The following is a 56,171-nucleotide window of genomic DNA, read 5'->3' on the forward strand; positions in this document are numbered from 1 at the left end:
GCCGCTCGCCCGCGGCGCCCCGTGCGGGCCGTCCCCTAGAACGGGTACGTGGCGATGTCCCCCTGCATGGTGACCCACTGCGTCTCGGTGAAGGCGTCGACGTTCGCCCCGGTGCCGCCGAAGCGCGCCCCCGTCCCCGAGGCCCCCACCCCGCCGAACGGCGCCACGGCCTCGTCGTCCACGGTCTGGTCGTTGATGTGCACGATCCCCGTCGGCACCAGGTCGGCCAGCGCCATCCCCTTCATCACGTCCCGCGTGAGAACGCCCAGCGACAGGCCGTACTCCGAGTCCGCGGCCAGCGCCGCCGCCTCCTCCAGCGTGGCGAACGTCGTCACCGGCGCCACCGGCCCGAACACCTCCTCCGCGTACGCCGGCGCGCTCACCGGCACCTCGGCCAGTACGGTCGGCCGGTAGAACAGCCCCTCGTACGTCCCCCCGGCGGCGAGCCGGGCCCCGGCGGAGACGCTCGCGGTGACCAGCTGGTGTACCCGGTCGCGCTGCCCGGCGTCGATCAGGGGCCCGAGCGCGACCTGGCCGGTGGCGGGGTCGCCCACCGGTAGGCCTGTGGCCTTGGCGGCCAGGCGCTCGACGTACTCCTCGGCCACGGCCTCGTGCACGAGGTGCCGCCCCGAGGTCATGCAGATCTGCCCCTGGTGGAAGAAGGACGCCCACGCGCCCGCCGACGCGGCGGCCCCGAGGTCGGCGTCGTCGAAGACGACCAGCGCCGAGTTCCCGCCCAGCTCCAGGTGGACTCGCTTGAGCAGGCGGGCCGCCGCCTCGCCCACCTTGCGCCCGGTGGCGGTGGAGCCGGTGAAGGAGATCACGGGGATGTTCGGGTCGGCGACCAGCGCCTGACCGGCCTCGGGGCCGCCGGGCAGCACGTGCAGGAGCCCGCTCGGCAGCCCGGCCTCCTCGAAGACGCGCGCGATCGAGAAGCCGCCGCACACGGCCGTACGCTGGTCCGGCTTGAACACCACCGCGTTCCCCAGCGCCAGGGCCGGGGCGACCGACCGGATGCCCAGGATCAGCGGGAAGTTGAACGGCGCGATCACCCCCACCACCCCGACCGGCACCCGGCGGGCGAAGCTGAGCCGCCTGCGGGCCGTCGGCAGCACCTCTCCCAGGGGTTGCGAGGCCAGCGCCGCCGCCTCGTAGCACTCCTGCGCCGCCACGTGCGTCTCGAACCCCGCCTTGCCCGGCACGCCGCCGGACTCCCTGACGATCCAGTCCTGGATCTCCTGCGCGTGCTCCTCGAACAGCCGTCCGGCCCGCCGCAGCAGCGCCGCCCGCTCCTCGTACGGGGTGGCGGCCCACGCCCGCTGCTCCGACCGGGCCCGTACGGCGGCGGCCGCCACGTCGTCGGCGCCGGCGGTGCCCGCGCGGCCGAGTTCGTCGCCGGTGGCGGGCTCGATGACGGGCACGTCACCGGCGCGCGAGGCCGTCCATCCGCCGTCGAAGATCGAGCCCGTCCAGATCTTGGGGTCGAGGAACGTCATGGTGAGCCTCCTAAGGCTGGAAGTCCGGATCCACGGTCACGGTCACGCCGAGCAGCAGGGGCTCCTCACGGGCCGCGAGCGACGGCAGCACCTCGTCGAGGGCCGCCCTCAGCTCGTCGTACGAGTCCACCCGCCTGGCGGGGCAGCCCAGGGACCTGGCCAGGCCGCCCATGTCCACCTCGGTGAACGGCGGCCACGGCGCCTTGCCGCCCTGCTTGTCGGCCAGCCGGTCCATGATCGCGTACCGGCCGTTGGTGAGCACGACGAACAGCGCGCCCACCCGGTAGTGCGTGGCGCTCCAGAGGGCGTGCACGCCGTACAGGGCGGACCCGTCGCCCACGACGGCGACCACGGGCCGGTCGGGGAGCGCCATCCGCAGGCCCACCGCGGCGGGCACGGCGAACCCGAGCCCGCCCATGGCGGCCGACAGGAAGCCGAGCGGGGTCCTGGCGGGCACGAGCCGGTGCAGGTCGGGGCGGGAGGAGGGGGTCTCCTCGACGAGCACGGTGTCGGCGGGCAGGCGCCGCGCCAGCTCGCGCAGCACGTGCGCCGCCCGCAACGGCCGTCCAGTGGGCGGTAGTTCGGGAATGTCCGGCGTGGGAGCCCGTTCCGCGGCCGGTGGTTCGGGGATGTCCGAGGCGGGAGCCTGTCCTGCGGCCGGTAGTTCGGCGGGAGCCCGTTCCGCGGCCGGTGACGATGGGGGCAGCAGAGCGGTCAGCCGGGCGCAGACGGCCGGGGGCGAGGCGAGGTAGGCCAGGTCGGCCGGGCTGCGATGCGCCTCGGCCGGGTCGTCCGTGATCACCGCGACCGACGTCCCCGCCGCCACCAGGGGACCGGGCGCGTACGGGTACTGCCGGAAGACCGGAGCCCCCACCGCCAGCACCACGTCGTGCCCCGCCAGCGCCTCCCGCAGCCGTACCCGGTCGGCGGGCAGCACCCCCGCGTACTGCGGATGGTCCTGCGGGAACCCGGCCCGCCCCCCGAACGACTCCTGGAACACGGGACACCCGAGCCGCTCGGCCAGCGCGACCAGCGCGTCCCACCCAGCCCCCGCGCCCGCGCCGGCCCCCGCGCCCGTGCCGGCCCCCGCGCCGGCGCCTGCGACGATCGCCGGCGAGCGGGCCGCCGACAGCAGCTGCACCAGCGGCGCGAGGTCGTCGTCCGAGACGCCGGCGGGCCGCACCATCCGTACGGGCGCCGCCACCGTCTCCCCCGAGAAGGGCGCCTCCCAGTCGTCCATCGGCACCACGACCAGCGCGGGCCCGCGGAAGGTCGTCGCCTCGTGAAAGGCCCGGGCCACCGCCCCGGGCACGTCCTGCGCCCGTACCGGCTGGTCCACCCGCACCGGGTAGTCCCCGGCCAGCCCGCTCAGGTGCCCGGTCAGGAACGGCTCCAGCGCCAGATGCCGCCGGTCCTGCTGCCCGACCAGGATCACCAGCGGCACCCGGTTCACCCGGGCGGTGGCGATGGCGCCCACCGCGTTCCCCAGCCCGGCCGTGGTGTGCAGCACGGCCAGCGCGGGCGCCTCGTGCCCGATCGCCCACCCCGTGGCCATCCCCACCACGGACCCCTCGTGGAGCGCGAGCACGAACCGCAGGTCGTCCGGGAGCCCGGTCAGCAGGGTCACCTCGGTGGAGCCGGGGTTGCCGAAGACCGTGGTCAGCCCGTACCGCCTGAGCACGTCGAACGTGGCGTCCCTGACAGTGGTCATCGCCGCTCCCTTGCCCGCTGGATCTGCCGGTAGACGTGCCCGCGCAGCTTGTCGAAGCGGGGCAGCGAACGGGTCGTCAGCTGGTCGCGTTCGGACGGCAGGTCCACCTTCAGGTCCTCCAGGATCACGGTCGGCGACGAGCACAGCACGATCACGCGCTGCCCCAGGTAAACGGCCTCGTCGATGTCGTGGGTGACGAACAGCGTGGTCACCTCCAGGTCCCGCCACAGCCGCAGGATCAGGTCCTCCAGGTCCGCCCGGGTCTGGGCGTCCACGGCGGCGAACGGCTCGTCCATCAGCAACACCTGCGGCTGGTACGCCACCGCCCTGCGCGTACTCCTGGAACACCACGGCCATCCGCGGCGGCGGCCCGGTCACGGGCACGTCGTCCACCCGCACCTCGCCCCCACTGACCGGCAGCAGCCCCGGCGACGCATCTGAGCGCTCCTATTTGTTCGCGATGCGCACATGTATTCTCTGACCGAACAACCCCGTATCGCGGAAACTACGCTCTTACCGGCCCGTGTCAAGGGGATCACGATGGTTGATCATGTGCAGTCGCTGGCCCGGGGGCTCGCGGTCATCCGGGCGTTCAGCGCCACCGACCCTGAGCTGACGCTCAGCCAGGTGGCCCGCGCGACCGGCCTCAGCAGGGCCGCGGCCAGGCGATTCCTGCTCACGCTCGAAGACCTGGGGTACGTGCGCAGCGACGGGCGGCTGTTCTCGCTCACGCCCCGGGTGCTGGAGCTGGGGTACGCGTACCTGTCGAGCCTGTCGCTGCCCGAGGTCGCCGACCCGCACCTGGAACGCCTGGCGGCCGAGGTGCGCGAATCGGCCTCGGTGGCGGTGCTGGACGGGGAGGACGTCGTCTACGTGGCCCGGGTGGCGACGGCCCGGATCATGCGGGTGACGATCAGCATCGGGACCCGGTTCCCCGCCTACTGCACGTCGATGGGGCGGGTCCTGCTGGCCGGCCTCCCTCCGGCGGAGCTGGAGGCGTACCTGGAGCGGGCCCCGTTGCGCCGCCTCACCTCGCACACGATCGTGCTGCCCGCCGCGTTGCGGGCGGAGCTGGGCAAGGTGCGCGGGCGGGGCTGGGCGATGGTGGACCAGGAGCTGGAGGAGGGGCTGCGCTCGATCGCCGCGCCGATCCGCGACCGTTCGGGACGGACGGTGGCCGCCGTGAACGTCTCGACCCACGCCAGCCGTACGACGCTGCAGGCGGCCCGCCGCGACCTCCTGCCGCCGCTGCTGGCCACGGCCGCCAAGATCGAGGCCGACCTGGCCGCCCTGTCGGTCGCCCGCGCCTGACCACCGCCCCTTTTGACGACGACCGCCGCCCCTCCCGACGGCGACTGCCGCCCCTCCGACGACGGTCGCGCCCCTTTCCTCCAAGGGGCGGCACCCAGCGACGGCCGATGAGGTGCGGGCACAGCCATGGGCCGACCCTCTCTTCCCAAAGGACGGCAACAGACGTCGGTGGTTGCTCCGGGGTCGGCGGGCCGAAGGAGCGGTGCTGGGCCGTGCGCGGTGTTCGAGGTCAGCGGTTGCGGTAGCGGTCCGTGGCGTCCCGGGTGGCGCGGATGGCCGCGTCCGCCGTGTCGTACGTCCGCTGCGCCAGCCCCACGAAGATGCAGTCCACGATCAGCAACTGGCTGATCCGGCTCGCCAGCGCCCCGGGCCGGAACGCCGTCTCCCGCCCGGCCGACACCAGCGTGTGATCGGCCAGCTCCGCCAGCGACGAGCGCGGGTTGTTGGTGATGCCCACGACCAGCGCCCCGGTGTCGGCCGCCGTGCGGGCGGGCACCAGCACGTCGGGCGTCTCGCCGCTGCAGCTGATCGCCACCACCACGTCGCCTTGCCGGAGCAGTGCCGCGCTGGTCAGAGCCAGGTGCGCGTCGCTGAACGGATGGCTGGACAGCCCGATCCGCAGCAGCTTCTGCGACATGTCCGCCGCCACCAGCCCCGAGGCCGCCACTCCGTACACGTCCACCCGCCGCGCCACCGAGATGGCCTTCACCACGTCGCCCAGCTGGTCGGGGTCGAGCTGCGCGGCGGTGTCGGCCAGCGCCTCCGACTCGGCCCTGGCGACCTTGGCGATCACGTCGGTCAGCGGGTCGTCGGGCCCGAGGTCGCCGGGCACCAGCCGCTCCGGCTCCTTGGCCACGGCCGCCGCCAGGGCGAAGCGCATCTGCGAGTATCCCGCGAACCCGAGGGCCCGGGCCGTGCGCACGATGGTGGCCTCGCTCGTCCCGGAGACCGCGCTGAACTCGGTGATCGTGCTGCGCACCACCAGCCCGGGGTCGTCCAGGATGATGCGGGCGATGGCCTGCGCCGCCGGGGTCAGCGAGGGCAGGACGGCGCGTACGGCGGCGACCGGGTTCGCGGGTTCGGCGGTCACTGGGTCAGCCATTCTGCCGCCGCCTGCGCGGACACGCGGGAGATGCCGTGCGTGGCCACGTGGACGGCCTCGCCCGGGGGCGCCGGCACGCCGGTGTCCACCACGATCACGTCGGGCCGCGCCGCCAGCGCCTTGGCCACCGTCGAACGCACCCAGTCGTACCGGGCGGCGTCGTGCACCACCAGCACGACCGGCCGCCCGTCGGAGGCCAGGTCCGGCAGGTCGCCCATGGGTTCGAGCTGCAGCCGGGCCGTGTTCGGCAGCAGGGAGGTGAGCGCCGCCGTGATGCCGGTCGGCGTCGAGGGGTCCACGGCCTTGCTGAAGCGGGTGTTGACCTCGACCACCAGCGGGGCGCGGTCGAGCCTGGCGGTGCCGGAGGTGGTCAGCGCCGCCCTGGCCGCCTCCAGGCCCACGCCCTCGTCCACGTCGCCCCGGGCCTTGTCGCGCAGCGCCGCCTGCGCCGCGTACCACTGGGAGAGCGCGAGCACCCGCGCGGCCGCCTCCGCGAGCCGCTCCTCGGGCAGCTCTCCGGCGCGTACGGCGGCCACGATCGTGTCGCGCATCGCGTGCAGGCTCTGCTCGGTGGCCAGCCCCACGCAGATGGCGTCCACGCCCGCGCCCAGGGCCCGCACCGCGATCTCGCCCGGCGTGAACATGGCGGCCACCGCCTGCATCTCGATCGCGTCGGTGACGAGCATCCCATCGAAGCCGAGCTCGCCCCTCAGGAGCTCGGTCATGGCGGTACGGCTCAGCGTCGCCGGCATCGACGGATCGAGCGCGGGGACGAGCAGGTGGCCCGACATGATCGAACGCACCCCGCCGGCGATCGCGGCCCGGAACGGCGGCAGGTCGCGCGCGAAGAGCACCTCGCGCGAGGCGTGCACGGTGGGCAGCGCCAGGTGGGAGTCGGTGACGGTGTCGCCGTGGCCGGGGAAGTGCTTGGCGCACGCGGCCACGCCCGCGCCCTGGACGCCGTTCACGTACGCGACCGTGTGCCGGGAGACCAGGTCGGGCGTGGGGCCGAAGGAGCGGATGCCGATGACCGGGTTGGCCGGGTTGGAGTTCACGTCGGCGTCGGGCGCGTAGTCGAGCGTGATGTCCAGCTCGCCGAGCATCCGGCCGATCTGGCGGCCCACGCGTTCGGTGAGCGTCACGTCGTCCACCACGCCCAGGGCCCGGTTGCCGGGGAAAGAGCTGCCGGCCGGCACCTCCAGCCGGGTGACCGCGCCGCCCTCCTCGTCGATCGCGACGACGGTGTCCGGGTTTTCGGCGCGCAAATGCCGTACGAGCTGTGCATCTATGACGTTACGGGCGAACAGGACAACCCCGCCCAGACCCTCACCCAGCGCGCGGCGCAGCCAGTCGGGGACCGAGGTCCCCTCGTACCCTGGGTGCAACACTGTCATCGCCAGTCTGGACAGGTCACCACTCATCGGCACTTTCCTTCACGGTTGTTGATCTGAAGGTAATTTTCTGTCATCGTCGCCTTCGATACAACCACTTTCCGAGAGGCCACCCCCCATGCCGAGCAGACGGACTCTCTTGAAGGGCCTCGCCCTCGCCGCCGCCGCTACCGCCGTTCCGATGCCTGCCTTCGCGCAGGACTACGTGCCGCCGTTGCGTCAGATGCGCGGTATGTGGATCGCCTCGGTGGTCAACATCAACTGGCCGTCGAAGCCAGGGCTGACCGCCGACGAGCAGAAGGCCGAGTTCGTCGCCTGGCTGGACGTGGCCGTGCAGCGCAAGCTCAACTCGGTGTTCGTGCAGATCAGGCCGACCGCGGACGCGTTCTGGCCGTCACCGTTCGAGCCCTGGTCACAGTATCTGACCGGAACCCAAGGTCAGGACCCTGGCTACGACCCGCTCGGCTTCGCCGTGGAGGAGACGCACAAGCGCGGCCTGGCCTTCCACGCCTGGTTCAACCCGTACCGCGTCTCGATGCAGGCCGACCCCGCCAAGCTGCACCCCGACCACCCCGGGCGCAAGCACCCCGACTGGATCCTGCCGTTCGGCGGCAAGCTGTACTACAACCCGGGCCTGCCGGAAGTGCGGAAGTTCTGCCAGGACGCGATGATGGACGCGATCACCCGCTACGACATCGACGGCCTGCACTTCGACGACTACTTCTACCCCACCAACACCACGGCTTTCGACGACAGCGCCACCTTCGCCAAGTACGGCGCCGGCTTCCCCGACCTGGCCACCTGGCGGCGCAACAACGTCGACCTGATGGTGCAGGAGATGCAGCAGCGCGTCCTGGCGGCCAAGCCGGAGATCGCGTGGGGGATCAGCCCGTCCGGCATCTGGCGCAACAAGGCCTCCGACCCGCTCGGCTCGGACACCAACGGCGGCCAGTCGTACGACAGCCTGCACGCCGACACCCGCGGCTGGGTCAAGAAGGGCTGGCTCGACTACATCGCGCCCCAGCTCTACTGGTACATGGGGCAGCCGCCGGCCGACTACTCCAAGCTCGTGCCCTGGTGGTCCGACGTGGCGAGCGGCACGAACACGCTGCTGTGGATCGGCCAGGCCGCCTACAAGGCGGGCGACCCGGCCCAGGCGGCCCAGTGGCAGGCCCCCGGCGAGCTGTCCGCCCACCTGACGCTCAACCGGGACCACCCCGAGATCAGCGGCGACATCTGGTACAACGCCAACGACGTCAAGGTCGACCGGATCGGCTCCATCACGACCGCCGTCAACGACCACTACCAGCGGCCCGCGCTGGCGCCCGTGCTCCCGCGGTTGGCCGGCGGCGAGCCGCCGCGCCGGCCGGTCCTGGCGTACGCGCTGCGCAAGCCCGGCGGGGTCGAGGTGCGCGCGGTGGCCACCGGCAGGGACGAGCCGTTCCAGTTCGCGATCTTCCGCTTCGGCGGGCAGGCGTCCTCGCGCGACTTCGCCGACGCCCGCCACCTGGTCGCGGTCGTGCCCGGCGACCGGCAGGTCCGCTGGACGGACCCGGACGGGAAGCGCGGCGATCACTACTACGTGGTCGCGGTGGACCGGGCCAACCGGACCAGCAAGCCGAGCAACGGCTTCAGGGTGATCTGACAGCATGCTTCGCGGATGCGCGTCGCCGGCCGGTTTCCTGGCCGGCGACGTGCCCGTTTCCCGTGGGTCGCGGGCACGCTGACGCTCGGGTTCCGACGCTGCCGGAACCCCTCGCCGAAGCCCCGGTCGCGATCAGGCCCCAAGAACCGTCGTCAGGAAGCCCTTCGCCCAGCCGCCGACGGCTGCTCAGCGGGGGTGCCCGTCGAGCGCTGCGGCGGCACCACGGGGGTCGGCCGGACCAGACCGAGCGCGACGACCTCGTTGGCCAGGCGCGTGCGCCGGTTGGTGCCCTCGGGGATCCTGAACTTCTGGTAGAGCCGCAGCAGATGCTGCTTGACCGCGGCCTCGGTCACGACCAGGTCGTCGGCGATCTCGCGCGCGGTCGCCGGGGCGACGAACGCCTCGTCCGACAGCGCCGGCCTGCAGAGCGAGGTCAGCACGTCGACCTCGCGCCTGGTCAGCTCGGGCGCCGCCGCCCTGCGCAGCTCGACCTCGGGGGTGAAGTCCTCACGGGGGACTCCACCGATGCGACCCCGCGCCGCGCCGAAGGAGACGACGTCGCCGTCGTCAAGGACCCTCCGGGCGATCGGCCTGCCGTTCACCCGCGTGCCGTTCCTGGACAGCCCCAGGTCGACGACGTACAGGTAGGGTCCTCGTCTGACGAACTCGGCATGGAGTCGAGACACGCTGGGATCGGTGAGCCGGATGTCGACTCCCCGGCCCCTCCCGACCGTCGTGATCTCGGGGCGCAACGGGACCACCTCGCCAGTGTCCTCGATGCGTATGAACGGCCCCTCCACTGGCGGTTCCTCCCCTTGTGAGGCAGCGTATGAACGGCACGCCTCCACCTGGAGCACGGCAGTTCCTCCCCAGGTAGCCCGCCGTAACTATTACTACAGCTCCGGCTTACCCAAACGAGGGGATGCGGAATCGCCTTTGCCGAAAGGAGAATCCGGCGTGAAATTGGTCTGGACCTTTGAGGCCGGTTTTGCCTGCTCACGGGTAGACTTCGGACGAAGATAAGCGGAGGAAACACTCATGGCGGACAAGCCCACGAAAGGCCTGGCCGATGTCGTTGCCGCGTCCACAGCGCTGAGCGACATTGACGGAAAGGCCGGCCGGCTCTTCTACCGTGGATACGACATCCACGACCTGGCCGGTCGCGCGACGTTCGAGGAGACCGCACACCTGCTCCAGCGTGGCAAGCTGCCCAACCGGTCCGAGCTCGACGCGTACGTCGACGAGCTGGCGCAGGGCCGTGACCTGGGCGCACTGGCTTCCGCGAACATCGCCGAGATCGCCGAGAAGCAGAAACCGATGGAGGCGCTGCGCAGCCTGGTCTCGCTGTCCGGCGCCGACGACCCGGACAAGGACTCCATCGCCCCCGACGCCAACCTGCGCAAGGCGGCCCGGCTGACCGCGCAGCAGCCGCTGCTGGTCGCCCGCTACCACGCCGCCCGCACCGGCGGGAGCGTTCCCGAGCCCGACCCGTCGCTCAGCATCGCCGCGAACTTCCTGCACGAGGTCACCGGCCGCGTCCCCGATCCCCGCGCGGTCGAGATCTTCGACGAGTGCCTGGTGCTGCACGCCGACCACACCATGAACGCCTCCACGTTCGCCGCCCGCGTCTGCGCCGCGACCCTCTCGGACATGCACTCCGCGATCGTCGCCGCCATCGGCACCCTCAAGGGCCCCCTGCACGGCGGGGCGAACGAGCAGGTCATGAAGCTGCTGGAGTCGATCCCGCCGGGCCAGGTGGCCCAGGTCGTACGCGACAAGCTGGCGGCCCACGAGAAGATCATGGGGTTCGGTCACCGCGTCTACAAGACCGAGGACCCGCGTGCGACCCATCTGCGTAAGATGTCCGCCGAGCTCGCCGAGGCCGGCGGCGACGACACCTACTACCGGATGTCCAAGGAGATGGAGGAGGTCGTCTTCGAGACGAAGGGCCTCTACCCCAATGTCGACTTCTACGCGGCTTCGGTCTACCACTATCTCGGGATCCCGACCGACCTTTTCACGCCGGTCTTCTCGATCAGCCGTATGTCTGGCTGGACTGCCCATGTCATAGAGCAGCACGCAGACAATAGGCTGATCCGGCCCGACAGTGAGTACATCGGTGAGACCGATCAGAAGTGGAAGCCACTAGACGAGCGATGAGCCTGGGCCGGAGAGAGCGAGGCGCGATGCCAACGGAGGCCCGCAGCGAATGCGACTGTGAGCAGGCACGTTGAGCGACGGGACTGAGCGTGAGAGCTGGGGGCCGTACCCGCTGATTCTGGCGGGTGCGGTCATCGGCGTGCTCGTGATCTTTTTCGTGGACCCGCGCTGGGGCGGGTTCACGCTGGGGGCCGCCATCATGATCGCCGCCGCCCTCCGCTTCGCCGGTTACGGTGGGCAACTGTCCATCCGCAGCAAGAAGGTCGACGTCATCACGCTGGTCGGGTTCGGGTTCGTGCTGGTCCTGACCTCGCTCCTGCTCTACAACAACGAGCTCAAAGCGTTGATACTGTCCCTTTTCGCCTGATGACCGGACGGTCCGATAGCCTCAACGCATCAAAACATTGAAGGGGAACCATTCGCATGCCCAAGATCAAGGTGGAGGGTCCGGTCGTCGAGCTTGACGGCGACGAGATGACCCGGATCATCTGGCAGTTCATCAAGGACCAGCTGATCCTTCCCTACCTCGACGTCGACCTGAAGTACTACGACCTCGGCATCCAGTACCGGGACGAGACGGACGACCAGGTCACCATCGACGCCGCGAACGCCATCAAGAAGTACGGCGTCGGTGTGAAATGCGCCACCATCACCCCGGACGAGGCGCGCGTCGAGGAGTTCGGTCTCAAGAAGATGTGGAAGTCCCCCAACGGGACCATCCGCAACATCCTCGGCGGCGTGATCTTCCGCGAGCCGATCATCATGTCGAACGTGCCGCGTCTGGTCCCCGGCTGGACCAAGCCGATCGTCGTCGGCCGTCACGCGTTCGGTGACCAGTACCGCGCCACGGACCTGAAGATCCCCGGCGAGGGCACGCTGACCCTGACCTACACGCCGAAGGACGGCTCCGAGCCGATCGAGCTCGACGTGTACGACTTCCCCGGCAGCGGCGTCGCGCTGGCGATGTACAACCTGGACGAGTCGATCCGCGACTTCGCCCGCGCGTCGATGCGCTACGGCCTGGCCCGCAACTACCCGGTCTACCTGTCGACGAAGAACACGATCCTCAAGGCGTACGACGGCCGCTTCAAGGACATCTTCGCCGAGGTCTACGAGAGCGAGTTCAAGGCCGACTTCGAGCAGGCCGGTCTCACGTACGAGCACCGCCTCATCGACGACATGGTCGCCGCGGCGATGAAGTGGGAGGGCGGCTACGTCTGGGCCGCGAAGAACTACGACGGCGACGTGCAGTCCGACACGGTGGCCCAGGGCTTCGGCTCCCTCGGCCTGATGACCTCGGTCCTGATGACCCCCGACGGCAGGACCGTCGAGGCCGAGGCCGCGCACGGCACCGTGACTCGCCACTACCGCGAGCACCAGAAGGGCAACCCCACCTCCACCAACCCCATCGCCTCGATCTTCGCGTGGACGCGCGGCCTGGCCCACCGGGGCAAGCTCGACAACACCCCCGCCGTGACCGACTTCGCCAACAGGCTGGAGGAGGTCTGCATCGAGACCGTCGAGGGCGGCCAGATGACCAAGGACCTGGCGCTCCTGGTCGGCGGCGACGCCAAGTGGCTCACCACCCAGGACTTCCTGGCGGCGCTGGACGAGAACCTCAAGAAGAAGATGGCAGTTTGACCGTTTCGGCGTAAAGGGCCGCCCGAGGGCGGCCCTTTCGCGTGTCCGCTTCCCAGACCATCTCTTGACGGTGACGCGGCGTGGCGTAGTTGATCAGCTGGGTAAGAGCCCTCTCGTAACAGTCGTGCGCGTCTCGGGGGGTTCGGATGCGACTGCGTATTTTCAGTGGAGTGGGGCTGTTGGCCGCCGCCGCCCTCCTGAGCGGCTGCGACTCGCAGCCCGCCACCGTCAAGATGGCCGACACCAAGGTCGACGCCGCCGCCAAGCTCAAGGCGGCCCAGGCCGCCAGGGTCAAGCGCGCCGCCGAGGTCAAGGCGAACGAACTGGGGCAGATCCCGGTGCTGATGTTCCACCGGGTGATCGACAAGCCGGGCTCGACGGACGACCGGACGCCGCAGCAGTTCCGCGCGGATCTGGAGCGGCTGGCCAGGGAGGGGTACGTGCCGATCACCGCCGCCGAGATGGTGGCCGGGAAGATCGACATTCCGGCGGGCAAGCACCCGGTGGTGCTGACCTTCGACGACTCCTCGCCGTCACAGCTGACGCTCAACGAGGTGGGCGTCCCCGCCCCGAACACCGCCGTCGCCATCCTCAAGGACGTGGCGGCCAAGAACCCGGGCTTCCCGGCGAAGGCCACCTTCTACGTGACCCGCGACATGTTCGGCAAGACCGTACGCGAGGAGCAGGCCCAGATGCTGGGCTGGCTCAAGGACAACGGCTTCGAGATCGGCAACCACACCCGCGACCACATCAACCTGCGCGGACGCTCGCACAAGGAGGTCGACGAGCAGATCAGCTCGATCGCCGAGCAGATCGCCTCCCTCTCCGGCGTCCACCCCACCACGATCGCCCTGCCGTACGGCAACCAGCCGAGCAACAAGGACTGGTCCATGCACGGCAAGTCCTACAACCACCTGGGCGCGTTCCTAGCCGGTTACACGCCCGCGCCGGCGCCGTTCAGCAAGGCGTTCGAACCGCCGGGGATCCCGCGGATCAAGGTCATGGAGAAGAAGGGCGACTGCAAGCAGTTCTGCTCGGAGGCGTGGCTGGACTGGCTCAAGAACAACCCGGACATGCGCTACACCTCGGACGGGGACGTGCGGACCGTGGCGTACCCGAAGTTCAAGAACCCGTACCTGCGCAAGACCTTCACCAAGTGGGGCCTGCCCTACTGACGGACCTTCCCGAGGACCACTCCCAGCTCGGCGGGCCGCAGGAGCTGGTCGGCCACGTCACTCATGCGTACGTCGAGTGGCCGCGCCGCCCCGGTGGCGAGGTCCACGACGTGGTGCGCGCTCTCGTCACGGGGACCGGAGGTCCGCACGACGACGGCGTCCTCGCCGTCCCAGCGCAGGACGGTCCGCGCCTGCCGGCCCGCCGGCAGCCGCGGCGCGACGGTGCGCGCCGGCCTGCCGGTTGAGGTGTCGGTGAGCACCATGCCGTGCCCGGCGACGCCGTCCGGCGTGACCTCGCGGGCGAGCGTGGCCGTCGTGCGCCCGGACGGCGACGGCACGGCGCTCGCCGCCAGGTTGCCGGGCAACGTGAAGCGTCCGACCACCTTGCCCTTGGGCGACCAGACGGTGAGCGGAAAAGGACCGTTCGATCGTGCTGAAGGCGACTCCGCAGGAGAGGGCGGCGCAGATCAGCCAGGTCGCGGCGAGCGGCGGCGGGACCAGCCGTATTTCCGGCGAGCGCCGAATTACGCTCCGTGGGTGGCCGAATGCGATTTCGCCGGCCATGATCCCCAGGAGCCAGCCGGCCGGCACGAAGTAAGGAGCCAGAAACAATGAGCCGGATGACGCGCTGAAAGCCCCCGTGGCCAGTCCCGCGCCCGTGCCCATCCAGCGGTATCGCCGCGTCACCTGGAGATATCGCAGTATGTGAGGGCTGTTGAACGCGGTGATGTCCACCATTTGGCGGTGTCCGAATCGGTCCGCTTCCACGCGGTGCGGAGGTGAGTTGGCGGCCGCGGCGGCCACCGGTGTCACCAGTAACAGAAACACCAGGAAAACGGTCAGCAACAAGAGTCGTCTTCCCCGCGTGCGGAAAAGTAGCAGAATGCGGAATCGCCAAAAAGGGGCTCGAGTGATTTCCGATGAAGTCTGGGTGCGCCTGGATCCGCGCGCGGGCACGGTGCGCCGGATCGCCTGCGGACGCTGGCTCCTGGCGCGGCTCGCGGTGCTCGTCGCAGGGTCCACCTGGACGAGCGGGGCGATCGTCCCCCGCCTGTCGCACGACGCGAGCGGTGGCTCCAGCAGGACGTCCCAGGATGAGGCCGGTCGGCGGCGTGTCGAGGTGCAGATCGCACTGGAGGTCCAACGAAGGGAGACGGAGCAGTGGAGGGGGCGCACCACTGCCGAGGCCCTGACACACCTCCTCGATCGAGTCCGCTTGCCGCGTCACCGCTTTCTGACGAAGGAGATGCCCGCCGCGCGCAGGCGGTCGATGAGGGGCAGGCCCATGGCCGAGGCCGTCGTGAGCTGGCCGGCGCGGTCGGGGAGGTCGTCGAAGGCGAGGCAGAGGGCCGACTCCGCGAACATCCTGGCCGTCGCGCCGTAGCCCGGGTCGCCGCCCGCGACCTCCGTGACCACGCGCTCGCCCCCGCCCTCGCCCAGGAACGTGACCTTGAACCAGTTCCGGGCGCGGCGCTCGGCCGACGGGCCCTCGCCGGGCTTCAGCCGGTCCTGGATCCAGCCGCGTACGGGCGGGAGCTGGGCGAGCGCGGCGAAGGCGCCGGCGGCCGTCACGGTGGCCAGGGCCTCGGGGAGGGTGCGGACGGCGTAGTGCTGGCGGTAGGTGAAGTCGGGGCCGTAGCGGTCGAGGAGGCGGGCCGAGTAGCCGACGACGAACGGGTCGAGGCTCGGCATCGGGAGCGCCCAGCCGCCCACGTAGCGCACGCCGCCGGGCAGCGAGCTCACCCTGCGGCCGGCGGGCCGGGGCTCGGCGGAGCGGCGCTGCGTGCCCTGCTGGACCGCCTGGCGGGCGCGGCCGAGGATGGACATCATCGTGGCCAGGGTGCCGCCCGACGGGGTCATCCTCGCCCGCAGGAAGCCGCTCACCCTGAGCGGGACGCCCTCGGGGAGGTGGGTGACGGTGTGGAGCACGCCCAGGTCGTACGGGATGGAGTCGAAGCCGCAGGCGTGCACCAGCTTGGCGCCGTTCCTGGCCGCCCGGTCGTGGTAGCGCACGTAGACCAGGTCCACGAACTCGGGCTCGCCCGTCAGGTCCAGGTAGTGCGTGCCGGCCTCGGCGCACGCGGCCACCAGCGGCTCCCCGTACGCCACGTAGGGGCCGACCGTCGTGGCCAGGACGCGCGTCCGGCGGGCCAGCGCGGCCACCGAGGCGGGGTCCGTGGCGTCGGCGAGCAGGATCGGTACGTCGAGCCCCAGCCGCTCCAGCTTGGCGCGGTCGCGCCCGGCCAGCGCCCAGCGCGTGCCGGGTCCGGCGGCCTGCGACAGGTAGGCGGCCGTGAGCGCGCCGGTGAAGCCGCTCGCTCCGAAAAGTACGATGTCGTAGGGGCGCTCCATGATCCAGAGCCTTCCCTCGACGGCCCGCACGCGCAACTCCACACCGGTAAAACCGTGACGTCACGAACGCTTAACGGATCCCTGAGGAGTTGCTGAACGTCGTAAAGTTTGCGTCGATGGGGTTAGCACACGTGGGGATGACGAATGCCGCAAATCTCGCCGTTGGTCGCCGGCGATCCCACCCAGCTGGGGTCCTTCCGGCTGTCCGGACGGATCGGGGAAGGCGGTCAGGGCATCGTTTACCTGGGCGTCAACGACGACGGGGAGCAGGCGGCGATCAAGCTGCTGCACGTCAAGTTCACCGGTGACACGATCGCGAGGTCGCGTTTCGCCAGGGAGCTGAAGGCGGCCAAGCGGGTGGCGTCGTTCTGTACGGCCAGGGTGATGGAGGCCGATCTCGACGGCAACACGCCGTACATCGCCAGCGAGTACATCGACGGCCGGGCGCTCAGGGACATCATCGAGACCGACGGGCCCCTCAGCGGCACGGTGCTCGACCGGCTGGCCATCGGCACGGCGACCGCGCTCACCGCGATCCACCACGCCTCGATCGTCCACCGGGACTTCAAGCCCGACAACGTGCTGATCGCCGCCGACGGGCCGCGCGTGGTGGACTTCGGCATCGCCCGGATCATCGACTCCACCGGCACGATCACCAGCCGGGCCATCGGCACCCCCGCCTACATGGCGCCCGAGCAGATCGCGGGCGACGACGTCGGGCCCTACACGGACGTGTTCTCCTGGGGCGCCACCATCGCGTTCGCGGCCACGGGGAAGCCCGCGTTCGAGGGCAAGTCCATCGCCGTGGTGCTCAACCGGATCCTCAACCACGAGGTCGACGTCGGCATGATGCCGGAGCCGCTGCAGGGCGTGGTGCGCTCCGCGCTGTCCAAGTCCCCGGCCGACCGGCCGTCCGCCGACCAGATCCTGCTGCGGCTGCTCGGGCAGCCGTCCACGGTGGGGGCGTCCACGGCGGTGCTCACCCGGGGCGTGCAGGTGGCCAGCGACGACACGACGCCGTTCAGCAGGGTGTCGGCGGGGTCGATCACGGACCTGCCGCGGCCGAAACCCACGACGGCGCCGTCCGCGACGACACCGCCCCCCACGGCGGCGTCCCCCGCGACGCTGCCGCCCACGACGATGCCCCCCGCGACGACGCCGCCCACGGCGCCGTCCGCGACGGCGTCACCCGCGACGACGGTGCCGCCGGAGGGGGGCGGGGCGCCGTACCCGCTGACTGATCCCTCCCCGCCCGGGCGCTCGCGCCGCGCGAGGGTGTGGATCGCGGTGGGCACCGCCGTCGTCCTGCTCGCCTCCGCCGCCATCGCGCTCGCGATGAACGGCGGCTGGCCGCTGGCGTTCCGGGAGGGGCCCGAGCCCACGGAGACCGTCGGGCAGAAGACTCCCTCGACCGCGTTCGCCACGGTGGTCGACAAAGTGGCGCAGACCGGGAAGATCGTGATCGGCGTCAAGGGCGACCTGCCCGGCATCGCGCTGCAGAACGGTGACGACTTCCAGGGCTTCGACATCGAGGTCGCCAAGCGCATCGCCGCCGAGTTAGGAGCCAAGGACACCGCGCTGGTCAAGGTCAGCAGGGGCGACCGGGACGACGCGCTGGCCGAGGGCAGCGTCGACCTGGTGGTGGCCACCTACTCCGTCGACAATTCCGAGACCCAGTTCGCGGGGCCGTACTATGTGGCGCACCACGACGTCCTCGTGCGCGCGGGCAGCGGCATCGACTCCGTGGACGACCTGGAGGGCAAGAAGCTCTGCGCGCCCGACAGCCCGTCCGTCCGCGAGGTGCAGGAGAAGGTGAAGGTCGAGCCGGTCTCGGCCGGCGACTACGCCGTCTGCATGCAGCTGCTCAGGGACGGCAAGGTGGACGCGGTCCCCGGCGACGACCTGATCCTGGCCGGGTTCGCCGCCCGCGAGAACATGCGCTACAAGATCCTCGGCGCCAAGTTCAACAACGAGCGGTACGCCGTCGGCATCAAGAACGGCGACGTGAAGACCTGCAAGGCGGTCAAGGCGGTCATCGCCGACCTCTATAGCACGGGCTTCATGAAGCAGCTTCTGAGCAAGTACTTCGCCAAGGTCGAATTCGATCCGGAGCAGAAGGTGCCCGCGATGGAAACCTGCGGATGACGAGCAGGTAGCATCCCAAAGTCAACCAATATCCTGCGAGTGAGGGGAAGGCCATGGCGTCGTCAGCCAACGGGCCGGTCAAGGTAACCGTCACCGGAGCGGCCGGTCAGATCGGCTACGCACTGCTGTTCCGCATCGCCTCGGGGCAGCTGCTCGGCGCCGACGTCCCGGTCAAGCTCAGCCTGCTGGAGATCCCGGCGGCGGTGAAGGCGGCCGAGGGCACCGCGATGGAGCTCGACGACTGCGCGTTCCCGCTGCTGTCCGGCATCGAGATCACCGACGACCCCAACGTCGCCTTCGCCGGCGCCAACGTCGCGCTGCTGGTCGGCGCCATGCCGCGCAAGGCCGGCATGGAGCGCGGCGACCTGCTCGGCGCCAACGGCGGCATCTTCGGCCCCCAGGGCAAGGCGATCAACGACCACGCCGCCGACGACATCAAGGTCCTGGTCGTGGGCAACCCGGCCAACACCAACGCGCTCATCGCCCAGCAGAACGCGCCCGACGTGCCCGCCGACCGCTTCACCGCGATGACCCGGCTCGACCACAACCGCGCGCTGTCCCAGCTGGCCGCCAAGCTCCAGGTGCCGGTCACCGAGATCAAGAAGATGACGATCTGGGGCAACCACTCCGCGACGCAGTACCCCGACCTGTTCCACGCCGAGGTGGGCGGCAAGATCGCGGCCGAGCAGGTCGACGGCGAGTGGCTGCGCGAGACGTTCATCCCGACGGTGGCCAAGCGCGGCGCCGCCATCATCGAGGCCCGCGGCGCCTCCTCGGCCGCCTCGGCCGCCAACGCGGCGATCGACCACGTCTACGACTGGGTCAACGGCGCCGAGTGGACCTCCGCGGCCGTCGTCTCCGACGGCTCCTACGGCGTTCCCGAGGGGCTCATCTCGTCGTTCCCCGTGCGTGCGGCCAACGGCAAGTTCGAGATCATCCAGGGTCTCGAGATCGACGCGTTCTCCCGCGACCGGATCGACGCCAGCGTGCGCGAGCTGGAGGAGGAGCGCGACGCGGTCAAGGAGCTCGGCCTCATCTGACGACCGGCCCGGCCCCCCGCCTCGCGCGGGGGGCTTCAGGGCGGACAGGGCACGGGCTGCACGGCGGGGACGGCCGGCGGGGTGGCGAAGATCACGCCCGCGGCGGCCAGAAGGCTACCCGTCACGATGAGGACACCGAAGAGCAGCTTCGTGACCCTTGGTGAAAAGTTCCTCACATTTCGATATCACAGCACATTTTGCGGCGCCGTATCACGCGTTTGCGGAAAGCGCCTCCCACGCGTCGGAGACGATGTCGCGCAGCGCGGGCCGTTCGGCCTTCCAGCCGAGCTCGCGCTGGATCCTGGCGGACGAGGCGACCAGCACGGCGGGATCGCCGGGGCGCCGGTCCCCGACCACGGCCGGGATCTCGTGCCCGGTGACCTCGCGGCAGACCGAGATCACCTCCTGCACGGAGAAGCCGGTGCCGCTGCCCAGGTTGTAGATCTTGTGCTCGCCCGGCGTGACGGCCTCCAGCGCCAGCAGATGCGCCCGCGACAGGTCGGACACGTGGACGTAGTCGCGCACGCAGGTGCCGTCGGGCGTCGGGTAGTCGGTGCCGAAGACGCTCACGGACTCGCGCTCGCCGGTCGCGACCTTCAGGACGTTCGGGATGAGGTGGGTCTCGATCGTGTGCCGCTCGCGGTAGCGGCCATAGGCGCCGGCCACGTTGAAGTAGCGCAGGCTCACCGCGCCCAGCCCGCGGATCCCCGCGAACGCGCTCAGCGCGGTGTCGACGGCCAGCTTGGAGGCGCCGTAGGGGTTGGTCGGGCGCGTGGGGTCGTCCTCCTCGATGGGGGAGCGCTCGGGCTCCCCGTACGTGGCCGCGGTCGAGGAGAACACGATCCTGCTCACCCCCTTGTCCCGCATGGCGTCGAGCAGGGCCAGCGTGCCGCCGAGGTTGTGGGCCCAGTAGAGGCCCGGCTTCTCCACCGACTCGCCCACCAGTGACTTGGCCGCGAAGTGCAGGACCGCGTCCATGCCGTCGAGCACGTCGTGTGCCTCGGTGATGCTTTTTTGGACAAATCGGGCACCTTCCGGCACTGCGTCCTGATGCCCGGTTGACAGGTCGTCGAGTACGGTCACCTCGTGCCCTGCCTCGACGAGCTGCGCCGCCACGACACTGCCGACGTATCCGGCACCCCCGGTGACCAATAGCCTCATGTGTACTCCTGTTCAAATATGTTGGATTTTGTACGGCTCGCCGCCCAGCATACGCGCGAAGTCCGCCGAGTACGCTGCCAACCACCATGTTTGACACCCTCGCGGCCAACATCGCCCTGGTTCTGGTGTTCATCCTGATCGGGGGGTTCTTCGCCGCCGCCGAAATCGCCATGGTCTCCCTCCGGGAAAGCCAGGTCCGCAAGCTCTCCCAGCGCGGCCGCCGCGGCGAGCGGGTGGCCAAGCTCGCCCACGACCCCAACCGCTTCCTGTCCGCCGTACAGATCGGCGTCACCGTCGCCACCATGCTGTCGGCCGCGTTCGGGGCCGACCGGCTGGCCGCGCAGCTCGTGCCCGTGCTGGAGCGCTGGCAGGTGCCCCAGGCCGTCGCCCCCGTGCTCGGGCTCGTGCTGGTGACGCTGGCGATCTCGTACGTGTCGCTCGTGCTCGGCGAGCTGGCGCCCAAGCGCCTGGCGCTGCAGCGGGCCGAGGGGCTCTCCCTGTACGTGGCGCCGTTCCTCGACCGGATCGCGTCCCTGTCGCGGCCGATCATCTGGATGTTGTCGAAGTCCACCGACCTCGTGGTCCGGCTGCTCGGGGGCAATCCGGAGGCTGACCGCGAAGAGGTCACCACCGAGGAGCTGCGTGACATGGTGGTCGGGCACACCGACCTCACCGCCGACGAGCGCAAGCTGATCGGCGAGGTGTTCGCGGCCGGGAAACGGCAGCTCAGGGAGGTGATGCTGCCGCGTACCGAGGTCGAGTTCATGGACGCCGACACGCCGCTGGACGCGGCGGCCCGGCTCGCGGCGGGGCTGCCGCACTCGCGCTTCCCCGTCTATCGGGAGACGTACGACGAGGTCATCGGGTTCGTACACGTACGGGACCTGCTGGACCCCGAGCTCAACGGGCGGACCGAGCCGATCAGCGCGGTGGTGCCGATCCGGCCGGCCAAGTTCGTGCCCGCCTCCAAGCGGCTGCTCAGCACGCTGAACGAGATGCGCGACGAGGGCCAGCACCTGGCGATCGTGGTGGACGAGTACGGCGGCACGGCGGGCATCGTGACCCTGGAGGATCTGGTCGAGGAGTTGATCGGGGACATCCGGGACGAGTACGACGAGGAGGAGGACATCGTGATCCTGCCCGCCGGCGAGAGCGAGATCGACGGCCTCACGAACCTCAACGACTTCGCCACCGAGACCGGCATCCGGCTGCCGGACGGTCCTTATGAGACCCTTGCCGGATTTGTAATGGCAATGCTGGGGCATGTGCCGGTTGTAGGGGAAAAGGTGGAAATATCGGGTTTTGAGATGACTGTCACAGAGTTGGACGGACGCCGTATCGCGAGGGTGAGAGTGAAACGCGGCCCAGCGGCCGAGTCGCCGCCCGAGCAAGATTCCTGACACAATTGCGTGCTATGGCCAGACCTCGTGTACTCTCCGGCATCCAGCCCACAGCGGACTCCTTCCACCTGGGCAACTACCTGGGTGCCGTCCGGCAGTGGGTCGCTCTGCAGGAGACCCACGACGCCTTCTACTGCGTGGTCGATCTCCACGCGATCACCGTGCCGACCGAGCCCGCCGCGCTGCGCCGCCGCACCCGCGTCGCCGCCGCCCAGCTCTTCGCCGCGGGCCTCGACCCGGAGCGGTCCACGATCTTCGTGCAGTCGCACGTGCGCGAGCACACCGAGCTCGCCTGGATCCTGATCTGCCTCACCGGCATGGGCGAGGCGGGGCGGATGACCCAGTTCAAGGACAAGTCGGCCAAGTTCGGGGAGAGCGCGGCCAGCGTCGGCCTGTTCACCTACCCGATCCTCCAGGCCGCCGACATCCTGCTCTACCAGGCCAACCGGGTCCCGGTGGGCGCCGACCAGAAGCAGCACCTGGAGCTCACCCGCGACCTGGGCCAGCGCTTCAACCACCGCTTCGGCGACACCTTCACGCTGCCCGAGCCGTACATCCTCAAGGAGGTCGAGAAGATCACCGACCTCCAGGACCCCACGGCGAAGATGTCGAAGTCCTCCTCGAGCCCCGCCGGCATCCTCGACGTCCTCGAGCAGCCCGGCCCGCTGCGCAAGAAGGTCATGCGCGCGGTCACGGACACGGGCTCGGAGGTCCTGTTCGACGAGGAGAACAAGCCGGGCATCTCCAACCTGCTCCGCATCCAGTCGGCCCTGACCGGCACCCCCATCCCTGACCTCGTGGCCCGCTACGAGGGGCAGGGCTACGGCACGTTCAAGAAGGACGTGGCGGAGGCGGTGGCGGACACGTTCACGCCCATCAGGGAGCGCACGGAGAAGCTGCTGTCGGACGAGGCCGAGCTCGACCGCCTCCTCGCCATCGGCGCCGAGCGCGCGGCGGCGGTGGCCAGGCAGACGATGGCCGAGGTCCGCGACAAGGTCGGCTTCCTCCCCACGCCGTAGGTCACGCGGCGCCACCCACCCGTTGCCCGGTTACCGGGTGGGCCCGCTGGAGCCCGCCCCGGGCCAAAGGTCTTCGCCGGGAGCGCTTCGCGCTCGACCAGCCGAAAGCTGGATCGATGGCCGTGTGGAGGATCAGCAAGCGGCCGAGGAGATCGGCGGCCAGCGGCTGGGTCGTGATGGTCCGGCGTAGGTCCGGCTGAAGCGCCGCGTATTTTCGGGCCGCTCCGACCGGCTCACGGACGTCTTCGGCATCGGTGTTGGGAGGCGAGTCCGGTGAACACCCGCGCAGCGCGAGCGAACAGGTCTCTTGTGGCCTCCTCGTAACCGCCATCCACGGTCGGCCGAAGGACGAAGTACTGGCCTCCCTCGGAGGCGAGTTCGTATTCGCCGCAACAGGAGGTCTGGCGCACTCGGAGTTGTGGGCTGTGAGGGATGTGCGGGTTCCAGCGGTGCATGGTGCATCAGTTCTGTGGCGTGGCGGCGGACGCCGGAGGTATGGACACCGCCGCAGGGCTCGGTCGGGCGTCAGGGGCGCGCCAAAAGACGTCATTTCGGAGGCCGCGTCAGTTCGGTGGCGGCAGAAGAGTAACCCCGCCCGACCCGGACGGGTGGGGCCAGCAGCACCCCGGAGGACTGTCGGGGATCTTGTGGCGCGGCGATGAGACCGGTCGAAGGGAAGCACCGCCGCGCCGGCTCATAGTGTCTGGGCTCTGACCCATAGAGTCCGTTGGGATCTCTTCTTGCCGGGCCTATGAGGCCGAGAGACGGCTTCCTTACGCAAGGCCGGATCTTTGGCTTTAGGCTCCTCGGACCAGCATGCTCACCGTGGTGCGACGCGGGCCCGAGCGTATTGCAAGAAAGCCGTCTGCCAGGCCAGTGTTGCCGCGAGTGCAATGGCGTCCGGCTGCTGGACGGTCTGCAGCACCCCAGCTGCCACCATGTCGAGGCTGAGCTGCTGGCGCAGCCTTGCGGTCCACCACATCTGGCCGGACACATCACGCTCGCGTCCGATGTCCCATGCCGGATAGGTGTTTCTCAGGGTCGAAAGCTGGCGACCTGTCCAGTCCTGCAGGAGTGCCGCCTGCGCGACGACCTGGCGCATGTTCTGATGCGCCGGAGGAATGACGCCGTCCGGCTCGGTGTCCGTCATAGCATCAGCCATCCGGTCGCCTGCCTGCCGGTGCGGTAAAGACAAGCCATCACTATGTGGACCTCGATTCCTGATCGGGGCCTGGGATTCAAGCCTTGGCGGCCCGAGTCAACCTTAATGCCATTCCCGAAAGGCGGCAAGGTAGAGTTGGGGCTGACCTGAGTACGCTTTGATCCAGGCGCCACGTACGAATCGGACAGTGGCGTGCTGGTGGTCCTTTTCGTCTTGATGGAGGAGCACATGCCAGACACAGGCTGGGCCAGCGTCTCCACCCCTTACGTAAGGCCGCGGCGGCCCGGCGAAGCGGATGCCTGGACGGAGGAGGCGGCCGCGCATGGTCACGTCGGTACGAACCGTTTGCGCGGCGTGGAAGAGGCGAGCCCTCCCCGCGAAGTGGCAGAGGTGCTCGACCTCGGTCCCGAGGGGACGGCGGTCATCCGGCGGAGGCTGGTACTCCTCGACGGCCGGCCGACGGAATTGGCCGACTCCTATTATCCGGCGTCGATCGCCCGTGGCACGCGGCTGGCCGAAGAGCGCAAGATTCCAGGCGGGGCCCTCACCGCGCTGGCCGAACTCGGTCACCGGCCCCATACGGCTGAGGAGTCGGTAACGGCCCGTCCTTCGACCAAGCCTGAACAGGATGCGCTTGATATCCAGCCGGAAGACTGGGTGATGGTCCTCACTAGAGTGTTGCGCACGGACACTGGAATGCCGATCGAGGCCACCGTCATGACGATGGTCGCCGACGGGCGTGAGCTTCGCTACAGAATGATCATTAACGAGGAGATCTGACACTTGGCAAGGCGCCCGGACCCACGTCCTCGTCATCAGCAGATCGCTGCGGAGCTGCGAGCCGAGATCATGTCCGGCGCGCTGAAGCCGGGCGAGCGACTTCCTTCGACACCCCACCTGGTTGCGCGTTTCGAGGCGGCCAACGCGACGATTCAACGCGCCCTTCAATCACTGAAGGACGAGGGATTCGTACGCGGCCATGCTGGCAAAGGGGTGTTCGTCCGAGAGGGACGGCAATTCGTTGTCGAAGCCACCACGTACAAGTCTCCGGGCCCGCGTGGCTACAGTTACGAACTGCTCGACGTCGGCGAGGTGGAGCCGCCCAACGATGTCGCCGCGGCATTCGCGATGTCTCCCGGTGGCGGCGTCATCATGCGTCATCGGCTGCTGCTGCATGACGGCGAGCCCGTTGAGCTCTCGTGGTCGTACTATCCCGTGGACATCGCCGCTGGGAGCCCTCTGGCAAGCCGCAAGAAGATCCGCGGTGGCGCGCCACAGGTCCTGGCGGACCTTGGGTTTCCTGAGCGGTATTTCGATGATCGCATCTCTGTCCGGCAACCCACCGTGAACGAAGTAGAGGGCCTGGACCTGCCGGCCGATGTACCGGTTTTCCGGCAATTCCGGGTCGTCTACAGCGACTTCCAGCGACCGGTGGAGATTTCGATCCTGATCAAAGGCGGGCACCTCTATGAGCTCTCGTACCACCAGGTCGCCGGCCAATAGTCGACAGCGGGGTGGCTCGTACGTGTACGAGCCACCCCTCATCAAGTGATCAACGGAAGGAGAGCATCCAGCCCGGTGTGCCGGGCAGCGGAGTGACGGGCTCCCTGAACGTCCGGACCTCGGCGGGCGGGACGGCCGGGCAGCGGGCCCCCGGCGCCGGGAGGGTCCGCGAGATCAGGTACGCGTCGGCGGCCTCCGTGGCGCAGGCTCCGCGTCCGTAGACGATGTGGCCCCAGCCCTCGTACGTGAGCAGCCGGCCCGACCGGCCCAGCTGCTGGGTCGTGCTGAGCGCCCACGGGTAGACGGTGGCCGGGTCGTGCAGGGAATTGAGGACCAGCAGCGGGGTGCCCGTACGCACCTTCAGCCGGTGCTGCGGGTTGGGGATCGGGTCCGGTTGGCCGAGGCACGAGACGACCGGGCCGATCGCCAGCGGGCTGTAACGCATGTCGGGCGCGATCTTCGCCAGGCGGCGCAGGTGCTTGCTGAACTCGCGGTAGTCGCGTACGGGCAGCCGGAAGTCCAGGCAGAAGATCTGGAACGGGTTGGGGCTGACCTCCTGCGCCTGAGTCCGGCCGATCGCCAGAGGCAGCGCGTCCGCGCGCGGTGTCCGCCCGGACTCAAGGTCGGTGATCAGCTGGGAGAGCGGCAGCCAGTTGGCCGGATCGTAGAAGGCGCCCGAAGCGGAGCTGATGAGCTGGAAGGCGGTCAGCCGCGTGTCCGGGTCACCCGGCATGGGGAGTTCGCCGCGGTCGGCCCGGTCCAGCAGCCCCCGCCAGATCGACCTGAGGTCCTTTCCATGCTGGAGGCAGCGGTTGTCGCGTTCGCACCAGGCCACGAACTCGTTGAAGGCGTCCTGCGCGCCCCAGGTCTCCGTGTCCATGAAGCCCTGCGTGCCCAGGCTGTGGTCCATCGTGCTGTCGAGCACGAAGGCGCGGACCCGCGACGGGTAGCGCTCGGCGTACAACTGGCCGAGGAGGGTGCCGTAGGAGCCGCCCCAGTAGGTCAGCTTGTCCTCGCCGAGCGCGGCGCGGAAGGCGTCGAGGTCGGCCGCGGTGCTGAGCGAGTCGACGTGGTCGAACAGCGGGCCGGTACGCGCCCGGCAGTCGGCCCGCAGGCGGTCGTTGAAGGCCAGCATCCTGTCGAAGTCGGCCTGGCTCTTCATGAGCGGGTCCGGGGCCTGAGTCATCAGGTCCGTGGAACAGACCACGGGGTGGCTGCGGTTGGTGCCCCGCGGGTCGAGGCCCACGATGTCGAAGCGGCGCAGGATCTCGGGGCTGAGCATTTCCGGGCTGCCGAGGACCAGCCCCACCCCCGATCCGCCGGGGCCGCCCGCTCCCAGCACGAGCGCGCCGACCCTGGCGGCGGGATCGGTGGCCTTGCGGCGGGCGACACCCACCTCGAACGTGCCGTTCGACGGCCGGCTCCAGTCGATGGGCACGGTGAGCGTCCCGCATTCGACGGCCGGCTCCTCCGGGCACGGCACCCACGAGATCGTGTCCCGTGGCTGCGCGGCCTGCGTGGTGGCGGTCGCGCCGGGTGTGATTAAGGAGATCGAGGCGATGAGTCCGATCAACAATGCGCTGAGTCTTCGCATGTTCTGATCTTCGACGGCCGCCGGACAGGTGTGAATCGGGCGGAAGTATGGATCGGCGGCTCCTTCGCGAGGACTACGGCACTGGACCTTTGGTCCTAGAGGTCGCCGTCCGGCCCCGCCCGCCCCGGCGCCACCACAGCCGGGTGTCCGAGGGCCTGGGCAAGAAGGGCGATGAGAATGTACGGCAAGGCCCTGTCGTCGTCGCCGTGGCCGCCCCCCGGAGCGGTCCTCGCCAGGCGGCGACCGTCAGGGGCGTCAGGGCTTCAGGACGCGGTAGCGCAGGTGGGTCACCGCCGCGGCCCCCGTGACGGGTTTCCCCTCCTGGACCAGCTCGGCCCGCTCCCCGCCGAACAGCGGCGTGCCCGCCCCCATCAGCAAGGGGACGAGGTGGAGCCATACCTCGTCCAGCAGGCCCGCCCCGAGCAACTGCCGGGCGACGTCCGCACCCAGCACCAGGACGTCCTTGTCCCCGGCGGCGTCCTTGGCGCGTCGGACCGCGGCCTCCAGCCCGTCGAAGGCGAACGTCCCGCCGTTGTCGCCGAGGAGGTCCTCCCTGGTGCGGTGGGTGACCACGAAGCTCGGGACGCCGGGCCATGGTGTGCCGCCCCACGGGACCAGGCCGAGGTCGAAGGTGCGCCGTCCGATGACGGCGGCTCCTGCCGCCGCGTCCACCTGCCGGCGGATGCCGAGGTCGACCTCGCTGTCCGGTCCTTCCCCGGCCATCCACTCGTGCAGCCGTTCGCCGCCGTCCCCCATGGGCTCCTCCTTCCGGACGTTCGCTCCCGCCGTGAACCCGTCCAGGGACATCGACACATCCAGCACTACCTTGCCCATCGCGAGCCTTCCTTCGATCCAGCGGCGCCGCCGTCCGGCGCCGTCACGAGAAGGTCGGAGCCGACCCGGCCGTCTTGACACCACGAGCACCCCAGCGCGGTGTCGTGCTACTCGGGGTCGGTCGCGTCCGCCACGGTGATCTCAGAAGCTGCTGCCGGTGTGCGGAGAGTCCGGCGGACGGCGTCGCGGAGCCAGCGGTGGGCTCCGTCGGCTGTGTGCCGGGGGTGCCAGGCCATGCCGATGGTCAGCGGTGGCAGTGCCAGGGGGATGTCGAGGAGGCGCAGTCCGAGGGCGCCGGCGTCGTGGGTGAGGGGCGAGGGGGCGGCGCCGGGAAGCGCGGCAGGTACGAGGCAGACGACGTCGCTGCGGGCGGCGAGGGTCATCGCGGCCAGGTGGCTGGGCAGGACGACGCTGACCCGCCGGTGGAGGTTCTGCTCGGCCAGGGCGGTGTCGAGGGGGCCGGTGAACCGGCCGCGGCGGCTGACCGCGACGTGTTGGGCGGCAGCAAGCCGGGCCGGGGTCAGCGGTCCTTCGGTGAGCGGATGGCCGGGCCGGACGGCCGCCACCATTCGGAGGCTGACCAGCTCTTCGACCTGGGTTTCCGGGTCCACGTGGTCGATGGATCCGATCTCCAGGTCGATCCGGCCGTCGCGCAGGGCGGGTCCGGCCTCCAGCTCTTCGGCCCGGATCCGGAACGAGACCCCCGGCGCCTCCCGCTGGGCCAGTCGCAGCAGTCCGGGGGCCAGTGCCGCGCCGACCAGGTCGGCGGCTTGCAGGGTGAAGGTGCTGCGGAGGCCGGCGGGGTCGACGCTCGCGCCGGGGCTGAGCAGCGCTCCGAGGCTGCGTACCACTGCGGCGGCCTCCTCGCGCAGGGCCTGGGCGCGTGGGGTGGGAACCATGGTCTGTCCGGCCCGGACCAGGAGGGGGTCCTGGAGGATGCGGCGCAGACGGGCGAGGGTGCGGCTCATGGCGGCGGGCGAGGTGTGCAGACGTGCGGCGGCGCGGGTCACGCTGTGCTCGGCCAGCAGAGCATCCAGCGCGATGGCGAGATTGGCGTCGATGACCGGATCCGGGCTGCTCACCAGCATTATTCCATTTCAGTCAATGATTCCGTGCCGAAGTTCCCATTGTGGCAGCACGAAGATTCTCAGCACGATAAAGGGCGTACCGGACCGGCACGACCTGCGAGGTTTTCATGATCGTCATTACCGCTCCCACCGGGAACATCGGCCGTCACCTGCTCTCCCGGCTCCTGGAGGCCGCCCCCGCCGCGGGCGAGGAACTGCGCGTGATCGTGCGCGATCCCGCCCGGCTTCCGGACGCGGCGCGCGGACGCGTCGAGGTGGTCACCGGCTCGCACGCGGAAGCCGAGGTCCTCGACCGGGCCTTCGAGGGCGCGGACGCCGTCTTCTGGCTCGTCCCGCCGGACGCCTCCCTGACCCCGCAGGACGCCTTCAGCGGTTTCACCCGCCCCGCCGCCAAGGCGCTCGCCGCCCACGGCGTCGGTCATGTCGTCGGCGTCTCCGCGCTCGGCCGCGGCACCCCGCTCGCCGACCGGGCCGGGCTCGTCACCGCCTCCCTCGCCATGGACGACCTCATCGCCGGCACCGGCGTCGCCTACCGGGCCCTGGCCAGCCCGTCCTTTTTCGAGAACCTCCTGGAGGAGTCCGACTCGATCCGCGAGAAGGGCGTCTTCACCGACACCGTCGACGCCGACCGCAAGGCCCCCTTGGTCGCCGTCGCCGACCTCGCGGCCGCCGCCGCCGGCCTGCTGCTGGACCGCTCGTGGACCGGCACCGGCAGCGTCCCGGTCCTCGGGCCGCAGGACCTTTCCCCCAACGACCTCGCCCGCATCATGACCGAACAGCTCGGCCGCCCCGTCCGCTACGAGCGCCAGCCGCTCGACGAGCTGTACACCACCCTCGTCGGGTACGGCCTCAACGAGGCATTCGTCCAGGGCCTCGTCGACATGAAGCGGGCCAAGGACGAGGGTCTCGACGCCGGTGTCGCCCGTACCCCGGACACGACCTCCCCCACCAGCTTCGAGCAGTGGTGCGCCCAGACCCTCAAGCCCGCCGTCCTCTCCTGAAGTCCGGCACCCAGAAGCCGGCGAACCAAGACCACCTGCCACCTTGGAGGCCCCTGATGCCCGCTGAGCAGACCGAACCGCCGGTCACGGCGTTCATGCTGGTCAAGACCACACCCGAGTGGCTCGCCCTGAGCGTCCAGGAACGCGTGGACGCCTTCACCACCCAGGTCCTGCCGGCCATCGAGGCCAGGACCACCGGCGTCCGGTCACGCTTCTACGACACGGAGTTCTACTCCGCGCGCGTCACCGACGTCTGGGTGTGGGAAGCCGAAGACCACCACGCCTACCAGCTCCTCGTCGACGCACTGCGCGAAACCCCGTTCTGGGACCGCTACTTCGAGGTCGTCGACCTCCTCGTCGGCACCGAGAACGGCTACGCCCGAACCTACGGCCTCGAACCCGTCGCCACCATCAGCACCTGACCCACCGCCCCCACCCATCCAGAGTGCTCGGCGCGGGCGACTCGGCCCCCCGAGCGGTAAGCCCCGCCAGGCGGCTGTCGCAAGCGCCCCTGAGGTGTCAGGGTCGCCGAGTCCCCGCCGGGGGCTGACGTTCCCCGGTCAGTCCCTGCGGGTGCCCCGGTGCAGGCGGAGCAGGGCGCGCAGGGCCGCGAGGCTGGGGCGGGTGAGGCGGGTGTCCCCGTGGGTGGCGGTCCAGCCTGAGCGATCCCGCTGGAACGACCACCCGGGGAACTCCCGCGTCGCCTCCTGAAGCAGTCGTTCCATGACGAACTCGGCACTCGGCGCTATGGTCATGAACGCAGAGTGTCACCCGCACCCCGTTCCGTGACGAACTCGGGCCACAGAACTCCCCGTTCGTCCGGCCCGAACTCTCAGTTCGCGATGCCGTGGCGCTCGGCCAGGTAGCGGACCTCCGGCGCCCACGACGGCCGCGCGCGCCGCGCCAGGGACCGCACCATCTCCCTGAGCAGCAGCTTGTGATCCAGCTCCTCCGGGCATTCGCGCTCGATCCGCAGGAGATGCAGCAGGCTGGCGGCGTCGTCGCCCACGTCCTCGCAGGCGCGGGCGACCTGGCTGAGGTGGGTGGCGCGCCGCTCGATGGACGGGGTGCGCCGCAGGTCGATGTCGTCGGCGATCTGCAGCACCGCCTCCGGGCGCCCCACGTCGTTCTCGATGCTGGCCATGTGGATGGCGACGTTGGTCGGCCCGAAGAAGGCCAGGTCGTAGACGTCGGCCCCGTCTTCGACGCGCTGCGCGAGCCGCGCCGCGGGCCCGCGGACGATCTCCCTGGCCTCGTCGTCGTCGCCCCCGCGCGCCGCGCCGATCGCGGTCAGCAGGTGCAGCGCGCCGAGCGCCTTCACGTGGCGGTCGTCGCCGTCGGCGACGTGGGGCTCCAGCATCTCGATGCCGCGCCGGCCGACGTCGTACGCGATCTGGTGCATGTCGTCCGACAACATCGACTGCCCCAGACTCCAGTACGCCCACGCCCGGATCAGCGGATCCCCCGACTCCTCGGCGAACCGCATGGCCCGGTCGGCGGCCAGATGCGCGAGATCGACCCGCCGCAGGTGCTTGAGCACGCCCCTGGCCAGCATGTACGCGTCGGACGCGACGCTGTGGGCCTGCGGCGTGTCCTCGAGCGCGAGGTTCTCGGCGTCGGAGATCAGGGACGGCAGGGACGCCATCAGGATCGAGTAGCGGTGCGCCGAGGTGAACCAGGCGTTGCGGGCCGAGGCCACCCGTTCGGAGAGCTGGTCGGCGTCGGGCGGCTCGATGTCGGGCTCCAGCGAGCGCCACGTGAACAACGCCCGCTCGATGTCGCTGATCTGCGGCCGGCTGGGTTCGTGCGAGTCGCGCGGGGTCTCCCCCAAGAGCACGGCGGTGCGTACGCCCAGCACTTTGGCGATCTCCCGCAGCAGGGGGAGCGAGGGGGTTCGCTTGCCGTGCTCGATCAGCTCGATGTGTCTCGGGGTGCAGCCGGACTGGGTCGCCAGCGCGGTGGTGCTCATGCCCCTTCGTTCGCGCTGCAGCCTGATCATCTGCCCGGTGGCTATTTCGGACATGGACGTGCGGCCTCCTGGGTGGGTCCCGACATCCCACAGGCTAGGGCTCCAGGAGATCGCCTGTCCTGGATTCAGCCCTGCTCAGAGGAGCTGCCGGAGCGCCCGTGATGCTCCAGGAGGCGGGTCAGCAGACCTGACAATTGCTCACGTTCCGGCTGGCTCAAAGGGGCGAACAGCTCGTCCTGAAGGCTCGCGATGAGCGTGTGCAGCCGCCGTACCTGCTGGGTGCCCTCGGGGGTGATGGTGATGACGTTGCGGCGGCGGTCGGCGGGGTCGGGGGCGCGCTCGACGAAGCCGCGCTCCGCGAGCTCGTTGATGACGGCGACCATGTCGCTGCGGTAGATGCCGGTGCGCCTGCTCAGCTCGGCCTGGCTCACCGGGCCAGACTCGCGGAGCGCGACGAGCGCCGCGTAGTGCCACTTGCGGGCGTCGACGGCGGCCAGGCCCTCGTTCACCAGCCGGTCGGCGTGCATCGCGACCAGCGACAGCGTCCGGCTGGGCAGGAGCCGCAGCGCTGCGGGGGTGGCCCTGAGGTCGTCCGTCATGCTTCCGATCATAGCCCCTTGCGTTAGTGGCACTAACGATGTACGTTCGTTAGTGCCATAAACGTTAGTCGCACTTACGAAACCGAAATGAGAACCGTCATGCCGACGATCGACGTGCTCGACTCGACCATGTACTTCGAGGACTCCGGCGCTTCCGGCCTGCCCATCGTGTTCCTGCACGGGAATCCCGCCTCGTCGCACGCGTGGCGGAAGGTGCTGCCGGGGCTGGACGGCCGCCTGCTCGCCCCCGACCTGATCGGCATGGGGCGCTCGGGGAAGCCGGACATTCCCTACCGGTTCGGTGACCACGCCCGTTACCTCGACGCGTGGTTCGACGCGCTCGGGCTGGACGAGGTGGTGCTCGTCGGGCACGACTGGGGTGGCGCGCTGGCGTTCGACTGGGCCGCCCGCCACCCGGAGCGGGTCCGGGGGGTGGCCTTCATGGAGTCCATCGTCCGCACGATGAGCTGGAGCGACCTGGGTGAGGCCCCGCGGGCCCGCGCCGAGACGCTGCGGAGCGCCCAGGGGGAGGCGCTGGCGCTCGACCAGAACTTCCTCGTGGAGACGGCGTTCTCGGGCGGCGTGCTGACGAGCCTGAGCGAGGAGGAGAAGGAGCCGTACCGGGCGCCGTACCCCACCAGGGAGAGCCGGCGGCCGCTGCTGGAGTGGGCGCGGTCCCTGCCGCTGGACGGCGAGCCCGCCGACGTGGCCGAGCGGGTCGAGGGTTACGGGAAGTGGCTCGGGGCCAGCGCTGACGTGCCCAAGCTGCTGCTGACCTTCGACTCCTCCCCGACGCTGCTGATCGGGCCGGAGGTGGCCGCCTGGTGCGCCGCGAACATGGCCGCCCTGGAGGTCGAGCACTGCGGCCCGGCCGGCCATCACGTCACCGAGGACCGCCCCGAGGCCATCGCCGCCGCGATCGCCGGTTGGGCGGCCCGCCACGGGCTGCGGGAGAGCGCCTCATAGCGGGGAGTCGGCGGTGGCGGCGGCCGACGCGAGGTCGGTGGTGGCGGGGGAGGCCGACGTGGGGTCGGCGGTGGCGGGGGAGGCCGACGTGGGGTCGGCGGTGGCGGACGCGGGGTCAGCGGTAGCGGCGGCGGCCGACGCGGGAGAGGACCCCGCGCAGCGCGTCGGCCGCCTCGCGCACGACCTCGTCCGGGATCCCGCCCGCCACCTCCTCGTGCGCCCGCCCCGAGGCCACCAGCGCGGCCTCCGCCATGCGCTGTCCCTCCTCCGTGAGCTGCACCCAGCGGCTGCGCGCGTCGCCCGCGTTGGCCTCGCGCTCGACGTATCCCGCCGCCGCCAGTCGCTGCAGCACGTTGCTGATCCCGCCTGACGTCAGGAACAGCGCCTTCGACAGCTCGCTCGGCTTCATCCGGTACGCCGGCGCCCGGCTCAGCGCGGCCAGCACGTCGAACTCGGCGTACGTCAGCCCCAGCTCGGCCAGCTCGGCCTTGATCACCTTGTCGAACATCAGGTGGAGCCGCGCCGCCCGCTTGCTGAGCTCCAGGGCGGCGATGAGGGACGGCGACAGGCCCGCGTCCTTCCAGCGGGGGACCAGCGCGTCGACCTCATCGTGGTTCACGCCATCGAGGATACCTGTCGCAATATTGCTTTCAAAAAAGCTTCTCATTAAGCTTTTGGCTATGACATCTACGATCTTGATCAGGAACGGCGTCGTCGTGGACACCGAGCCCGACCCCGTCGTGCTGGGCCAGGTGGACGTGCGGATCGAGGACGGCCTCATCGCCGAAGTGGGCCCCGGCCTGCCGGAGGTCGCGGGCGCGGAGGTGATCGACGCGACCGGGCGGATCGTGCTCCCCGGGTTCGTCGACACCCACCGCCACACCTGGCAGGCGGGCATCAGGGCCGTCGCGCCCGACATCACGTTCGACACGTACCTGCGGCGGGTCCTCACCGAGCTCGCCCCCCGCCACCGCCCCCAGGACGTCTACGCGGGCAACCTCGCGGGCGCGCTGGAGTGCCTGGACGCGGGCATCACCACGCTGCTCGACTGGTCGCACGTCCAGTTCAGCCCGGACCATACCGACGCGGCCGTACGGGGGCTGGGCGAGTCGGGCATCCGGGCCGTGTTCGGCTACTGCTACGGCGGCGACTCCGGCGAGCTGACCAAGGAGACCCGGCGCGTCCACGACACGCTCTTCTGCGCGTCCGGGCTGGTCACGATGGTGGTCGCGGCGCTCGGCCCGGAGATCGTGGGGGAGGAGCGCTCGCTCGAGGAGTGGCGCGTGGCGGCCGAGCTCGGCCTTCCCGTCACCGCGCACCTCGGCGGCCACGGCGCGGAGAGCGCCGAGCGCGGGCTCGCGTTCCTGGAGGCGAACGGCCTCCTGGCCACCCCCACGACCTTCGTGCACGCGCTGCACTACACCGACGAGGCGCTCCGGCGCATCGCGGCCGCCGGCGGCACCGCCTCGCTCGCCCCCGTGGACGAGATGAATCTGGGCCTCGGCTACCCCGCCACCGGCCGGCTGAGGGCCGCGGGGATCCCGACGGGTCTCGGCGCGGACACCGTGGTCTGCGCGCCGGGGGACATGTTCAGCCTGATGCGTACGGTTCACCTGCTCGAACGCGGCCGCCCCGACGGCGCCGGGATGGGCTTCACCACCCGCGACGCGCTGCGCATGGCCACCATCGAGGGCGCCCAGGTGCTGGGCCTCGCGGACGTCATCGGCTCGCTGCGGCCGGGCAAGCAGGCCGACGTCGTGCTGCTGCGTACGGACACGCTCGGCATGGCGGCGGCGCACGACCCGATCGGCGCCGTCGTGCTCAACGCCGACACCAGCGCCGTGGACACCGTGCTGGTCGGGGGCCGGGTGGTCAAGCGTGACGGGCGGCTGCTCCACCACGACGTGGCGGCGGTCCTCTCCACGCTGATCGAATCGGCGGATATGGTGGCGAACCCCTGATCGTCGCCCCGGCGCCGGGGTAGTGGGTCCCCAGGAGGCGCGTGATGGCGAGCGTGGTGAAGCGGATCGAGGCGGTCAGGGCCTGGGGTCGCCGCAAGGTGACCCGCTGGCGGGAACGGCGTCCGGCGCTGGACCACCTGATCAGGGCGGTGCGGCGTTACCAGCACCAGTCCGGCGACACGCTCGCGGGCGCCGTCACCTACTACGCGTTCCTGTCGTTCTTCCCGCTCGTGGCGCTCTCGTACGCGGTGCTCGGGTTCGTGGTGGCGACCAGCGAGGCCACCAGGGACGCGCTGGAGAAGGCCATCGTCGAGCGGCTGCCCGGCATCGCCACCCAGCTCAACCTCGACGCCATCGCCACCGCCAGGCAGACGGCCGGGATCGTCGGTCTGCTCGGTCTGCTCTACGCCGGGCTCGGCGCGCTGGACGCGCTGCGCGGGGCTCTGCGCGAGATGTCGATGACCACCGCGCCGCCGCTCAACTTCCTCGTCGGCAAGCTGCGCGACCTGGCCTCGATCATCCTGATCGGGACCACGATGATCGTGTCCGTGCTGGTCGCCGGGTTCGCCACCACGGCCACGGACAAGGTCATGCAGTTCGTCTTCGGGAGCGAGTCGGCGCCGGCCACCTGGGGGCTGCGGCTGGCGGGCGTGGTGGCGAGCGTGGGGGCCGACTGGCTGCTGTTCCTCATCCTGCTCGGGTGGGTGGACCGGCCGACCCGGCCGTTCCGGCTGATCGCCAGGGGGGCGCTGCTGGGCGCGATCGGTTTCGGGGCGCTCAAGCAGGCGGCGACGCTGCTGCTCGGGCAGACGCTGAGCAACCCGGTCTACGGGACGTTCGCCGTCATCGTCGGGTTGCTCGTCTGGATCAACTTCTCGGCCAGGCTCGTGCTCTACGTCGCCGCCTGGACGGCCACCGCCGGCCGCTGCCCGCCGCCCTCTCCGACCCCGGTCCCGTACGCGAACCCGGACGCCTGGGCCCTGCGCGAGGGCACGTCAGGAGCCTGAGCGGGGGCCGCGCGGGCACGTCAGGTCAGGAGCCTGAGGTCGCACGGGCGCGTCAGTCAGGAGCCTGAGGCGGCGCGGGCGCGTCAGTCAGGAGCCTGAGCGGCCGCGCCGGCGGCGGATGCCGAATCCGAGCCAGACCAGCCCGAACAGCAGCCCCCCGCCGATCACCACGGACCCGATCGTCCTGGTGGAGTCGGTCTGCTTGGAGGCGGCCGTGTCCAGCAGCGGCGGCTGGGCCGCGGGCGTGACCTTGGAGGCCGGCGGGGCGGAGGAGCGCGGGGCGGCCTGGACCTCGGGGAGCGGGTCCACGAGCCGGCCGACCGGCTGGACCTTGCCCCTGACCGAGAAGCCCCAGTCGAGCAGCTTGGCCACCTCCTCCCAGAAGTAGCCCTCGTGCCGCATGATGCTCACGACGATCGTGTGCCCGTCGCGGCTGGCCGCGCCGACGAAGCTGCCCAGGGCCTTCGAGGTCCAGCCGTTCTTGATGCCGATCATGCCCTTGTAGCGCCAGAGCAGCTTGTTGTGGTTGCTGATCTCGTAGTAGCCCTTGGGCGCGGGGAACTTGGAGGTCTTCGTACTGATATATCCGCGGAAAGCGGGATTGGCGAGGCCGGCGCGGGCGATCAGCGCCAGGTCGTACGCCGAGCTGCTCTGCCCCGGCTTGTCCAGCCCGCTGGGCGTCTTGGCCACGGTGTCGTACGCCTGCAGCCGCTTGGCCACGGCGTTCATGTCGCTCATGGTCTTGGCGACGCCGCCGTTCGTCTCGGCCAGGGCCATGGCCGCGTCGTTCCCCGACGACATCATCAGCGCCCTGAACAGGTCGTCGACCTTGTACGTCGCCTTGACCGACAGGCCGACCGCCGTGCCCTCCTGGTTGCAGGCGTTCTCGCTGGGCCGGATCCTGCGGTCCTTGTCGAGCTTGGGAATGAGCGTGAGCGCGGTCAGCGTCTTGAGCGTGCTGGCCGGCAGGTAGCGCCCGTGAGGGTCCTTGGCGGCGAGCACCTCGCCCGTGTCCGCGTCCGCGATGACGTACGACGTAGCCTGGGTCTTGGGCGGTTCCTTGACGCCCTCGGGCGTCACCAGGCCGCGGCTGCCCAGCGCCTCACCCCCGACCGGTGTCGTCGGAGCGGCATATGCGGTCCCGCCGGTGAGCGAGACCGAGGCGATGAGTGCCGTGACCGGCACGAGTTTCGTCCACATGGCGATCTCAGCGTAGCTTCGAGTGAATGCCCATGTGGCGACACATCCCCCGTTGATCCACCTTCGATACTAGAGAGGCGCTCATGTCACGAAAGATCGCCGGATTCCTCATCATTCTCGGCGCATTCATGATCTTCGAGTGGGTGAACCTCGGGTTTAACTTGGCCGACGGGCATCCGACCAGCTTCTACGTGGTGCACGGGATCCTGATCGCGGTGAACATCATCCTCGCCGTCGTGCTGGGGATCATCGGCTGGCGGGGGTTGCGCGGGAGTCGCGAGAAGGAGGTCACGGGCCGCACAGGAGCCGCCGGGTGAGGGCGTGCAGCTCGTCCGCCTCCTCCCGGGAGTCGCCGATCGAGGTGAAGCCCAGCTTCCCGTGCTCGGGGACGGCCCCGAGCAGGTGGAAGACGTTCCCGGTACGCCGTTCCGCGTCGAACCCGATTCCGAGCCGGTCGGCCATGCGCACGACCTCGCCGGGGCTGCGCCCGCGCAGGCAGGACGAGGAGCAATTGTCGGTCGCGGTGTAGAACTTCGGCTGATTTCCGGACATGAGGAGGCCGGTGGCCGGATCGTACGTGGCCCCGGTCGTCAGCACGGCGGCGCCGAGCGGATGCGTGGTGCCGCCGATCCGCAGATTGATCTCGCACAGCAGCGCCGCGTACCCGGCGTCGGCCTTCAGCGCGAAGAAGTCCATGCCGAATATCCCCACCACGCCCCGATCGGCGAGGACCTGGGCGATCCGCTCGGCGGACGCGCCCACCTCGGCCCGGTACTCGGGCGCCGCGGGGAACGTGCAGCCCTGGTAGACGTGGCCGTTGGGCCCGCCGAGCACCTGGTCGTGCGTGGCCAGCACCTGCGCGGTGCCGCCCGGCGTGATGCAGGCCAGCGCGCTCGGGTAGTACAGCGGCCTATGCTCGATGAACTCCTCGACCACCGCCCCCCGGTCCCTGATCTTCGCGGTGAAGTTGGCCCAGGTCTCCCCGGAGGCCGAGAAGCTGGTCAGGGACCTGTCGGCCTTGGTGACGATCGCGTTGCCGAGCCCGGAGTAGCTGTCGTTCAGCTTGACCATCACCCGCTCGCCCGGCAGGGCCTCGATCGCCTCCTCGATCTCCAGCACGTGCCGGACGTCGCCGAAGCCCCGCGGCATCGGCACGCCCGCCTCGTGGCCGACCTCGCGCGCCCCGCTCTTGGAGCCGTAATAGGCCAGGGCGGTGGCCGGTCCGTAGAGGGGGACGTTGAGTAACGAGGCGAGCTCCTCCTCGAGCTCGCTCAGGACGAACGGCACCAGCCAGGCGTCGCCCTCGATGGCCGCGCGCACTTGCTCCAGCGCGTCCGGCCGGGCGAGCAGGGCCTTGGTCAGCGGCTGAGACCAAGGATCGTCGAGGCTGATCAGCGTGAGCCGTTTGGCCGCGTCATCCGGATCCGGCAGGAACGCGAAGTAGTAGTCGATGATGTCGGGATCGATGGGCGCGGAGGAGAGGTAGACCACCTTGACCCCGGGCTCGCGGAGCGTGAGCAGCAGGAACAGCAGCCGTTCCTCGTAGGATCTGGCCCCCGTGATGCGGCGGAGCTCATCCTGCGGAAGGGAGAGCGAGGGTACGACCACCAGGGTCCCCTCGCTCGGCTTGAAGATGCTCAACCCAGCATACTTCTCCCCGAACGGGATATTAGTGATCATATTGCGAGTGAAACACGCATTCTTCTCAAATGCAGCCAGCGCCGAAGTGTCATGACCATGACAGAAGGTGACAGGATTCGTAATCGCCGACCACGTTTGAACTGGGAGCATCGGGTCATGATCTACTGATCCGTTGTGACCATTTCCGGATCACCTGAACGTTCACACGCCGTGACCACCTGGGGTTACGGACATGCTCGCAGGAACTTTTGGAGTATCTGTCACCGCGAACTCGCGCGAGGGCGATAAAGTCGAAGCATCGCCATCGGGCTCACGGCCGACCGCTGTGCTCCCGGGCTGCAGCGGCGCTCGCGACCGACGAACGCAAAGCTCACGCTGACGATCTCGCGCACCCCGACCAGAGGGTGTGTTTTTTGATTCGCCGAGTGGCCGCTCGACCGGGGGGCCACGGCGGGATGACGAGCTTTCACAGCGGATGAGCCGTGGTGGTCAGACATATTCGGGCGCGCGGCATGGACGGGACGGTGACATATGCGGGGACGTGAGCTTCGGGGGGAACTCGACGCGTTCCTGGCGGAGACCGAGCAGGATCTCGTGGCGTTCCGCCGCGACCTCCACATGCACCCAGAGTTGGCCTTCGCGGAATATCGCACGACGCAGCGGATCGCCGAGCGGCTCACCGCCGCCGGGTTGACCCCCTCGGTGCTCCCGCGCGGCACCGGGCTGATCTGCGAGGTCGGCAGCGGTGACGGCCCGACCGTCGCGCTGCGCGCCGACATCGACGCGCTGCCGCTGCAGGACGAGAAGGACGTGCCCTACCGCTCCACCGTGGCCGGTGTCTGCCACGCGTGCGGCCATGACGTGCACACCACGGTGCTGCTCGGCACCTCGCTCTTCCTCGCCCAGCAGGCCGCCGCCGGCCTGCTGCCCGGCCGGGTGCGCCTGATCTTCCAGCCCGCCGAGGAGCTGCCCGGCGGCGCGCTCGAGGTCATGGCCCAGGGCGGCATCAGCGGCGTCGACCGCATCTTCGGACTCCACTGCGACCCGCGCGTGGACGTCGGCCAGGTCGGGCTGAAGGCCGGCCCGATCACCTCGGCCTGCGACAAGCTGGTCATCAGGGTGTCGGGCCCCGGCGGGCACACCGCCCGCCCCCACCTGACCGCCGACCTGGTCTTCGCCCTGGCCAAGATCCTGACCGAGCTGCCCGCCGGCCTGTCGCGCCGGGTCGACCCGCGCTCCTCGCTGAGCCTGGTCTGGGGCAAGGTCGAGGCCGGCACGGCGGCCAACGCGATCCCCGACGACGGCGTGGCCGCCGGGACGGTCCGCTGCCTCGACGAGGCCGCCTGGCACGCCGCGCCCGACCTGATCAAGTCGCTGCTGGAGTCGGTGGCCGGCGCCTACGGCGTGGAGGCCGAGATGGACTACACGCGCGGCGTGCCGCCGGTGGTCAACGACGAGGTCAGCGTCGAGATGCTGGCCGAGGCCGCCGAGCGCGTGCTGGGCGCGGGCGCGGTGGTCCCGACCCAGCAGTCACTCGGCGGCGAGGACTTCGCGTGGTACCTCGAGTCGATCCCCGGCGCGTTCGCCCGCCTGGGCACGCGCTCGCCCGACGGCATGACGTACGACATCCACCAGGGCACCTTCGACGTCGACGAGAAGGCGATCGCGATGGGCGTGCGCGTCATGGCCGCCACGGCGCTGACCGCGCTGTGGGAGGTCGGCCCGCTCGACACGGTCACCAGCACCGCGATGGCCTAGTCACTGCAGCAGCTTGCCGAAGACCACGGGCAGTCGCAGCGACGACTGCCCGGGCGAGACCGTGATCTTCGTGCCCGGCGGGTAGCGCAGGGTGTAGTCGAAGTCGGTCGAGATGATCACGAGGCCCAGCCGGTGGCCCTTCTTGAACAGGTAGTCCGTCGGCTGGAAGTCCCACGTGAAGGTGTACTCCTTGCCCGGCCGCAGGGCCTCGGTCCGGTCCGCGCGGTGCCGGTTGCGGACGTCCAGCCAGCCCCTGGTGACGATCTTGTACGGGGTGGCGGCGGTGCCGAGCGTCCTGAGGGTCGTGCAGCCCGTGTCACCCGGGACGCCCTCGCCGTAGCAGTAGGACTGGCCGGTCGAGACCAGGGAGCCGTTGGCGCGGACGTCCGTGCCGTAGTCCACCAGCAGGGCCGTCAGGTACGGCGAGGCGCCGTCCTTCAGCGAGGCCCGCACCGACACCGTCGGGGTGCCGGAGATCCGCACGTCGGCGGGCAGGTCGCCGGTCACGTACGCCAGCCGGTTCGGATCCGAGCCCGTGGCCTCCACCAGCTGCTCGGCCGTCCTGGTCTTCTGGTCCGTGAACGACTCCCTGGCCGAGCGCGGGCTGGGGAGCAGGCCCAGCTTCGAGCCCGAGCCCAGCCAGAGCGGCACCGTGGCCGCGCCGGGCAGCGGCCATGAGGCGTGCCGGCCCCACTGGCCGGGCGCGATCTCCACGTCGGCCTGCGGCTCGCGCATGATGCCCGAGTCGATCCCGTACAGCCAGTAGTCGAACCAGCCGTGCAGCTGGCGCAGCCACTCGGCCGTGCGCAGGTTGAAGGGGTTCATGTGGGTGCCCTGGTGCAGCCAGATCTTGCGCGGCACGTGCCGCTTGGCCAGGGCGTACCACCACTGGGCGAACTGCTTGGTCTTGACGTTCCAGTCGTTGAGCCCGTGCACCAGGAAGACGCTGGCCTTGACCTTGCCGACGTCGTTCAGGTAGTTGCGGGCGTCCCACATCGCGCTGTAGTCGCCGGTGATCCGGTCCTGGGCCGTGGTGATCCCGTCGACCAGGGCACCGCAGGCGGCCTGGCCGTCCTGCCTGGTCAGCACGTACTTGGCGAGCACGTCGAGGTCCTCGCCCTGGAAGCCGCCGGGTGCGAGCACGCCGCCGTTGGCGCGGTAGTAGTCGTACCAGCTGGAGATCGAGGCGATCGGCACGATCGTCTTGAGTCCCTCGACGCCGGTCGTGGCGACCGCGTTGGGCAGCGTGCCGTTGTAGGAGACGCCGATCATGCCGACCTTGCCGGTCGACCAGGTGGCCTCGACCGGGTTGCCGCCGGCGTCGAAGCCCTTGGCGCGGCCGTTCAGCCAGTCGATCGCGGCCTTCGGGCCGGCCGTCTCGTTGCGGTCGCCGGAGGTGGGGCAGCCGGTGGCGCGGCCGCTGCCGAGGTTCTCCACCAGCGCGATGGCGTACCCGCGGGGCAGGAAGTAGTTGTCGTAGTAGCTGTCGAAGGGCTCGGCGGCCAGCTTGTTCCTGGCGTCGGCGAGGGCGGGCAGCGGGATGCCGTTCGCGTCCACGTCCACGGGGTGGTTGGGGACGTCGTTGCCGCCGGCGTAGTACGGGCTGGCCTCCATGATGACCGGGACCTTCAGCCCCTGGTCGGTCTCCTTGGGGCGCAGGATGTCGACGGCGACCCGGTCGGGCTTGCCGTCGTTGTCGCTGTCGGTGCCCTCGACCTCGACGAACACCGTCTGTTTGACGGCGTCCGCGCGGGAGAAGACGGGCTGGGTGGCGTTGTTCTCGATCTTGATGGCCGGCGCGTCGGCCGTCGCGGGCGTGGTTCCACTCAGGGCCACCACGAGCAGTGCGGCCAGCAGCACGGTCAGGGCCTTCCAAGGATGCATATGGGCTCCGGGATCAGGTTTCCACCGTCTGTCGGAATCTCCGTCATGATCCGCGCCGGCACAAGGGGTCAAAGTTGGGCAAAACCTTCCGTGTATCGTGGATTGCTCCCGATTCGTCCTTCAGGTCACGGACGCGAGTGATGTCGATAACGGAGCGGTTGCGACCCTGTGCGCTGGTTTGGTTCGCCCTGGTCAAGCAACTATCTTCCGTGCAGGTGCCGTACGTGCTTCGCGCGTGCGATGAAGTATCGACAGCGGCGAAGACGACGGGGAAAGGGAAGGGAGTCGCCTTGCTCGGCAAGCGATTCAACAGGATGGCGATCGGCTCGGTAGCCGGGGTCATGCTCATGGCAGTTGCCGCCTGTGGCGGCGGTGGCGGGGGCACCACGGCCAGCGAGGCGCCGAGCAGCGCCGGCGCGAGCAGTGAGGCGTCCAAGGGCGCGCTCAAGGTCGGACTGGCGTTCGACGTCGGCGGCCGGGGCGACAAGTCCTTCAACGACGCGGCCTACGCCGGTCTGGAGAAGGCCAAGACGGACCTCAGCGCCGACATCAAGGAGCTGAGCCCGGCGGCCGACGGCTCCAACCGTGGCGACCTGCTGCGCCAGCTCGCCGACGCGGGTTACAACCCGATCATCGGCGTCGGCTTCGCGTACGGCGACGACATCAAGAAGACGGCGGCCGAGTATCCCGACATCCAGTTCGCGGTGGTCGACTCCGCCTCCAACGGGCCCAACGTGACCGGCCTGCTGTTCGCCGAGGAGCAGGGCTCCTACCTGGCGGGCGTCGCGGCGGCCACCAAGTCCAAGTCCAACCACGTGGGCTTCGTCGGCGGCGTCGAGAACGACCTGATCAAGAAGTTCGAGGCGGGCTTCGTGGCCGGCGTGAAGTCGGTCAAGCCGGACGCCAAGATCGACATCAAGTACCTCACCCCCGACGGTGACTTCACCGGCTTCAAGGCCCCCGACAAGGGCAAGGTCGCGGCCGAGAAGATGTACCAGGACGGCGCCGACATCGTCTACCACGCCTCCGGCGACTCCGGCCTGGGCGTGTTCCAGGCGGCTGCCGCGGCCAAGAAGAAGGCCATCGGCGTCGACTCCGACCAGCGCCAGACGGTCAAGGAGACCGACCTGCAGGGCGTCATCATGACCTCGATGCTCAAGCGCGTCGACGTCGGCGTGTTCGAGTTCATCAAGGCCTTCCAGGGCGGCGCCAAGGGCGGCTCCAACATCACGTACGACCTCAAGGTCGACGGCGTGGGCCTGTCCACCACCGGCGGCGAGATCGACGACATCAAGGACAAGCTCGACGCGGCCAAGAAGGACATCGTCGACGGCAAAATCACGGTTCCGTCGAAGCCGTAATCGGGGTAGGAGTGACAGCTGAGGGCCCGGAGTCCCCACTTCGGGCCTTCTGTCTATCCCCCGCCCCCCGCTAGGAGAGGCGAAATGAGTGCTGACACCCTGGCCACGGCGAAACCCGCTGTAGAGCTGGAGGGCATCACCAAGCGTTTCCCCGGTGTCGTCGCGAACCATGACATCCGCATCACCGTCGAACCAGGGACGGTGCACGCCATCGTCGGGGAGAACGGCGCGGGCAAGTCAACGCTGATGAAGATCCTTTACGGCATGCAGAAGCCGGACGAGGGCACCATCAGGATCAACGGCGCCGAGGTCAGTTTCCGTACGCCGAGCGACGCCATCGACGTCGGCATCGGCATGGTCCACCAGCACTTCATGCTGGCCGACAACCTCACCGTGCTCGAGAACATCATCCTCGGCGCCGAGCCGAAGAAGATCGGCATGCTCGACACGGCCTCCGCCCGGAAACGCATCACCGAGCTGGCCGACAGCCACGGCCTGCGGGTCGACCCCGACAAGCTCGTGGAGGACCTCGGCGTCGGCGACCGCCAGCGCGTCGAGATCCTCAAGGTCCTCTACCGAGGCGCGCGCATCCTCATCCTCGACGAGCCGACGGCCGTGCTCGTGCCGCAGGAGGTCGAGGAGCTCTTCCAGAACCTGCGCGAGCTCAAGGCCGACGGTCTGACCGTCATCTTCATCTCCCACAAGCTCGACGAGGTGCTCGGCATCGCCGACGCGATCACCGTGATCCGGCGCGGCACCACGGTCGCGAGCGTGGACCCCGGCGACGTCACGGCGCGCCAGCTCGCCGAGCTGATGGTCGGCAGCGAGCTGCCCACGCCCGAGACCCGCGAGTCCACGGTGACCGACGTCGTGGCGCTGCGGGTCGCCCAGGTCACCATGGAGGCCGAGGGCTACCACGCCGCCGCCGACCCGGCCAAGCTGCGCGAAGAAGGCAAACGGCTGCTCCTCGACGACGTGTCGTTCGAGATCCACCGGGGCGAGATCCTCGGCATCGCCGGGGTCGAGGGCAACGGCCAGTCCGAGCTGATCGAGGCGATCATGGGCATCCGGCCCGCGCACGGCAGCATCGAGCTGGACGGCCAGGACATCAGCCAATGGTCCACGCTCAAGCGCAGAGAGTCCGGCATCGGCTACATCCCGGAGGACCGGCACCGGCAGGGCCTGCTGCTGGAGGCCTCGCTGTGGGAGAACCGCGTGCTCGGCCACCAGACCAGGAAGCCCGCGCGCAGCGGCATCTGGATCAACCGGCGGGCCTCGAAGGCCGACACCGAGCGCATCGTCAAGGACTACGACGTACGCACGCCCGGCGTCGACACGCTGGCCCTGGCCCTGTCGGGCGGCAACCAGCAGAAGCTGATCGTGGGCCGCGAGATGAGCGGCGAGCCGAGGTTCCTCATCGCCGCCCACCCGACCAGAGGCGTGGACGTCGGCGCGCAGGCCGCCATCTGGGACCACCTGCGCGATGCCAGGGCCGCCGGGCTGGCCGTGTTGCTCATCTCCGCCGACCTCGACGAGCTGATCGGCCTGTCCGACACGCTCAGGGTGATCTACCGCGGGCGGCTCGTGGCCACGCTCGACCCTTCCGACATCACGCCCGAGCGGCTGGGCGGCTACATGACCGGCGCCATCGCCGGCACTGAGGAGACGTGATGCCCGCCGGGCTCAACCGGGCGCTGCTCACCGTGGCGGGCGCCGTCGTCGCCATCGTCCTCGCGATCGCGATCTCCAGCGTGGCGATCATCGCGGCGGGCGCCAGCCCGCTCGACGCGTTCGCCGCCTTCTTCGACTTCGGCGCGACGCCGCGGGCCGTCTCCAACGGCATCGCGGCCTTCCTCAACCGGGCCGTGCCCCTGTTCATCGCCGGTCTCGCGGTGGCCGTCGGCTTCCGCATGAACCTCTTCAACATCGGCGTGGAGGGCCAGTACCGGCTCGCGGCCATCGTCGCGGCGTTCGTGGGCTCGACGTTCGAGGCGCCCGCGCCGATCCAGATCGCGGTGATCATCGTGGTCGCCGCGGCCGTCGGCGGCCTCTACGCGCTGATCCCCGCGGTCATGAAGGTGACCAGGGGCGTGAACGAGGTCATCGCCACGATCATGCTGAACTACGTCGCGATCAACCTGGCCGCCTACCTCGTCCGCGGCCCCTTCGCGGGCCAGCGCGCCGCGGGCCAGCTCACCACGACCACGCCGCAGCTGCCCGAGTCGGCGATGTTCCCCAACCTGAACTTCCTGTTCGACGGGTTCGGCCTGCTCCCGCCCACGCGCGGCGGCGGCCTGTGGGGCTTCCTGATCGTGGCGATCGTGCTCGGCGTGGTGATCTGGGTGCTGCTGGAGCGGACCCGGTTCGGCTTCAGCGTCAAGGCCAGCGGCCTCAACGGCCCGGCCGCGCTCGCCTCCGGCGTGAACCCCAAGACGATGGTCATCGCGGCGATGGTGCTGTCCGGCGCGATCGCCGGGCTCATCGGCCTGCCCGAGCTCCTCGGCGACAAGGGCGCCTTCAACTCCAACTTCACCCCCGGCCTGGGCTTCCTCGGCATCGCGGTGGCGCTGCTCGGCAGGAACAAGCCCGTCGGCATCGCGGTCGCCGCGCTGCTGTTCGCCTTCCTCGACCGGGCGCAGGGCCCGCTGCAGATCGCGAACGTCCCGCCGTCCGTCATCACGATCATCCAGGGCGTCACCGTCCTGCTGGTCGTCGTGGCCAACGAGGTGACGAACCGGCTCGCGCTCAGACTCGAGGAGCGCCGGGCCGCCCAGCAGCTCAGCAGCAAGACCCCGGTTGAGGTGGCAGCATGACCAGGCTAAGCAAGTACCACCTGACGCTCGTCGGAGTCGCCGCGCTCATCCTGCTGATGTCGCTGGTACGCGTCGCGTCCGGCCAGAACGACATCACCTCGTCCGGCACGTTCGCCGCGGCCCTGCTGCTCGCGGTGCCGATCGGCCTGGCCGGTCTCGGCGGCCTGTGGGCCGAGCGGGCCGGCGTGGTCAACATCGGCCTCGAAGGCATGATGGTGCTCGGCACCTGGTTCGCCGGCTGGGCCGGCTACCAGTGGGGCGCCTGGGCCGCGCTGCTGGCCGGGCTGCTCGGCGGCGCGCTCGGCGGCCTCCTCCACGCCGTCGCGACCGTGACGTTCGGCGTCGACCACATCGTCAGCGGCGTCGCGATCAACCTGCTCGGCCCCGGCGTCACCCGCTTCCTGTCGGAAGTGTTCTACAAGGACGGCACCGCCGCGGCGGACGCCGGCGCGGGCTTCACCGGCTCGCCCGCGATCACCTCGCCGGCGCCGTCGGTCAGCCTGCCACTGCTCTCCGACGGGCCGGACCTCCTGGGCAGGCTGGAAGGGACCCACTGGTTCCTCCTCTCGGACCTGGCGGGCATCCTGCGCGGGCTCACGCACGACGTGAACGTGCTGGTCGTCCTGGCGGTCCTGCTGCTGCCCGTGACCTTCTTCGTGCTCTGGCACACCGCGTTCGGGCTGCGCCTGCGCTCGGCGGGCGAGAACCCGTGGGCGGCCGAGTCGCTGGGCGTGAACGTCTACCGGATCAAGTACCTCGCGGTCGTCATGTCCGGCGCGTTCGCCGGGCTCGGCGGCGTGTTCCTGGTCTTCGTCTCCAACAAGTACGTCGAGGGCCAGACGCAGGGGCGCGGCTTCATCGGCCTGGCGGCCATGATCTTCGGCAACTGGCGTCCGGGCGGGCTCGCCATCGGCTCCTCGCTGTTCGGCTACGCCAGCGGGCTCCAGCTGCGCAGCACCGGGGCCATCACCTCGTTCTTCCTGTTCGCCGCCGTGCTGCTGCTCATCTACCTGGTCATGAAGGTCCGCCGGATGTTGTCGCCCGGCCGGCCCGCCGAGCTCGCGGCCAGGGGCGTCAGGGAATATACGCTGATGGCGGTCGCCGCCGCGGGCATGATCGTGCTCTTCTGGCTCTGGCTGACCGTCGACCAGTTGCCGAACGAGTTCGTCTACATGACACCACACGTGCTCACGCTGCTCGTGCTCCTGGTGGCTTCGCAGCGGCTGCGAATGCCCAAGGCCGACGGCGTGCGCTACCGCCGGGGAGAACAACATTGAGCACCATCAACTGGGACGGCCTGCGTTTCGAGGCCACGCAGGCCATGCACAACGCGTACGCGCCGTACTCGAAGTTCCCCGTGGGCGCGGCGGCGCTGGTGGACGACGGGCGGGTCGTCACGGGCTGCAACGTCGAGAACGCCTCCTACGGCCTGGGCCTGTGCGCAGAGTGCGGCCTGGTGTCGGCGCTGCAGGCGACGGGCGGCGGCCGGCTGGTGGCCTTCACCTGCGTGGACGGGCACGGTGAGCTGCTGATGCCGTGCGGGCGCTGCCGCCAGCTGCTGTACGAGTTCGGTGGCGAGGACCTGCTGGTCGAGACCGTGGACGGGCCGAAGCGGATGGCGGAGATCCTGCCGTACGCGTTCGGCCCCCAGGACCTCAGCCGGAGCGCCTGAATGGACGCGATCGAGGTCATCCGCGCCAAGCGTGACGGCGGCGAGCTGACCACGGCCCAGATCGACTGGGTGATCGACTCCTACACGCGCGGCGTCGTGGCCGACGAGCAGATGTCGGCGCTGGCCATGGCCATCCTGCTGAACGGCATGGACCGCCGGGAGATCGCCGACTGGACCCAGGCCATGATCCGCTCGGGCGAGCGCATGGACTGGTCCGCGCTCGACCGGCCCACCGCCGACAAGCACTCGACCGGCGGCGTCGGCGACAAGATCACGCTGCCGCTGGCGCCCCTGGTGGCGGCGTGCGGGGCGTACGTACCGCAGCTCTCTGGTCGCGGGCTCGGGCACACCGGTGGCACGCTCGACAAGCTCGAGTCGATCCCCGGCTGGCGGGCCTCGCTCTCCAACGGCGAGATGCTGCAGGTCCTGCGCTCGGCGGGCGCGGTCGTGTGCGCGGCCGGGTCGGGGTTGGCACCCGCCGACAAGAAGCTGTACGCGCTGCGCGACGTCACCGGCACCGTCGAGTCGATCCCGCTGATCGCCTCGTCGATCATGTCCAAGAAGATCGCCGAGGGTACCGGCTCGCTGGTCCTCGACGTGAAGGTGGGCTCGGGCGCGTTCATGAAGACCCCTTCGGCGGCTCGCGAACTGGCCGAGACCATGGTGGCCCTGGGCACGGACGCCGGGGTGCGCACCGTGGCCCTGCTGACCGCGATGGACCGGCCGCTGGGCCTGGCCGTAGGGAACGCGCTGGAGGTCGCGGAGTCGGTCGAGGTGCTCGCCGGCGGCGGGCCCGCCGACGTGGTGGAGCTGACGGTACGGCTGGCGCGCGAGATGCTGGAGGCGGCCGGGGTGCCGTCCGGAAAGGACCCCGCCAAGGCCCTCGCCGACGGGTCGGCCATGGACGCGTGGCGGCGGATGATCGCGGCGCAGGGCGGCGACCCGGACGCGCTGCTGCCCCGGGCGGCGGAGACCCTGACCGTGGAGGCGCCCGCGTCTGGGGTGGTGACCCGGCTGGACGCGTACGCCGTGGGCCTGGCCGCCTGGCGCCTGGGCGCCGGACGGGCGCGTAAGGAGGACCCGGTGTCGTTCGGGGCCGGGATCACCCTGCACGCCAAGCCCGGAGACCTGGTGCGGGCGGGGCAGCCGCTGATGACGCTGCACGCGGACGAGACGGCTCGGTTCGAGCGCGCGCTGGAGGCGCTGGAGGGCGGCTACGCGGTGGGCTCGGCGGGCGAGGAACACCTGCCCCTGGTCATCGACCGCATCACCGCCCCCTGACCGGCCCCGCCCCCAAGGACGCCCCGCCGTCGAGGCGGCCTTGCCGTAGCGTGCCGCGCCGCGTATCCAACCCCTCCCAAGGGACATCAGCCACGGTCGGCGGGGCTGTCTTGCCGTCGCGGGCTGGGGTCCCTCGGGGCGGGGCGCTACGGGGCGTCGTACCGTATCCCGGCTTCTCGCGCGGCACCCGAAGGACGTCGGCCGCGGTCGGCGGGGTCGTCGCGGGCCGGGGAAGGGCGCAGGGGTGCTCAGGGCCTCGGGCGGGTGTCAGCGGGCCAGGGCCGGGGCGTCGGAGAAGATTTCCGAGAGGACGGCGCGCTGGGTGGGGAGGGCCTCGGCGTGGCGGGCGCGGCCCGCGTCCGTGATGCACACGAACACGCCGCGCCGGTCCGCGTCGCAGACCCCGCGTGAGACGAGCGCGGCCTTCTCCAGGCGGGCCACCACCCGGGACAGGGCGCTCTGGCTCAGGTGGACCTCGTCGCAGAGCTCCTGGATGCGCAGCTTCCGATCATGATGGACGATCCGGTCGAGCACCTCGAACTCGCTGGGCCCCAGCCCATGTCGATCCCCCAGCTCGCGCTCCAGGGCGCACATGGCCTTGGCGTGCTTCGCCAGGACGTAATGCCAGGTGTCGACCACGAACTCCTCGTCCATGTCGCGGAGGTTACCACTTCGCTAAAACTTATGCAACGGCATTAAATGCGTTTGCATTAGATGCGCCTGCATGTATCGTTCTCTTCCATGTCCTCTTCCTCATCCCGTTGGGGCGCGCTCGCCGTGCTCTGCGCAGTGATCTTCCTTGACGCCCTTGACGTCTCGATGGTCGGTGTCGCCCTGCCCGCCATTCAGCACGACCTGGGCCTGAGTACCTCATCTCTGCAGTGGGTGGTCAGCGGCTACGTGCTCGGCTACGGCGGTCTTCTTTTGCTCGGGGGCAGGACCGCCGACCTGCTCGGGCGGCGCAGGGTGTTCCTGGTCGCTCTGGGTGTCTTCGCCGTGGCGTCGTTGCTCGGTGGCATTGTGGACGACGGCGGGTTGCTGATCGCGGCCCGGTTCGTCAAGGGTGTGGCCGCCGCGTTCACCGCACCCGCGGCTTTGTCGATCATCACGACGACTTTTCCCGAGGGGCCGGAGCGCAACAAGGCGTTGAGCATCTTCACCGCCTCCGGCGCCAGCGGCTACTCGCTGGGCCTCGTGCTGTCCGGCCTGCTCACCGAGATCGGCTGGCGCTGGACGCTGCTGATGCCGGTTCCCGTGGCACTGCTCGCGCTGCTGGTCGCGCCGCGGGTGCTGCGCGGCCGTGACGAGCGGGCCGAAGGCGGTCACGACCTGATCGGCGCCGTGCTGATCACCGCCTCCATGCTGCTGCTGGTGTTCACGGTCGTGCAGGCGCCCGAGGCCGGCTGGACCTCGCTGCAGACCATCGGCTCGCTGGTGGCGGTGGCCGTGTTGATCGGCCTGTTCGTCTTCACCGAGCGGCGGATGAAGCACCCGCTGGTGCGCCTCGGCATCCTGCGCTCCGGCCACATCGTCCGCGCCAACCTGGGGCTGCTCATCCTCATGGGCTCGTACGTGGCCTTCCAGTTCGTGGCGATGCAGTACTTCCAGAATCTCCTCGGCTGGTCGGCCCTCGGCACCGCCCTGGCGTTCCTGCCCGCCGGCCTGCTGGTCGCGCTCACCTCGACCAAGATGGGCGACTTCGCCGACAGGTTCGGCACCGGCAAGCTGATCGTCATCGGCTCCGCCGCGCTGGCCGGCGGGTACGCGATGTTCCTCGGCATCGACCGCACCCCCAGCCTGGGCGGCATGGTGATCCCGGGCATGATCCTGATGGGCATCGCGTTCGCGCTGTCGTTCCCCTCCCTGAACATCCAGGCCACCACCGGCGTGGACGACGACGAGCAAGGGCTGGCCTCCGGGCTGCTCAACACCTCCGGCCAGGTGGGCGGCGCGATCGTGCTGGCCGTGGTCACCGCCGTGCTCACCGCGGGCGGCGGCGAGACGCTCTCGATCGGCTCGCTGCGCTCGGCGATCGTGGTCTCGCTGGTGCTGGCCCTGGTCGGGCTGGCGATCTCGGCGACCGGGCTGCGCGCCCGCAAGGCCCAGGCCGTCGAGAGCGAGAGCGTCAAGGTCTACGAGACGGTCTGACCGGCGGCGTCGTCGCAGAAGGGCTCCGTCGTCCCGGCGGGGCCCTTCTCGTCATCTCAGGGCGCCGAGCGGGGAGTCGTAGCCGGTCCACTCCTCGCCGCCGTACTCCTCGCTCTTTCCCGACCGGACGTCGACCTTGGTCAGGTAGGCGTCCTCGTCGTCCTCGTCGGGCTGGCGTACGAGGACCTCGTCGGCGCTGAGCCAGCGCTCGACCGCGATCACCCCGTAGTCGTCGAGCGCCGTGCGGGAGCCGGAGACGCGGCCGGTGCGGGCGTTCATGGTGACGAGCCGCTCGTCGGCCGACACCAGGGCGAGCGTGCGGCCGTCCGGGGAGAGGGCGGCGCCGTACTCGAGGAGGCCGGGGTCGACGCGGTAGCCGCGCGTGCGGCCCTTCGCGCCCTGGAGTGTGAGGGTGGCGACCGACGCGTGGCCCGGTACGTTGTTCACGTCCACCTCGTCGCTGACCACCCGCGTGCCGTCGTTCCCCACGGCCAGGATCTTGAGCTTGGTTCCGCTGACGTGCTGGGTCGCGCCGGTGTCGAAGTCGAGCATCGCGCCGTCGGCGGCGCCGAAGTCGAGGGCGAAGTACCGGCCGCTGGGCGAGGAGGTGAGGTGCGGGAGCGTCTCCTCGTGCTCGATGTCGATCTTCTTGACGACGCCCGTCGGCAGGTCGTGCACGACGTACGAGCCGTCGCGGTGCCGGTAGGCCAGGCGGTGGCCGTCCTGGCTGATGGCGAGGGGCAGGGCGATGAGCGTTTCCTCGTCGTAGCCGGCCCGCGCGGTGTGCAGCCGCCACTCCTTGCCCGACAGGGCCGTCAGCCGCCACTGGCCGCAGGGTTTCGGGTCGCCGGAGTCGGAGGCGGCGCCCTCGCAGTAGCCCGTGTACGCGTACCGGATGGGGTCGTCCAGCTTGTCCGGTATCGCCATGGGGACCTCGTCCGGTGGCGTGCGGGTGGTGCCGCTGTCATCGGCCGCCCTCTCCAGGTTGCCCGCCAGGGTGCTCACCGCGATCACGACCAGGGCCGCGAACGCGCCGACGGCCCCCGCCGACGCGGCCGCCCACAGGGTGACGCGGGTCCTGCGCCGCCTGCCGATTCGGGTCAGGACGGGCTCGGAGAGGTTGGTGTGGGGCATGCCGGCCGCGATGCGGACCAGGGCGGCACGCAGGCCGGGCTCGTCGGCGTCCGATCCCTGGGTGGGGATCGTCCACAGGGCGGGCTCCGGCTCCTGAGCGGCGGCCGGCGGATCCTCCGGGGCGACCCACGGCGCCTGGTCCGCCGCCTCCCGCACGTCACCCTCCGGCTTCGGAGGTGCGTCACCTTCCGGCTTCGGAGATGCGTCGCCCTCTGGCTTCGGAGGTGCGTCGCCCTCTGGCTTCGGAGGCGCGTCGCCCTCCGGCTCGGGAGGCGGGGCAGCACTCGGCTCCGGAGGCGGGGCGTCGCCTCGCTCCGGGGACGGGGTGTCGCCCGGCATCTGGGACGGGGCGTCGCCCGGCACCTGGGACGGGGTGTCGTCCGGCTCCGGGCGCGGGGCGTCGGGCGGGTCCGGCGTTTCGTTCCGGGTGAAGAGCTCGGGGTGCGCGGCCCGGAGGAGAACCAGGGCCTGGTGCGCCTCCTCGTCCAGGGCGGCGGTCCACAGGCCCGTCACCATGGCGACCTGCTCCGGCGGCAGCGCGTCGTGGTAGCGCGCCACGAGCACGGCTCGCCCCGTGGGCGGCAGCGTGGCCAGCGCGTGCCCCTCGGGTGCGGGCGGCGGCGCGGCGGCCAGGAAGCGCGCGTACAGCTCCCGCAGCACCGTCACGGCCGGCTGGCCCCAGCGGATGGTGGACCAGCGGCGGCAGGCCGTGACCAGCGCCTCGACCGCCAGCTCGCGGGCCCGGTCCGCGTCACCCGTCAGCAGGTACGCGGTCCGCGCGAACGACGGCGAGTAGTTGGCCAGAAAGATCGATAAATCGCCAGACTTTTTCACGTATATAACTCCTCGTGGGGTGATCAGGGTACTGGGCAGGGCGGAAGCCCGGTCGCATGCGGGACCGGCGGGCCGGGCATCTTGGAGGTATGCGCCCGTCATCCCCGCGAGCGGGCTCCCGGGTTCTCGCCTCGCTCGCCTGCCTGGCCCTGCTCGCCGCCTGCGGTCAGACCGTTCAGACCGCCCTGCCGCAGCAGCCCGCCGCCACCCGGACGGACCGGCCGGAGCCCGGCGCGCCGACGAGCACCGCCGAGGTGGACGTGCGGCGCGACGGGATCGAGCCCGCCGTCGTCACGGGCGTGCGGTTCGCCGGTCACGGCACGTACGACCGCCTGGTCATCGACCTCAAGGGCAAGGTCCCCGGCTACGACGTCGAGTGGGTGGACCAATTCGTCGAGGACGGCTCGGGCAAGCCCATGGACGTCAGCGGCGGCGCGTACCTGCAGGTCACGCTCATGCCGGCGAACGCCCACGACGCGAAGGGCAGGCTCACCTGGAGCGGCGGTCCCGTCTTCTCCACCGGCCTGCTCAGCCTCACCGACGTCGTCAGGACCGGCGACTTCGAGGGACGCGTCGGCATCGGCCTGGTGCTGGCCAGGAAGGCCGCGTTCCGGGTCAAGGAGCAGGGCGGTCCCAGCCGCCTGATCATCGACGTGGCACACTGACGTCGTGGTGAGAAAGATCGAGGGCCCGGCCCGCATACCCGTACCGGGCGGCAAGCTCATCGACGAGCACATCGGCCGCGTCAGCAGCGGCGACGACGGGATCTCCATAGCGCACATGACCGCCCCGCCCGGCTGGGACGAGCCGCCTCAGCGGCCGCAGTTCGCCGAGTACACGGTGGTGCTGCGCGGCCTGGTGATGGTGGAGCACGCCGAGGGCACGACGGAGGTCGCGGCCGGGCAGTCGGTGGTGACCATGCCGGGGGAGAAGGTCCGTTACAGCGCAGGTCCGGAGGGTGCCGAGTACATCGCGGTGTGCCTGCCGGCCTTCTCCGCCGAGAGCGCAGGGCGTGACTGAGCCGTACGCGAAGGACGCCCTATCATGGCCAGATGAGTCCCACGCTTGACGAGATCCGGCGGGCTCCCAAGGTGCTGCTGCACGATCACCTCGACGGCGGGCTCCGCGCCGAGACGATCGTCGAGCTGGCCAGGGAGACCGGCTACGATCGGCTGCCCACTGACGATCCCGACCGCCTGCGCCGATGGTTCGAGGAGGCGGCCGACTCCGGCTCGCTCGAGCGCTACCTGGAGACGTTCGCCCACACCGTGGGGGTCATGCAGACGCGCGAGTCGCTCGTCCGCGTGGCCGCCGAGTGCGCTCAGGACCTCGCGGCCGACGGCGTGGTCTACGCCGAGGTGCGATACGCGCCCGAGCAGCACACCACGCGCGGGCTGAGCCTCGACCAGGTGGTCGAGGCGGTGCTCGAAGGGTTCAGGCAGGGCTCGGAGGGGCGCGGCATCCGGGTCGGCACGCTGCTGACGGCCATGCGGCACCAGGCGCGGTCCATGGAGATCGCCGAGTTGGCCGTGCGCTATCGCGACGTGGGCGTGGTGGGCTTCGACATCGCGGGGGCCGAGGCGGGCTACCCGCCCACGCGGCATCTCGACGCGTTCGAATACCTCCAGCGGGAGAACGCGCACTTCACCATCCACGCGGGCGAGGCGTTCGGGCTGCCGTCGATCTGGCAGGCGATCCAGTGGTGCGGCGCCGACCGGCTCGGCCACGGCGTACGGATCATCGACGACATCTCCGTGTCCGAGGACGGCTCCGCCAAGCTGGGCCGGCTGGCCGCCTACGTGCGTGACAAGCGCATCCCGCTGGAGATGTGCCCCACCTCCAACCTGCAGACCGGGGCCGCCCCGTCGATCGCCCAGCACCCCATCGGCCTGCTGCGGCGGCTGCACTTCAGGGTCACGGTCAACACCGACAACCGGCTGATGAGCTCGACGAGCGTGTCGCAGGAGTTCGCCAAGCTGGTGGAGGCGTTCGGCTACGGCTGGGACGACCTG

Annotated in this window: 50 protein-coding genes and 1 pseudogene (1 of these 51 cut by a window edge); 29 read left to right on the forward strand and 22 right to left on the reverse strand. The window is 70.3% G+C overall.

Annotated elements, in window-relative coordinates:
• Window positions 1–35 precede the first annotated feature (35 nt).
• The 3 genes and pseudogenes from H4W80_RS41310 to H4W80_RS41320 all read right to left on the reverse strand — a co-directional run.
• Window positions 36–1,496: an aldehyde dehydrogenase family protein gene (locus H4W80_RS41310; RefSeq protein WP_192790018.1), complete on the reverse strand. Its 1,461-nt coding sequence runs from the start codon at window positions 1,494–1,496 to the stop codon at window positions 36–38.
• A gap of 10 nt (window positions 1,497–1,506) precedes the next feature.
• A complete protein-coding gene (locus H4W80_RS41315) occupies window positions 1,507–3,207 on the reverse strand; it encodes a thiamine pyrophosphate-dependent enzyme (protein ID WP_192790019.1) in 1,701 nt (566 codons plus the stop codon).
• A pseudogene (locus H4W80_RS41320) lies at window positions 3,204–3,633 on the reverse strand (hypothetical protein); the annotation flags it as partial. The pseudogene H4W80_RS41320 and the gene H4W80_RS41315, both read right to left, overlap by 4 nt.
• A 114-nt stretch (window positions 3,634–3,747) precedes the next feature.
• Here H4W80_RS41320 and H4W80_RS41325 point away from each other — a divergent pair.
• On the forward strand, window positions 3,748–4,518 hold the full coding sequence (locus H4W80_RS41325; protein ID WP_192790020.1) for an IclR family transcriptional regulator: 771 nt from the start codon (window positions 3,748–3,750) through the stop codon (window positions 4,516–4,518).
• A 229-nt stretch (window positions 4,519–4,747) separates the two neighbouring features.
• Here H4W80_RS41325 and H4W80_RS41330 read toward each other — a convergent pair whose 3' ends face one another.
• Both H4W80_RS41330 and H4W80_RS41335 read right to left on the reverse strand, forming a co-directional pair.
• The gene (locus H4W80_RS41330; protein ID WP_192790021.1) at window positions 4,748–5,620 is read right to left on the reverse strand and encodes a MurR/RpiR family transcriptional regulator; all 873 of its coding nucleotides are present in this window, start codon (window positions 5,618–5,620) and stop codon (window positions 4,748–4,750) included.
• Complete coding sequence (locus tag H4W80_RS41335) at window positions 5,605–7,014, reverse strand: glycoside hydrolase family 3 protein (RefSeq protein ID WP_225963931.1); 1,410 nt, start codon at window positions 7,012–7,014, stop codon at window positions 5,605–5,607. The genes H4W80_RS41330 and H4W80_RS41335 overlap by 16 nt, the downstream gene beginning before the upstream one ends.
• Window positions 7,015–7,192: 178 nt before the next feature.
• Here H4W80_RS41335 and H4W80_RS41340 point away from each other — a divergent pair, with 178 nt between their 5' ends.
• The gene (locus H4W80_RS41340; protein WP_337960009.1) at window positions 7,193–8,656 is read left to right on the forward strand and encodes a glycoside hydrolase family 10-like protein; all 1,464 of its coding nucleotides are present in this window, start codon (window positions 7,193–7,195) and stop codon (window positions 8,654–8,656) included.
• A 152-nt stretch (window positions 8,657–8,808) separates the two neighbouring features.
• Here H4W80_RS41340 and H4W80_RS41345 read toward each other — a convergent pair whose 3' ends face one another.
• Entirely contained in the window at window positions 8,809–9,456 is a 648-nt protein-coding gene (locus tag H4W80_RS41345) for an FHA domain-containing protein (protein ID WP_192790024.1), read from the reverse strand.
• A 238-nt stretch (window positions 9,457–9,694) separates the two neighbouring features.
• Between H4W80_RS41345 and H4W80_RS41350 the strand changes: the two genes are divergently transcribed.
• The 4 genes from H4W80_RS41350 to H4W80_RS41365 all read left to right on the forward strand — a co-directional run bounded on the left by H4W80_RS41350 (window position 9,695) and on the right by H4W80_RS41365 (window position 13,632).
• Window positions 9,695–10,816 (forward strand): citrate/2-methylcitrate synthase, encoded by a 1,122-nt coding sequence (locus tag H4W80_RS41350; protein ID WP_192790025.1) that lies wholly within the window; start codon window positions 9,695–9,697, stop codon window positions 10,814–10,816.
• Between the two features lie 70 nt (window positions 10,817–10,886).
• Entirely contained in the window at window positions 10,887–11,183 is a 297-nt protein-coding gene (locus tag H4W80_RS41355; protein ID WP_192790026.1) for a DUF3017 domain-containing protein, read from the forward strand.
• A gap of 56 nt (window positions 11,184–11,239) precedes the next feature.
• The gene (locus H4W80_RS41360) at window positions 11,240–12,457 is read left to right on the forward strand and encodes an NADP-dependent isocitrate dehydrogenase (protein ID WP_192790027.1); all 1,218 of its coding nucleotides are present in this window, start codon (window positions 11,240–11,242) and stop codon (window positions 12,455–12,457) included.
• Between the two features lie 170 nt (window positions 12,458–12,627).
• Window positions 12,628–13,632, forward strand: coding sequence for a polysaccharide deacetylase family protein (locus H4W80_RS41365; protein ID WP_318787292.1), 1,005 nt, complete (start codon window positions 12,628–12,630; stop codon window positions 13,630–13,632).
• Here the strand turns inward: H4W80_RS41365 and H4W80_RS41370 are convergent.
• Together H4W80_RS41370 and H4W80_RS41375 are read right to left on the reverse strand one after the other, a co-directional pair.
• Window positions 13,626–14,015, reverse strand: a complete 390-nt coding sequence (locus H4W80_RS41370; RefSeq protein ID WP_192790028.1) for a hypothetical protein — start codon at window positions 14,013–14,015, stop codon at window positions 13,626–13,628. The genes H4W80_RS41365 and H4W80_RS41370 overlap by 7 nt on opposite strands.
• Window positions 14,016–14,856: 841 nt before the next feature.
• A complete protein-coding gene (locus tag H4W80_RS41375; RefSeq protein WP_192794035.1) occupies window positions 14,857–15,984 on the reverse strand; it encodes a saccharopine dehydrogenase family protein in 1,128 nt (375 codons plus the stop codon).
• A 144-nt stretch (window positions 15,985–16,128) separates the two neighbouring features.
• Between H4W80_RS41375 and H4W80_RS41380 the strand changes: the two genes are divergently transcribed.
• Both H4W80_RS41380 and H4W80_RS41385 read left to right on the forward strand, forming a co-directional pair.
• Complete coding sequence (locus tag H4W80_RS41380) at window positions 16,129–18,129, forward strand: serine/threonine-protein kinase (RefSeq protein ID WP_192790029.1); 2,001 nt, start codon at window positions 16,129–16,131, stop codon at window positions 18,127–18,129.
• A gap of 53 nt (window positions 18,130–18,182) precedes the next feature.
• Window positions 18,183–19,169, forward strand: coding sequence for a malate dehydrogenase (locus H4W80_RS41385; protein ID WP_192790030.1), 987 nt, complete (start codon window positions 18,183–18,185; stop codon window positions 19,167–19,169).
• A 210-nt stretch (window positions 19,170–19,379) separates the two neighbouring features.
• Here the strand turns inward: H4W80_RS41385 and galE are convergent, their stop codons facing one another.
• The gene (gene galE, locus H4W80_RS41390; protein WP_192790031.1) at window positions 19,380–20,330 is read right to left on the reverse strand and encodes a UDP-glucose 4-epimerase GalE; all 951 of its coding nucleotides are present in this window, start codon (window positions 20,328–20,330) and stop codon (window positions 19,380–19,382) included.
• A gap of 86 nt (window positions 20,331–20,416) precedes the next feature.
• Between galE and H4W80_RS41395 the strand changes: the two genes are divergently transcribed.
• Complete coding sequence (locus H4W80_RS41395) at window positions 20,417–21,730, forward strand: hemolysin family protein (RefSeq protein WP_192790032.1); 1,314 nt, start codon at window positions 20,417–20,419, stop codon at window positions 21,728–21,730.
• 14 nt (window positions 21,731–21,744) lie between these two features.
• Window positions 21,745–22,749 carry a tryptophan--tRNA ligase gene (gene trpS, locus H4W80_RS41400; protein WP_192790033.1) on the forward strand — a complete coding sequence of 335 codons (1,005 nt, stop codon included), beginning with the start codon at window positions 21,745–21,747 and terminating at the stop codon, window positions 22,747–22,749.
• Window positions 22,750–23,569: 820 nt separating this feature from the next.
• Here the strand turns inward: trpS and H4W80_RS41405 are convergent.
• Complete coding sequence (locus H4W80_RS41405; protein WP_192790034.1) at window positions 23,570–23,899, reverse strand: hypothetical protein; 330 nt, start codon at window positions 23,897–23,899, stop codon at window positions 23,570–23,572.
• A 204-nt stretch (window positions 23,900–24,103) separates the two neighbouring features.
• Between H4W80_RS41405 and H4W80_RS41410 the strand changes: the two genes are divergently transcribed.
• Together H4W80_RS41410 and H4W80_RS41415 are read left to right on the forward strand one after the other, a co-directional pair.
• Entirely contained in the window at window positions 24,104–24,691 is a 588-nt protein-coding gene (locus tag H4W80_RS41410; RefSeq protein WP_318787293.1) for a GntR family transcriptional regulator, read from the forward strand.
• Window positions 24,692–24,694: 3 nt separating this feature from the next.
• A complete protein-coding gene (locus tag H4W80_RS41415; protein WP_192790035.1) occupies window positions 24,695–25,414 on the forward strand; it encodes a GntR family transcriptional regulator in 720 nt (239 codons plus the stop codon).
• 49 nt (window positions 25,415–25,463) lie between these two features.
• Here H4W80_RS41415 and H4W80_RS41420 read toward each other — a convergent pair whose 3' ends face one another.
• From H4W80_RS41420 to H4W80_RS41430, 3 genes are all read right to left on the reverse strand, one after another.
• Window positions 25,464–27,008, reverse strand: coding sequence for an alpha/beta hydrolase (locus H4W80_RS41420; protein ID WP_192790036.1), 1,545 nt, complete (start codon window positions 27,006–27,008; stop codon window positions 25,464–25,466).
• A 255-nt stretch (window positions 27,009–27,263) separates the two neighbouring features.
• Window positions 27,264–27,842, reverse strand: coding sequence for a dihydrofolate reductase family protein (locus H4W80_RS41425; RefSeq protein WP_192790037.1), 579 nt, complete (start codon window positions 27,840–27,842; stop codon window positions 27,264–27,266).
• Between the two features lie 107 nt (window positions 27,843–27,949).
• Window positions 27,950–28,924 carry a LysR family transcriptional regulator gene (locus H4W80_RS41430; protein WP_192790038.1) on the reverse strand — a complete coding sequence of 325 codons (975 nt, stop codon included), beginning with the start codon at window positions 28,922–28,924 and terminating at the stop codon, window positions 27,950–27,952.
• A 113-nt stretch (window positions 28,925–29,037) separates the two neighbouring features.
• Between H4W80_RS41430 and H4W80_RS41435 the strand changes: the two genes are divergently transcribed.
• Window positions 29,038–29,931, forward strand: a complete 894-nt coding sequence (locus H4W80_RS41435) for an NAD(P)H-binding protein (protein WP_192790039.1) — start codon at window positions 29,038–29,040, stop codon at window positions 29,929–29,931.
• Window positions 29,932–29,987: 56 nt separating this feature from the next.
• Complete coding sequence (locus H4W80_RS41440) at window positions 29,988–30,353, forward strand: darcynin family protein (RefSeq protein ID WP_192790040.1); 366 nt, start codon at window positions 29,988–29,990, stop codon at window positions 30,351–30,353.
• A gap of 138 nt (window positions 30,354–30,491) precedes the next feature.
• Here the strand turns inward: H4W80_RS41440 and H4W80_RS41445 are convergent, their stop codons facing one another.
• The 3 genes from H4W80_RS41445 to H4W80_RS41455 all read right to left on the reverse strand — a co-directional run bounded on the left by H4W80_RS41445 (window position 30,492) and on the right by H4W80_RS41455 (window position 32,499).
• Entirely contained in the window at window positions 30,492–30,686 is a 195-nt protein-coding gene (locus H4W80_RS41445; protein ID WP_192790041.1) for a hypothetical protein, read from the reverse strand.
• 77 nt (window positions 30,687–30,763) lie between these two features.
• A complete protein-coding gene (locus H4W80_RS41450; RefSeq protein WP_192790042.1) occupies window positions 30,764–31,954 on the reverse strand; it encodes a helix-turn-helix domain-containing protein in 1,191 nt (396 codons plus the stop codon).
• Between the two features lie 71 nt (window positions 31,955–32,025).
• Window positions 32,026–32,499, reverse strand: coding sequence for a MarR family winged helix-turn-helix transcriptional regulator (locus tag H4W80_RS41455; RefSeq protein WP_192790043.1), 474 nt, complete (start codon window positions 32,497–32,499; stop codon window positions 32,026–32,028).
• 87 nt (window positions 32,500–32,586) lie between these two features.
• Between H4W80_RS41455 and H4W80_RS41460 the strand changes: the two genes are divergently transcribed.
• Window positions 32,587–33,465: a haloalkane dehalogenase gene (locus tag H4W80_RS41460; protein ID WP_192790044.1), complete on the forward strand. Its 879-nt coding sequence runs from the start codon at window positions 32,587–32,589 to the stop codon at window positions 33,463–33,465.
• 115 nt (window positions 33,466–33,580) lie between these two features.
• Here H4W80_RS41460 and H4W80_RS41465 read toward each other — a convergent pair whose 3' ends face one another.
• A complete protein-coding gene (locus H4W80_RS41465; RefSeq protein WP_192790045.1) occupies window positions 33,581–34,084 on the reverse strand; it encodes a MarR family winged helix-turn-helix transcriptional regulator in 504 nt (167 codons plus the stop codon).
• 61 nt (window positions 34,085–34,145) lie between these two features.
• Between H4W80_RS41465 and H4W80_RS41470 the strand changes: the two genes are divergently transcribed.
• Together H4W80_RS41470 and H4W80_RS41475 are read left to right on the forward strand one after the other, a co-directional pair.
• Window positions 34,146–35,426 (forward strand): amidohydrolase family protein, encoded by a 1,281-nt coding sequence (locus tag H4W80_RS41470; protein WP_192790046.1) that lies wholly within the window; start codon window positions 34,146–34,148, stop codon window positions 35,424–35,426.
• A gap of 44 nt (window positions 35,427–35,470) precedes the next feature.
• Window positions 35,471–36,433 carry a YihY/virulence factor BrkB family protein gene (locus H4W80_RS41475; protein ID WP_192790047.1) on the forward strand — a complete coding sequence of 321 codons (963 nt, stop codon included), beginning with the start codon at window positions 35,471–35,473 and terminating at the stop codon, window positions 36,431–36,433.
• 87 nt (window positions 36,434–36,520) lie between these two features.
• Here H4W80_RS41475 and H4W80_RS41480 read toward each other — a convergent pair whose 3' ends face one another.
• Window positions 36,521–37,633, reverse strand: a complete 1,113-nt coding sequence (locus H4W80_RS41480) for a D-alanyl-D-alanine carboxypeptidase family protein (protein ID WP_192790048.1) — start codon at window positions 37,631–37,633, stop codon at window positions 36,521–36,523.
• Window positions 37,634–37,716: 83 nt separating this feature from the next.
• Between H4W80_RS41480 and H4W80_RS41485 the strand changes: the two genes are divergently transcribed.
• Window positions 37,717–37,950 carry an SCO4848 family membrane protein gene (locus H4W80_RS41485; protein WP_192790049.1) on the forward strand — a complete coding sequence of 78 codons (234 nt, stop codon included), beginning with the start codon at window positions 37,717–37,719 and terminating at the stop codon, window positions 37,948–37,950.
• Here the strand turns inward: H4W80_RS41485 and H4W80_RS41490 are convergent.
• A complete protein-coding gene (locus H4W80_RS41490; protein ID WP_192790050.1) occupies window positions 37,922–39,313 on the reverse strand; it encodes a peptide ligase PGM1-related protein in 1,392 nt (463 codons plus the stop codon). The two genes, H4W80_RS41485 and H4W80_RS41490, sit on opposite strands and share 29 nt — an antisense overlap.
• Window positions 39,314–39,805: 492 nt before the next feature.
• Here H4W80_RS41490 and H4W80_RS41495 point away from each other — a divergent pair, with 492 nt between their 5' ends.
• Entirely contained in the window at window positions 39,806–41,032 is a 1,227-nt protein-coding gene (locus H4W80_RS41495) for a M20 family metallopeptidase (RefSeq protein WP_192790051.1), read from the forward strand.
• On the opposite strand, the gene H4W80_RS41500 is transcribed toward H4W80_RS41495, so the two are convergent.
• A complete protein-coding gene (locus H4W80_RS41500; protein WP_192790052.1) occupies window positions 41,033–42,916 on the reverse strand; it encodes a Xaa-Pro dipeptidyl-peptidase in 1,884 nt (627 codons plus the stop codon).
• 290 nt (window positions 42,917–43,206) lie between these two features.
• Between H4W80_RS41500 and H4W80_RS41505 the strand changes: the two genes are divergently transcribed.
• The 6 genes from H4W80_RS41505 (at window position 43,207) to H4W80_RS41530 (ending at window position 50,043) form a co-directional block, all read left to right on the forward strand.
• Entirely contained in the window at window positions 43,207–44,277 is a 1,071-nt protein-coding gene (locus tag H4W80_RS41505; protein WP_192790053.1) for a BMP family lipoprotein, read from the forward strand.
• An 84-nt stretch (window positions 44,278–44,361) separates the two neighbouring features.
• Window positions 44,362–45,948, forward strand: a complete 1,587-nt coding sequence (locus tag H4W80_RS41510; protein WP_192790054.1) for an ABC transporter ATP-binding protein — start codon at window positions 44,362–44,364, stop codon at window positions 45,946–45,948.
• Complete coding sequence (locus H4W80_RS41515) at window positions 45,948–47,090, forward strand: ABC transporter permease (protein WP_192790055.1); 1,143 nt, start codon at window positions 45,948–45,950, stop codon at window positions 47,088–47,090. The genes H4W80_RS41510 and H4W80_RS41515 overlap by 1 nt, the downstream gene beginning before the upstream one ends.
• On the forward strand, window positions 47,087–48,367 hold the full coding sequence (locus H4W80_RS41520) for an ABC transporter permease (protein WP_192790056.1): 1,281 nt from the start codon (window positions 47,087–47,089) through the stop codon (window positions 48,365–48,367). The genes H4W80_RS41515 and H4W80_RS41520 overlap by 4 nt, the downstream gene beginning before the upstream one ends.
• Entirely contained in the window at window positions 48,364–48,762 is a 399-nt protein-coding gene (locus H4W80_RS41525; RefSeq protein WP_192790057.1) for a cytidine deaminase, read from the forward strand. The genes H4W80_RS41520 and H4W80_RS41525 overlap by 4 nt, the downstream gene beginning before the upstream one ends.
• Window positions 48,763–50,043 carry a thymidine phosphorylase gene (locus H4W80_RS41530; protein ID WP_192790058.1) on the forward strand — a complete coding sequence of 427 codons (1,281 nt, stop codon included), beginning with the start codon at window positions 48,763–48,765 and terminating at the stop codon, window positions 50,041–50,043. It abuts the gene before it with no gap.
• A gap of 267 nt (window positions 50,044–50,310) precedes the next feature.
• On the opposite strand, the gene H4W80_RS41535 is transcribed toward H4W80_RS41530, so the two are convergent.
• The gene (locus H4W80_RS41535) at window positions 50,311–50,697 is read right to left on the reverse strand and encodes a MarR family winged helix-turn-helix transcriptional regulator (RefSeq protein ID WP_192790059.1); all 387 of its coding nucleotides are present in this window, start codon (window positions 50,695–50,697) and stop codon (window positions 50,311–50,313) included.
• An 87-nt stretch (window positions 50,698–50,784) separates the two neighbouring features.
• Between H4W80_RS41535 and H4W80_RS41540 the strand changes: the two genes are divergently transcribed.
• The gene (locus tag H4W80_RS41540) at window positions 50,785–52,191 is read left to right on the forward strand and encodes an MFS transporter (protein ID WP_225963934.1); all 1,407 of its coding nucleotides are present in this window, start codon (window positions 50,785–50,787) and stop codon (window positions 52,189–52,191) included.
• 51 nt (window positions 52,192–52,242) lie between these two features.
• Here H4W80_RS41540 and H4W80_RS41545 read toward each other — a convergent pair whose 3' ends face one another.
• Window positions 52,243–54,159 carry a hypothetical protein gene (locus H4W80_RS41545; protein ID WP_192790061.1) on the reverse strand — a complete coding sequence of 639 codons (1,917 nt, stop codon included), beginning with the start codon at window positions 54,157–54,159 and terminating at the stop codon, window positions 52,243–52,245.
• A gap of 89 nt (window positions 54,160–54,248) precedes the next feature.
• Between H4W80_RS41545 and H4W80_RS41550 the strand changes: the two genes are divergently transcribed.
• The 3 genes in view from H4W80_RS41550 to H4W80_RS41560 are tightly spaced (at most 32 nt apart) and all read left to right on the forward strand, a layout consistent with a single transcriptional unit that may run on beyond the window.
• A complete protein-coding gene (locus H4W80_RS41550; protein WP_192790062.1) occupies window positions 54,249–54,824 on the forward strand; it encodes an AMIN-like domain-containing (lipo)protein in 576 nt (191 codons plus the stop codon).
• 4 nt (window positions 54,825–54,828) lie between these two features.
• Window positions 54,829–55,179: a cupin domain-containing protein gene (locus H4W80_RS41555; protein ID WP_192790063.1), complete on the forward strand. Its 351-nt coding sequence runs from the start codon at window positions 54,829–54,831 to the stop codon at window positions 55,177–55,179.
• Window positions 55,180–55,211: 32 nt separating this feature from the next.
• Window positions 55,212–56,171: the 5' portion of an adenosine deaminase gene (locus H4W80_RS41560; protein ID WP_192790064.1), read on the forward strand. Its footprint extends 114 nt past the window's final position; only the first 960 of its 1,074 coding nucleotides appear in the window; the start codon lies at window positions 55,212–55,214; its stop codon lies off the right edge, out of view.

It is taken from the genome of Nonomuraea angiospora (assembly GCF_014873145.1).
Lineage (GTDB): Bacteria > Actinomycetota > Actinomycetes > Streptosporangiales > Streptosporangiaceae > Nonomuraea > Nonomuraea angiospora.

Bases quoted from the DNA above. Each gene is read 5' to 3' on its own strand.
- H4W80_RS41310 (WP_192790018.1), bottom strand. From the start codon at position 1,496: ATGACGTTCCTCGACCCCAAGATCTGGACGGGCTCGATCTTCGACGGC.
- H4W80_RS41315 (WP_192790019.1), bottom strand. From the start codon at position 3,207: ATGACCACTGTCAGGGACGCCACGTTCGACGTGCTCAGGCGGTACGGG.
- H4W80_RS41325 (WP_192790020.1), top strand. From the start codon at position 3,748: ATGGTTGATCATGTGCAGTCGCTGGCCCGGGGGCTCGCGGTCATCCGG.
- H4W80_RS41330 (WP_192790021.1), bottom strand. From the start codon at position 5,620: ATGGCTGACCCAGTGACCGCCGAACCCGCGAACCCGGTCGCCGCCGTA.
- H4W80_RS41335 (WP_225963931.1), bottom strand. From the start codon at position 7,014: ATGACAGTGTTGCACCCAGGGTACGAGGGGACCTCGGTCCCCGACTGG.
- H4W80_RS41340 (WP_337960009.1), top strand. From the start codon at position 7,193: ATGCCTGCCTTCGCGCAGGACTACGTGCCGCCGTTGCGTCAGATGCGC.
- H4W80_RS41350 (WP_192790025.1), top strand. From the start codon at position 9,695: ATGGCGGACAAGCCCACGAAAGGCCTGGCCGATGTCGTTGCCGCGTCC.
- H4W80_RS41360 (WP_192790027.1), top strand. From the start codon at position 11,240: ATGCCCAAGATCAAGGTGGAGGGTCCGGTCGTCGAGCTTGACGGCGAC.
- H4W80_RS41375 (WP_192794035.1), bottom strand. From the start codon at position 15,984: ATGGAGCGCCCCTACGACATCGTACTTTTCGGAGCGAGCGGCTTCACC.
- H4W80_RS41380 (WP_192790029.1), top strand. From the start codon at position 16,129: ATGCCGCAAATCTCGCCGTTGGTCGCCGGCGATCCCACCCAGCTGGGG.
- H4W80_RS41385 (WP_192790030.1), top strand. From the start codon at position 18,183: ATGGCGTCGTCAGCCAACGGGCCGGTCAAGGTAACCGTCACCGGAGCG.
- galE (WP_192790031.1), bottom strand. From the start codon at position 20,330: ATGAGGCTATTGGTCACCGGGGGTGCCGGATACGTCGGCAGTGTCGTG.
- H4W80_RS41395 (WP_192790032.1), top strand. From the start codon at position 20,417: ATGTTTGACACCCTCGCGGCCAACATCGCCCTGGTTCTGGTGTTCATC.
- trpS (WP_192790033.1), top strand. From the start codon at position 21,745: ATGGCCAGACCTCGTGTACTCTCCGGCATCCAGCCCACAGCGGACTCC.
- H4W80_RS41405 (WP_192790034.1), bottom strand. From the start codon at position 23,899: ATGACGGACACCGAGCCGGACGGCGTCATTCCTCCGGCGCATCAGAAC.
- H4W80_RS41420 (WP_192790036.1), bottom strand. From the start codon at position 27,008: ATGCGAAGACTCAGCGCATTGTTGATCGGACTCATCGCCTCGATCTCC.
- H4W80_RS41425 (WP_192790037.1), bottom strand. From the start codon at position 27,842: ATGGGCAAGGTAGTGCTGGATGTGTCGATGTCCCTGGACGGGTTCACG.
- H4W80_RS41435 (WP_192790039.1), top strand. From the start codon at position 29,038: ATGATCGTCATTACCGCTCCCACCGGGAACATCGGCCGTCACCTGCTC.
- H4W80_RS41440 (WP_192790040.1), top strand. From the start codon at position 29,988: ATGCCCGCTGAGCAGACCGAACCGCCGGTCACGGCGTTCATGCTGGTC.
- H4W80_RS41445 (WP_192790041.1), bottom strand. From the start codon at position 30,686: ATGACCATAGCGCCGAGTGCCGAGTTCGTCATGGAACGACTGCTTCAG.
- H4W80_RS41450 (WP_192790042.1), bottom strand. From the start codon at position 31,954: ATGTCCGAAATAGCCACCGGGCAGATGATCAGGCTGCAGCGCGAACGA.
- H4W80_RS41455 (WP_192790043.1), bottom strand. From the start codon at position 32,499: ATGACGGACGACCTCAGGGCCACCCCCGCAGCGCTGCGGCTCCTGCCC.
- H4W80_RS41460 (WP_192790044.1), top strand. From the start codon at position 32,587: ATGAGAACCGTCATGCCGACGATCGACGTGCTCGACTCGACCATGTAC.
- H4W80_RS41470 (WP_192790046.1), top strand. From the start codon at position 34,146: ATGACATCTACGATCTTGATCAGGAACGGCGTCGTCGTGGACACCGAG.
- H4W80_RS41475 (WP_192790047.1), top strand. From the start codon at position 35,471: ATGGCGAGCGTGGTGAAGCGGATCGAGGCGGTCAGGGCCTGGGGTCGC.
- H4W80_RS41480 (WP_192790048.1), bottom strand. From the start codon at position 37,633: ATGTGGACGAAACTCGTGCCGGTCACGGCACTCATCGCCTCGGTCTCG.
- H4W80_RS41485 (WP_192790049.1), top strand. From the start codon at position 37,717: ATGTCACGAAAGATCGCCGGATTCCTCATCATTCTCGGCGCATTCATG.
- H4W80_RS41490 (WP_192790050.1), bottom strand. From the start codon at position 39,313: ATGATCACTAATATCCCGTTCGGGGAGAAGTATGCTGGGTTGAGCATC.
- H4W80_RS41495 (WP_192790051.1), top strand. From the start codon at position 39,806: ATGCGGGGACGTGAGCTTCGGGGGGAACTCGACGCGTTCCTGGCGGAG.
- H4W80_RS41500 (WP_192790052.1), bottom strand. From the start codon at position 42,916: ATGCATCCTTGGAAGGCCCTGACCGTGCTGCTGGCCGCACTGCTCGTG.
- H4W80_RS41510 (WP_192790054.1), top strand. From the start codon at position 44,362: ATGAGTGCTGACACCCTGGCCACGGCGAAACCCGCTGTAGAGCTGGAG.
- H4W80_RS41515 (WP_192790055.1), top strand. From the start codon at position 45,948: ATGCCCGCCGGGCTCAACCGGGCGCTGCTCACCGTGGCGGGCGCCGTC.
- H4W80_RS41520 (WP_192790056.1), top strand. From the start codon at position 47,087: ATGACCAGGCTAAGCAAGTACCACCTGACGCTCGTCGGAGTCGCCGCG.
- H4W80_RS41530 (WP_192790058.1), top strand. From the start codon at position 48,763: ATGGACGCGATCGAGGTCATCCGCGCCAAGCGTGACGGCGGCGAGCTG.
- H4W80_RS41535 (WP_192790059.1), bottom strand. From the start codon at position 50,697: ATGGACGAGGAGTTCGTGGTCGACACCTGGCATTACGTCCTGGCGAAG.
- H4W80_RS41540 (WP_225963934.1), top strand. From the start codon at position 50,785: ATGTCCTCTTCCTCATCCCGTTGGGGCGCGCTCGCCGTGCTCTGCGCA.
- H4W80_RS41550 (WP_192790062.1), top strand. From the start codon at position 54,249: ATGCGCCCGTCATCCCCGCGAGCGGGCTCCCGGGTTCTCGCCTCGCTC.